The 57671-nt window shown below is 60.1% G+C and carries 36 protein-coding genes (2 of these 36 cut by a window edge); 19 read left to right on the forward strand and 17 right to left on the reverse strand.

Features of this window, described 5'->3' with window-relative positions; genetic code table 11:
• Positions 1-760: the 3' portion of a helix-turn-helix domain-containing protein gene (locus AACY49_RS05455; RefSeq protein ID WP_339522177.1), read on the forward strand. 137 nt of this gene lie to the left of the window's left edge; only the last 760 of its 897 coding nucleotides appear in the window; the start codon falls outside the window, past its left edge; the stop codon is at positions 758-760.
• Positions 761-772: 12 nt separating this feature from the next.
• On the opposite strand, the gene AACY49_RS05460 is transcribed toward AACY49_RS05455, so the two are convergent.
• The gene (locus AACY49_RS05460; protein ID WP_007938859.1) at positions 773-949 is read right to left on the reverse strand and encodes a hypothetical protein; all 177 of its coding nucleotides are present in this window, start codon (positions 947-949) and stop codon (positions 773-775) included.
• A 212-nt stretch (positions 950-1161) separates the two neighbouring features.
• Positions 1162-2067, reverse strand: coding sequence for a LysR family transcriptional regulator (locus tag AACY49_RS05465; RefSeq protein WP_258699349.1), 906 nt, complete (start codon positions 2065-2067; stop codon positions 1162-1164).
• 114 nt (positions 2068-2181) lie between these two features.
• Here AACY49_RS05465 and AACY49_RS05470 point away from each other — a divergent pair, with 114 nt between their 5' ends.
• Positions 2182-3063 (forward strand): MBL fold metallo-hydrolase, encoded by an 882-nt coding sequence (locus AACY49_RS05470; RefSeq protein WP_339522182.1) that lies wholly within the window; start codon positions 2182-2184, stop codon positions 3061-3063.
• A 59-nt stretch (positions 3064-3122) separates the two neighbouring features.
• Here AACY49_RS05470 and AACY49_RS05475 read toward each other — a convergent pair whose 3' ends face one another.
• Positions 3123-4004 (reverse strand): LysR substrate-binding domain-containing protein, encoded by an 882-nt coding sequence (locus AACY49_RS05475; RefSeq protein ID WP_258699352.1) that lies wholly within the window; start codon positions 4002-4004, stop codon positions 3123-3125.
• A 159-nt stretch (positions 4005-4163) separates the two neighbouring features.
• On the opposite strand from AACY49_RS05475, the gene AACY49_RS05480 reads away from it, so the two are divergent.
• From AACY49_RS05480 to AACY49_RS05505, 6 genes are all read left to right on the forward strand, one after another.
• The gene (locus AACY49_RS05480; protein ID WP_339522186.1) at positions 4164-5801 is read left to right on the forward strand and encodes a 5-guanidino-2-oxopentanoate decarboxylase; all 1638 of its coding nucleotides are present in this window, start codon (positions 4164-4166) and stop codon (positions 5799-5801) included.
• Complete coding sequence (locus tag AACY49_RS05485) at positions 5798-7258, forward strand: aldehyde dehydrogenase family protein (RefSeq protein WP_339522188.1); 1461 nt, start codon at positions 5798-5800, stop codon at positions 7256-7258. The genes AACY49_RS05480 and AACY49_RS05485 overlap by 4 nt, the downstream gene beginning before the upstream one ends.
• A gap of 217 nt (positions 7259-7475) precedes the next feature.
• The gene (locus AACY49_RS05490; RefSeq protein ID WP_339522190.1) at positions 7476-8579 is read left to right on the forward strand and encodes an extracellular solute-binding protein; all 1104 of its coding nucleotides are present in this window, start codon (positions 7476-7478) and stop codon (positions 8577-8579) included.
• A gap of 192 nt (positions 8580-8771) precedes the next feature.
• Entirely contained in the window at positions 8772-9680 is a 909-nt protein-coding gene (locus AACY49_RS05495) for an ABC transporter permease (RefSeq protein WP_339522192.1), read from the forward strand.
• Positions 9677-10525, forward strand: a complete 849-nt coding sequence (locus AACY49_RS05500) for an ABC transporter permease (protein WP_258699357.1) — start codon at positions 9677-9679, stop codon at positions 10523-10525. The genes AACY49_RS05495 and AACY49_RS05500 overlap by 4 nt, the downstream gene beginning before the upstream one ends.
• 18 nt (positions 10526-10543) lie before the next feature.
• The gene (locus AACY49_RS05505) at positions 10544-11599 is read left to right on the forward strand and encodes an ABC transporter ATP-binding protein (RefSeq protein WP_258699358.1); all 1056 of its coding nucleotides are present in this window, start codon (positions 10544-10546) and stop codon (positions 11597-11599) included.
• 130 nt (positions 11600-11729) lie between these two features.
• On the opposite strand, the gene AACY49_RS05510 is transcribed toward AACY49_RS05505, so the two are convergent.
• Entirely contained in the window at positions 11730-12659 is a 930-nt protein-coding gene (locus AACY49_RS05510) for an AraC family transcriptional regulator (RefSeq protein WP_258699359.1), read from the reverse strand.
• Positions 12660-12994: 335 nt separating this feature from the next.
• Between AACY49_RS05510 and AACY49_RS05515 the strand changes: the two genes are divergently transcribed.
• Both AACY49_RS05515 and AACY49_RS05520 read left to right on the forward strand, forming a co-directional pair.
• Entirely contained in the window at positions 12995-13348 is a 354-nt protein-coding gene (locus AACY49_RS05515; protein ID WP_258699360.1) for an antibiotic biosynthesis monooxygenase family protein, read from the forward strand.
• 41 nt (positions 13349-13389) lie between these two features.
• On the forward strand, positions 13390-13620 hold the full coding sequence (locus tag AACY49_RS05520; RefSeq protein ID WP_258699361.1) for a hypothetical protein: 231 nt from the start codon (positions 13390-13392) through the stop codon (positions 13618-13620).
• On the opposite strand, the gene AACY49_RS05525 is transcribed toward AACY49_RS05520, so the two are convergent.
• The 7 genes from AACY49_RS05525 to AACY49_RS05555 all read right to left on the reverse strand — a co-directional run bounded on the left by AACY49_RS05525 (position 13621) and on the right by AACY49_RS05555 (position 28281).
• On the reverse strand, positions 13621-14250 hold the full coding sequence (locus tag AACY49_RS05525) for a flavin reductase family protein (RefSeq protein WP_320393499.1): 630 nt from the start codon (positions 14248-14250) through the stop codon (positions 13621-13623).
• 253 nt (positions 14251-14503) lie between these two features.
• On the reverse strand, positions 14504-15823 hold the full coding sequence (locus tag AACY49_RS05530) for an MFS transporter (RefSeq protein WP_339522200.1): 1320 nt from the start codon (positions 15821-15823) through the stop codon (positions 14504-14506).
• Positions 15824-16101: 278 nt separating this feature from the next.
• The gene (locus AACY49_RS05535; protein ID WP_339522202.1) at positions 16102-17433 is read right to left on the reverse strand and encodes a sigma-54-dependent transcriptional regulator; all 1332 of its coding nucleotides are present in this window, start codon (positions 17431-17433) and stop codon (positions 16102-16104) included.
• Positions 17433-19193, reverse strand: a complete 1761-nt coding sequence (locus AACY49_RS05540; protein WP_339522204.1) for an ATP-binding protein — start codon at positions 19191-19193, stop codon at positions 17433-17435. The genes AACY49_RS05535 and AACY49_RS05540 overlap by 1 nt, the downstream gene beginning before the upstream one ends.
• Before the next feature lie 106 nt (positions 19194-19299).
• Positions 19300-22017, reverse strand: coding sequence for an RHS repeat-associated core domain-containing protein (locus AACY49_RS05545; protein ID WP_339522206.1), 2718 nt, complete (start codon positions 22015-22017; stop codon positions 19300-19302).
• The gene (locus tag AACY49_RS05550) at positions 22017-26540 is read right to left on the reverse strand and encodes a SpvB/TcaC N-terminal domain-containing protein (protein ID WP_339522208.1); all 4524 of its coding nucleotides are present in this window, start codon (positions 26538-26540) and stop codon (positions 22017-22019) included. Before AACY49_RS05550 ends, AACY49_RS05545 begins: the two co-directional genes overlap by 1 nt.
• Before the next feature lie 217 nt (positions 26541-26757).
• Entirely contained in the window at positions 26758-28281 is a 1524-nt protein-coding gene (locus tag AACY49_RS05555; protein WP_007938826.1) for a fumarate hydratase, read from the reverse strand.
• A gap of 484 nt (positions 28282-28765) precedes the next feature.
• Between AACY49_RS05555 and AACY49_RS05560 the strand changes: the two genes are divergently transcribed.
• The 3 genes from AACY49_RS05560 to AACY49_RS05570 all read left to right on the forward strand — a co-directional run bounded on the left by AACY49_RS05560 (position 28766) and on the right by AACY49_RS05570 (position 31683).
• Positions 28766-29872, forward strand: a complete 1107-nt coding sequence (locus tag AACY49_RS05560; protein ID WP_339522211.1) for a GGDEF domain-containing protein — start codon at positions 28766-28768, stop codon at positions 29870-29872.
• Positions 29865-30800, forward strand: a complete 936-nt coding sequence (locus AACY49_RS05565; RefSeq protein ID WP_258699370.1) for an iron-sulfur-binding ferredoxin reductase — start codon at positions 29865-29867, stop codon at positions 30798-30800. The genes AACY49_RS05560 and AACY49_RS05565 overlap by 8 nt, the downstream gene beginning before the upstream one ends.
• Positions 30801-30933: 133 nt before the next feature.
• Positions 30934-31683: an enoyl-CoA hydratase-related protein gene (locus tag AACY49_RS05570; protein ID WP_339522213.1), complete on the forward strand. Its 750-nt coding sequence runs from the start codon at positions 30934-30936 to the stop codon at positions 31681-31683.
• A 209-nt stretch (positions 31684-31892) separates the two neighbouring features.
• Here the strand turns inward: AACY49_RS05570 and pyk are convergent, their stop codons facing one another.
• Positions 31893-33344 (reverse strand): pyruvate kinase, encoded by a 1452-nt coding sequence (gene pyk / locus AACY49_RS05575; protein WP_320393507.1) that lies wholly within the window; start codon positions 33342-33344, stop codon positions 31893-31895.
• Between the two features lie 225 nt (positions 33345-33569).
• Between pyk and AACY49_RS05580 the strand changes: the two genes are divergently transcribed.
• Together AACY49_RS05580 and AACY49_RS05585 are read left to right on the forward strand one after the other, a co-directional pair.
• Entirely contained in the window at positions 33570-33944 is a 375-nt protein-coding gene (locus AACY49_RS05580; protein ID WP_258699373.1) for a tetratricopeptide repeat protein, read from the forward strand.
• A 230-nt stretch (positions 33945-34174) separates the two neighbouring features.
• A complete protein-coding gene (locus tag AACY49_RS05585; protein ID WP_258699374.1) occupies positions 34175-34534 on the forward strand; it encodes a PilZ domain-containing protein in 360 nt (119 codons plus the stop codon).
• Positions 34535-34682: 148 nt separating this feature from the next.
• Here the strand turns inward: AACY49_RS05585 and AACY49_RS05590 are convergent, their stop codons facing one another.
• Positions 34683-35054: a DUF6124 family protein gene (locus AACY49_RS05590; RefSeq protein ID WP_339522217.1), complete on the reverse strand. Its 372-nt coding sequence runs from the start codon at positions 35052-35054 to the stop codon at positions 34683-34685.
• Between the two features lie 478 nt (positions 35055-35532).
• Here AACY49_RS05590 and AACY49_RS05595 point away from each other — a divergent pair, with 478 nt between their 5' ends.
• The 4 genes from AACY49_RS05595 (at position 35533) to AACY49_RS05610 (ending at position 53002) form a co-directional block, all read left to right on the forward strand.
• Positions 35533-39621, forward strand: coding sequence for a hypothetical protein (locus tag AACY49_RS05595; RefSeq protein WP_339522219.1), 4089 nt, complete (start codon positions 35533-35535; stop codon positions 39619-39621).
• A gap of 223 nt (positions 39622-39844) precedes the next feature.
• Complete coding sequence (locus tag AACY49_RS05600) at positions 39845-44509, forward strand: Tc toxin subunit A (protein WP_339522221.1); 4665 nt, start codon at positions 39845-39847, stop codon at positions 44507-44509.
• A gap of 85 nt (positions 44510-44594) precedes the next feature.
• Positions 44595-49124, forward strand: coding sequence for a Tc toxin subunit A-related protein (locus AACY49_RS05605; RefSeq protein ID WP_339522223.1), 4530 nt, complete (start codon positions 44595-44597; stop codon positions 49122-49124).
• A complete protein-coding gene (locus tag AACY49_RS05610) occupies positions 49121-53002 on the forward strand; it encodes a hypothetical protein (protein WP_339522225.1) in 3882 nt (1293 codons plus the stop codon). The genes AACY49_RS05605 and AACY49_RS05610 overlap by 4 nt, the downstream gene beginning before the upstream one ends.
• Positions 53003-53025: 23 nt before the next feature.
• On the opposite strand, the gene AACY49_RS05615 is transcribed toward AACY49_RS05610, so the two are convergent.
• From AACY49_RS05615 to AACY49_RS05630, 4 genes are all read right to left on the reverse strand, one after another.
• The gene (locus AACY49_RS05615; RefSeq protein WP_339522227.1) at positions 53026-54357 is read right to left on the reverse strand and encodes a DUF58 domain-containing protein; all 1332 of its coding nucleotides are present in this window, start codon (positions 54355-54357) and stop codon (positions 53026-53028) included.
• 169 nt (positions 54358-54526) lie between these two features.
• Positions 54527-55528 carry an AAA family ATPase gene (locus AACY49_RS05620; protein ID WP_339522229.1) on the reverse strand — a complete coding sequence of 334 codons (1002 nt, stop codon included), beginning with the start codon at positions 55526-55528 and terminating at the stop codon, positions 54527-54529.
• The gene (locus AACY49_RS05625; protein WP_339522231.1) at positions 55525-56688 is read right to left on the reverse strand and encodes a DUF4350 domain-containing protein; all 1164 of its coding nucleotides are present in this window, start codon (positions 56686-56688) and stop codon (positions 55525-55527) included. Before AACY49_RS05625 ends, AACY49_RS05620 begins: the two co-directional genes overlap by 4 nt.
• Positions 56685-57671: the 3' portion of a DUF4129 domain-containing protein gene (locus tag AACY49_RS05630; protein WP_339522233.1), read on the reverse strand. The gene runs 558 nt beyond the window's last position; the window shows 987 of its 1545 coding nt (coding positions 559-1545); its start codon lies off the right edge, out of view; it ends in the stop codon at positions 56685-56687. Before AACY49_RS05630 ends, AACY49_RS05625 begins: the two co-directional genes overlap by 4 nt.

Genomic DNA, 57671 nt, shown 5'->3' on the forward strand with positions numbered 1-57671 from the left:
CCGCCACGCTGATTTGTGTCAGTTGCTCTTCGTTTTCAAAGGTCAGGCAGAGCTTGAAATCGAAGGCAAACGCTCACAATTGATCGAGCCGGCCATTCTGATTCTGCCGCCGTTATCGGTGCATGGTTATCGGTTTTCCGAGGACGTCGAGGGGTTCGTCGTCACGCTGGCCGCGCCCCTGGTCGCCCATCTTCAGGCGCAACTGGGCAATTCGGTGAATGCCCTGGCACAGGCCGAAAGCTATCCGGCGGGACAGGACAGCGGGTACCTCAACAGCCTGTTTTCAGCGCTGCAAAGCGAATACACCGGCCATCAACCGGCGCGGGAAATGCTCATGCATTCGCTGGTCAGCGTGATCATGGTGTGGGTCAGCCGTCAGGTGATTCAGCGCCACGCTGCCAATCAGCGTCCGCAGCGTGCCCGGGAATACCTCAACGGTTTTATTCAGCTGGTGGAAGAAACCTATCGCCAGCACGTCAAGGTCGAGGACCTGGCCCATCGGCTGGGGATTTCCGTGTCCCACCTGAACGGCACATGCCGTGAGCTGGCGGGGCAACCGGCGTTGCAGATCATGCATGAGCGTCAATTGCTGGAGGCCAAGCGCTTGCTGACCTACACCAGCATGACCATCTATGAAATGTCCGATGTGTTGGGGTTTTCCGATCCGACCAACTTCACACGCCTGTTCAGGCGTCGGGTGGGGATTTCGCCCAAGGCCTTTCGCGACCGCTTGAAGGCCGATCAGGACAACGAGGGCTGATCCCCCTTTTCGTTACCGGAGGGCGTTGAGGCTCGCATTGTGGGGAATGCAGCGCTCGAAGTTGCAACTCGCGAAGTCACGGGGCACTTTTCGCAACTGTTCGACGCGCCAGGCGGCCGTGCCATACAGCGCCAGTGTCGCCGCGCAAGTGATGAAAATGGCGAGGTATCTTCTTGTTTTGATGTTCATGGCGTTTGACCTCTGAACGAATACCTTTCGGTACTACTTTGAGCATAGGTCAGCGCGGATGAGTTGCCAGGGCCCTCGCGTTTAACGCGATATTCAGAACGATGATGACCCCTGTGGGAGCGGGCTTGCCCGCGATAGCGGACTGTCAGTCAGCATCTTTGTTGAATGTGACGACGCCATCGCAGGCAAGCCAGCTCCCACAGGGGGGGTGTTTACAGGCCGACATCCCACGCCGGTTCTTCGGGAAATCTGAGCACCAGAAAATCCAGCATGCTGCGCAGCGCCGCCGGCATGTGCTTGCGTGAGGCATACACCGCATAGATGTTCATCTGCCGGGGCTCGGCCTGGGGCAGCAGGCGGATCAGTTCGCCGCTGTGGATATGCACACCCGCTTGATAACTGGGCAGCATCGCCACGCCGGCCCCGGCCATCGTCGCGCGCAATAGCGTGCTGGCTTCGTTGGCGCTGATGTTGCCTTGCACCGGCACCGAGACGGGCTCGCCGTCCTGTTCGAAATGCCAGAGGCTCTTGCCGAAGTAGGAGTGGGTCAGGCAGTTATGCCGGCTCAGGTCCTCGACGCGGTTCGGTGTCGGATGCTCGCGCAGGTAAGCGGGGGAGGCGCAGATCACTGAGCGGCAGACCGTCAGCCGCCGGGCGATCAGGTTCGGGTCCAGGTCGTTGCTGGTGCGGATGGCCAGGTCGATGCGTTCATCCACCAGGTTCACCGTGCGGTCGAGCATTTGCATATCGATGCTGACGCCGGGGTAACGTTTGACGTAAGCCGCCATGGCGTCGGCCAGTTGCGCCTGGCCGAACGAGGTGCTGACGCTGATCCGCAGCAGGCCTCGCGGTGCGTCGTCCGGTTCGCTGACGGCGGCCTGCATGTCGGTGGACAAATCGAGCATCTGCCGACAGCGAGGCAAAATTTCCGTCCCGGCGGCGGTCAGGCTCAACTTGCGCGTGGTGCGGTGCATCAGGCGCGCGCCGACCCAATCCTCCAGCTCCGCCAGATACCGTGAAACCACCGGTCGCGACAGGTCCAGGTGATCGGCGGCGGCCGATTGACTGCCCAGGTCCACCACCGTAACGAACACCCGCATTGCTTGTAGACGATCCATGATTTGCCCGCTTTCAGAAACAAACTATGTTCAAGCATCGCATTTTTTGTATCGAACCAGGCAACTAAGCTCTGTCCCATCGCCAAACACGGCATTCGGACAACGGAGCAACAGATGATCGGCTTCACATCAATCAAACGCATTCTTCTGGCAACCGCCACCCTCGGCTTCGCGGCCCACGCCGCGGCGGCGTCCACCCTGACGCTGGACGTCTACAACCCTGGCACCAATGCGATCTTCCCGGTGACCTCGGTACTGGTCAGCGGTGAGAAAGAAGCGATTCTGGTGGATGCGCAATTCGGCAAAGCCCAGGCCGAACAGGTGGTGGAAAAAATCCGCGCCAGCGGCAAGCAACTGACCACCATCTACATCAGCCACGGTGACCCGGATTACTACTTCGGCCTCGACACCGTGACCAAAGCGTTCCCGAAAGCCAAAGTGCTGGCCTCGCAACCGACCGTCGATCACATCAAAAAAACCGTCGACGGCAAACTGGCATTCTGGGGCCCGAAAATGGGGGGCGACGTGCCGAACAAAACCATCGTGCCGCAGGTGCTCAAGGGCGACAGCCTGATGCTGGAAGGGCAGAAGTTGCAGGTGGTCGGCCTGGATGGCAAGCAGCCGGATCGCAGCTTTGTGTGGATCCCGTCGATCAAGGCAGTGGTCGGTGGTGTGATCGTCGCCGAAAACATTCACGTGTGGATGGCTGACACCCAGACCCCGCAGTCCCATGCCGATTGGCTGACGACGCTGCACACGATTGAAGCCTTGAAGCCGAACACCATCGTGCCGGGTCACTACCTGGGTGAGAGCGCTCGCTCTCTGGCGGCGGTGCAGTTCACTGCCGATTACATCAAGGCTTTCGACGAAGAAACCGCCAAGGCGAAAGACGCTGCCGAGCTGATCGGCGCGATGAAAAAACGCTACCCGACCCTGGGTGAAGAAAGCTCGCTCGAGCTGAGCGCCAAAGTCGCCAAGGGCGAGATGAAGTGGTAATCCGCCGCACTCAACTGATCATTCCCACGCGAAGCGTGGGAACGATCTATGAGCATCTCTTAGCGGCTTTGCGCCTGCTCCACCAACCACCCCATCAATTCGCGCAACTTCGGCGAAGGTTCCGGTTTCTCGGGGAACACCAGGTAATACGCCAACCCGGTTTTCACCTTCAAATCAAAGGGCATGACCAGCCGCCCGGCACTCAAGTCATCGCCAATCAACGACCAATCACCAATCGCCACGCCCGTCCCCTGGGACGCCATCGACATCGCCAGGTCCAGGGTTTCGAAATGCTGGCCCTTGCCGACATTGCTCAGATGAATATCCGCCGCTTTCAGCCAGGCTTTCCAGTCCCGCTCATCCCGGGTTGGATGCAGCAACAGGTGCTGTTGCAGATCGGCCGGGGTCTGCAAGGCTAACGGCCCTTCAAGCATCGGCCGGGAACACACGGGGGTCAGTTGCTCATCGAACAAATGATGAGAAACCAGTGAATTGTCCGGCGGCGCGCCATACATCACCGCCGCATCGAATTGCTCGCGATGAAAGTCCACGCCGTGTTTCACCGTGGTGGTCAACTCCACCGGCACATCCGGGCGTTCCTTTTGCCACTGCAACAGGCGCGGCAACAGCCAGCGCATCACGCAGGTCGGTGCCTTGAGTTGCAGGGTTTCGCGCTTCTCGCCGATCTGTTCAACCGCCTCGTCGATCAGGCCGAAAATCTGCTGCACCCGTGGCAGCCATTCCCGTCCTTCGGCGGTCAAGCTCAAGCCCCGCGCCTGACGAATGAACAGCTCATACCCCAGATGATCTTCCAGCCCGGCGATCTGCCGGCTCACCGCACCTTGGGTGATGTGCAGTTGTTCGGCGGCCCGGGTGAAGTTGCAGCACTGCGCGGTGATCAGAAAAGTGTGCAGCGCCGGCAGGGGAGGCAATCGTTTCATTGGGATCCAAGGTATGACGTGAGGACATGGCTAGTATGACTTTTTATCCATTGTTGCGGCGACGTGTCGCCCGTTCCAATGAGGCCATCCCTGGACCTGCCAACCCATCATAAACACAGCGCAGGCCCGGCGTCTCAAACGAACAAAAAGGGCAAACACATGGCGACGTGCGGCGAAGTATTGGTCAAGTTACTCGAAGATTACGGGGTCGAGCAGGTGTTCGGCATTCCCGGGGTGCATACCGTGGAGCTGTATCGCGGGCTGGCCCGTTCGAGCATCAACCATGTCACTCCACGCCACGAACAGGGCGCCGGTTTCATGGCCGACGGTTATGCGCGCACCAGCGGCAAACCGGGTGTGTGCTTCATCATCACCGGCCCCGGCATGACCAACATCACCACCGCCATGGGCCAGGCTTACGCCGACTCGATCCCGATGCTGGTGATCTCCAGCGTGCAATCGCGCAGCCAATTGGGCGGCGGGCGCGGCAAGCTGCATGAGCTGCCGAACCAAGGCGCACTGGTCGGCGGTGTGGCGGCGTTCTCCCACACGTTGATGTCGGCGGCTGAATTGCCGGGCGTGTTGGCCCGCGCCTTCGCGCTGTTCCAGGCTGGGCGTCCGCGTCCGGTGCACATCGAAATCCCGTTGGACGTGCTGGTGGAAGAAGCCGATGAGTTGCTCGCCAGCGTGCCGGTGAACATCGATCGAGCCGGTGCCTCGCCAAGCGCGATCAGCCGCATGACCGAACTGCTTGCCGGTGCAAAATGCCCGTTGATTCTCGCCGGTGGCGGCGCCATCGATGCGGCGGCCGAGCTGACTGAGCTGGCCGAACTGCTGGATGCGCCAGTGGCTCTGACCATCAATGCCAAGGGCATGCTCGAATCCAGCCATCCATTGCTGATCGGTTCGACCCAAAGTCTGGTGGCAACCCGTGCACTGGTGGCCGAGGCCGACGTGGTACTGGCCATCGGCACCGAACTGGCCGAAACCGATTACGACGTCACCTTCGCGGGTGGTTTCGAAATCCCTGGCGTGCTGCTGCGCGTGGACATCGACCCCGACCAGACCGTGCGCAATTACCCGCCGAAGGTCGCGTTGGTGGCTGACTCGCGCCACGCCGCTCAGGCCTTGCTGAGTGCGCTATCCCACAAGTCGCTGGCCGAGCGTCGCAACGATTGGGGGCAAGTGCGTGCCGCGCGTTTGCGCGATGAACTGGCCGCGACCTGGGACGCCCCGACGCTGGCTCAGACCCGCTTCCTGGAAACCGTGCTGTACGAATTGCCGAACGCGGTGTTCGTTGGCGATTCGACCCAACCGGTGTACACCGGCAACCTGACCTTCAACCCGGAACGCCCGCGTCGCTGGTTCAACTCGTCCACCGGTTACGGCACCCTCGGTTACGCCTTGCCGGCGGCGATTGGCGCCTGGCTCGGTGGTAGCGTCGAAGGCGGTGCGCGCCCTCCGGTGGTGTGCCTGATCGGCGACGGCGGTCTGCAATTCACCTTGCCGGAACTGGCCAGCGCGGTGGAAGCACGCACCCCGGTGATCGTATTGCTGTGGAATAACCAGGGCTACGAAGAGATCAAGAAATACATGGTCAACCGTGCCATCGAGCCGGTGGGCGTGGACATCTACACCCCCGATTTCATCGGTGTGGCCAAGGCGCTGGGCTGCGCGGCCGAGGCGGTCAGCGGTGTCGAAGAACTGCGCAGCGCGCTGCGTCTCGCCACCGATCGCCAGGGCCCGACCCTGATTGAAATCGATCAGACCCAGTGGATGAAGGCGGTGTCGAAATGAGTTTTTCTGCGACGTTCCCGACCACGCTTGACGGCCTGTACATCGATGGCCAATGGTCGGCCGGCAACGAACATCTGCGCGTAATCAACCCGGCAACCGAAGCGCTGCTGACCACCGTTAACGGCGGCGATGCACACGCTGTCGATCAGGCCGTCACCGCGGCGGCCAATGCTTTCAAGGAGTGGTCGAAAACCACCGGCGCCGAGCGCGGCGCGATCCTGCGCAGAATCGCCACTGGCGTGCAGGCCGGTCGCGAACAGTTGATGAAGTTGCAGTCGAGCAACAACGGCAAACCGCTGTTTGAAGCGGCCATTGATGTCGACGATGTAATCGCCACGTTCGAGTATTACGCCGATCTGGCCGAAGGCCTGGACGCGAAACAAGACAGCGCCGTGGCGTTGCCGAGCGATGATTTCAGCGCCCGTTTGCGCCGCGAGCCTTGCGGTGTGGTGGGGCTGATCGTGCCGTGGAACTTCCCGATGGTCACCACCGCCTGGAAACTCGCCCCGGCCCTGGCCGCCGGTTGCTGCGTGGTGCTCAAACCGTCTGAAGTGACGCCGCTGCCGGAGCTGGAACTGGCAACGATCATTGCCGAGGCCGGTCTGCCAAACGGTGTGTTCAACCTGGTCTGCGGCACTGGTCTTGCTGTTGGCGCACCGCTGTCGGCTGACCCGCGCATCGCCAAGATTTCCTTCACCGGCAGCAACGCAGTGGGCGTGCAGGTGATGCAGCGGGCGGCGGAAACCGTGAAAGGCGTGAGCCTGGAACTGGGCGGCAAATCCTCGCTGCTGGTGCTCAAAGACGCAGACGTAGAACTGGCCGTGGAAGTGGCCTGTGGCGGCGGTTTCTTCAACGCCGGGCAGATGTGTTCCGCCACCAGCCGCGTGCTGGTCGCCGATGAGCTGGCGGATAAATTTGTAGCGCGACTGAAGGCACGTGCCGAAACCATTCGCGTGGCCGACCCGTTCGATCCGAATGTGGAAATGGGCGCACTGGTCAATCAGGCGCAATACCAGCGAGTGCTGGGGCACATCGATCGCGGTTTGAGCGCTGGCGCGAAACTGATCTGCGGCGGTAATCGCCCGGCAGATCTGCCGCGCGGCTATTTTTTGCAGCCGACCATTTTCATCGACGTGCCCTCAGGCAGTGCGTTGTGGTGCGAAGAGATTTTCGGCCCGGTGATCTGCGTGCGCAGTTTCACCTCTGAAGCCGAGGCGATCGCCCTGGCCAACGACAGTCAGTTCGGTCTGGTGGCCAGCGTGGTCACCCGCGACAGCGAAGCGGCGGATCGGGTCGCCAATGCTTTGCAGGCGGGGCTTGTGTGGATCAACGCGCCGCAAGTGATCTTCCCGCAGACCGCCTGGGGTGGCTACAAACAGAGCAGCATCGGCCGCGAATTGGGGCCGTGGGGCTTGCAGGCTTTCCAGGAAATCAAACACGTGATTCGGGCCATCTGACAGCACGAAAAAGGTGAGCGCATGCCTCTTGATGAGGCATGCGCCAGCGTCATGGCTTCAATGAGTTTTTATCGATAGTCAGGTGTTTTGCACGACCTCAGGATGAACCCGCCGGCTCAGCTAACCCCCCGTAAATACGGGGTCTAATGCAGATCTGGCCGCGCGGATGCAACGGTTGCGACCAACCTCATACTTAAAAAAACAAAGGGAGTCCTTCATGGGCGAGCATGATCTGAACAGACGTCAATTCATCAAAACCGTGGGCGTAGCTTCGGTTGCAGCGGCGGCCATGAGCATGCCGTTCATCCGGGCCAATGCCAGCGATACACGCTTTGCGGGCAAGACCCTGCGCTTGCTGACCTGGTCCGATGACACGGGCCTTGCGGCGCTGCGCAATATCGCGGCCACCTTCGAAGACAAATACGGCTGCAAGGTCATCGCTGACCGCACCGGCAGCACTTCGGAAATGGTCGCCAAGCTGAAGGCCGGCGGTGATCGCCCGCAGTACGACATCATCACTCTGGCAGGCGTCGGCGCCGAAGGTCTGGCCGCCGCCAACCTGCTGGAAAAACCCGACCTCAACCGCATTCCCAACCTGGTCGACGTGCCGGAGAAATACCGCACCGGCGCCAACGGTCATGGCATCGGTTACCTGTTGTGGTGCAACAGCCTGGTCTACAGCACCCGCACCCAGAAAGAAGCCCCGGCCAGCTACGCCGCCCTGTGGGACGCGGACCTGGCACCGAACATCTTCCTGCCGCCACCGAACTGGACCGAGGCCATGGACCTGATCATCATCGCCGCCAAACTGGCCGGTGGTGACGAACACAACATCGAGCCGGGCTTCAAGAAACTCGCCGAGCTGAAAGATCGCGTCGTGACCTTGGGCGAAAACCCGAACCAGATTGCCGAGCTGTTCCGCACCGGTTCCCTGGACATGGGCGGCTTGTACGCGCCGGCGTTTTTCCCGAAACAGATTCGCGATCCGGCCTACGGCCTGGGCGCCACGTTCGGTATGAAGGAAGGCTTCTACACCGACCTGATGTTGTCGGTGATGCCGAAGAATCGCCCGGGCGATATCGACCTGGCCTACGCCTTCATCAACCACTCTCTGGACCCGCTGGTGCAGGGCAAGATGGCCGAAGACATCTACAACGGCCCGGTCAACGCCAAGGCGATCATCTCCGCCGAAGCGCGCAAGAGCCCGTACATCCTCACGCCGGAGCAGATTGCCGAGAAGGCGATCATGCACGACAACGCCTTCCTGGCCACCGTGCATGACCAATGGATTCGTCGTTACACGGAAATCTTTTCTTCCTGATCGAGTGGCGAACACGGGTCTTTAGAACACTGCAAAACACTGTGGGAGCGGGCTTGCCCGCGATGACGGCCCCCCTGTCGATACTGATGTGACTGACAGATTGCTATCGCGGGCAAGCCCGCTCCCACAGGGTTCACGGTGTTTTTGAAGGTTGTGTTCGCTCAGCTGCTTTCCATTGACGAGACCCTTGCTATGGAACACCAACCTCTGACCCATCCGGTAAGCGCCGCACCCGTGCGCATCACTCGGGGTGTCTCACCGACGGCGCGTGCCTGGTTTTTCCTCTCGCCGTCGATGCTGTTTCTCGGCGTGCTGATTGCCGCGAGCCTCTTGGTGCTGCGTATGAGCGTCGGCACCAAAGGCGCGGAATGGACCGGGTTCAACCTGGCCAGTTACGCGCAATTGCTGGAGCCCTATTACCTCAAATCGTTGCTGCTGACATTGCGCCTGGCGCTGATTAGCGCGGTGATTGCGGTGCTGCTGGCGATCCCGGTGGCCTACACCATGTCGCGGCTGACCTCACCGTTTGTGCGGCGGATTTTCCTTGCGGCGGTGCTGCTGCCATTGCTGGTCAACCTGTTGCTGCAAAGCTACGGCTGGCTGGTGATTCTCGGCCCTGGCGGGATGCTCAATCAGGCGCTGATGGGCCTGGGCCTGATCAAGCGGCCGATCATGCTGCTCTACAACCAGAACGGCGTATTGATGGGCCTGGTGCAAACCGCGTTCCCGTTGGCCGTGCTGCCGATTGCCAGCGCCATGCGCGGCGTTGCCCGCACTTATGAAGAAGCCGCCGCCACCCTTGGCGCCAGTCGCTTGCAGGTGTTTCGCCAGGTGGTGTTGCCGATGAGTTTGCCGGGGATCATCACCGGCGCGACGCTGGTGTTCGCCTACAACGCCAGCAGCTTCGTGGTGCCGTTGCTGCTCGGTGGTCGGCGCGTGCCGATGCTGGCGGTGATGGTCCATGACCAGATTGCCCCGCTGATGAACTGGCCCGCCGCGTCCGCCGCCGGTGTGGTGCTGATCGTCACCACGCTCGCGATCATGACCTTGTCCGAATACATCACTGGCCGTCGTCGGCGCATGCTGGAGGCTTCGCAATGAGCTCTGTGATCAAGAAGCGTCACTCGCTGTTGCCGGGCGATACCGGCAAGTTTGCCGGCATCCTCTCGGGCTTCATTTTGCTGCTGGCGGTGCTGCCGATCCTGACCATGATCGTCATGTCGTTCAGCGGCGCGTCGAACCTCGACTTCCCGCCCAGCAGCTACAGCCTGCAATGGTACAAGGCCGCCTGGCACACCTTCGTGTCGCCGGATGCCAGCGACGTGCTGAGCCTGGGCAAAGCCATGAGCACCAGTTTGCTGGTGGCCTGCCTGACCATGGTTTTCGCCACGATCATCGCAGTGCCGGCGGCCTATGCCCTGACCCGTTGTGAGTTCCGTGGCAAGGCCGTGGCGTTGCAGCTTATGTCTTTGCCTTTGGTGTTCCCGATGGTGGTGTTGGGGCTGGCCTTGCTGTTGGTGTTCGACAGTTTGCCGTTCCAGATCACCACCTCGCGGCTGGTGATTGCCCATGTGATTCTGGCGCTGCCGTTCGTGGTGAAGAACTGCACGGCAGCGATGCTTTCCATCGGCAGCGAAGTCGAAGAGGCCGCGCAAATGCTCGGTGCCTCGCCGCTGCGGGCGATTGTCGATGTGGTGGTGCCGTTGATGAAGTCGGGGATTCTGGCGGGCATGCTGCTGGCGTTCATCGTCTCGTTCAACGAATTCACCGTGACCTATTTTCTCTACACCATCGACGTCATGACCGTGCCGATCTGGATGTACAGCCGCACCGTGTCTTCGCTCGACCCAACCGTATTTTCGTTTGCCGTGCTGATCGTGCTGATCGACTTCGTGCTCATTTGGGCGCTGGAAAAGTTGGTTGGTGAAGGCGGCGTTTCGTTCTGATTTCTTGAGGTGATTCAAATGACTGGTCTGATTCTGGAAAACGTCGAGAAACATTACGGCTCGGCCTGCGCGGTAAAAGATGTGAACCTGCATTTGCCCGAGGGCAAGCTGGTGTGTTTCCTCGGGCCCTCGGGCTGCGGTAAAACCACCTTGCTGCGGATGATCGCCGGGCTCGAAACCCTGACCGGCGGCGAGATTCGCCTGGACGGTGAAGACATCGGCCATACGCCGGCGCACCAGCGCAATTTCGGCATGGTGTTTCAATCGCTGGCGCTGTTTCCGCACATGACGGTGGGGGAGAACATTGCTTATCCGCTGAAACTGCGCGGGGTCAGCAAGGTCGATCAGCAGGCGCGGGTGGTGGAGTTGCTTGAGCTGATTCAACTGCAGGAAATGATTGATCGCCCGGTGGCAAAACTCTCCGGCGGTCAGCGTCAGCGGGTGGCGATTGCCCGTGCGATTGCCTCGCACCCGAAAATCCTGTTGCTCGACGAACCGTTGTCGGCGCTGGACGCCAAGCTGCGTGAGTCGATGCAGGTGGAAATCCGTCAGCTGCAACAGCGTTTGAACATCACCACCATCATGGTCACCCACGACCAGCGCGAAGCCATGACCATGGCCGACATCGTGGTGGTGCTGGGTGAGCATCGGGTGCAGCAGGTGGGCACGCCGATCGAAATCTATCGGCATCCGGCCAATGAATTCGTCGCGGATTTTATCGGTTCGGGGAATATCTTTCCGGCCACGGCGCTGGGCAACGGTAAGGTCAGCTTGCCCGGTGGCGATGCGCTGCAAGTGCCAATCTGTAGCAGCATTGTGGTGGGGGAGAAGGTGAAAATGCTGATTCGCCCTGAGGATCTGCAACTGTCGCAGCCCCAAGCCACGGCGGGGAATCGCTTGCTGGGCAAGGTGACGTTTGTGCGGGATATCGGTGCGACGATTGAAACCACCGTCGAGTGTTCAGGGGTGTCGTTTACCGCGTTGAGCACGCCGTGTCAGGGGATTGGGTTGAGCATTGGCAATCCGGTGTCGGTGACGTTGCCGGCTGAGGCGTGCCGAGTGTTGAGCGCCTGACGTTAGTGGAGGGTTGCTCTTACTGGCCCCATCGCGGGCAAGCCCGCTCCCACAGGGTTCCGTGTACACCGGTCCTTGTGGGAGCGGGCTTGCCCGCGATAAGGCCATCAGCCACACAACAAATGTCGGATCAAACCGACAACCGCAACCGCGCCAAATCCCGCAGCGGTGGCGCGCCGAACAATCGGCTGTACTCACGGCTGAATTGCGAAGGGCTTTCATAGCCCACCCGATAACCCGCCGCCGAAGCTTCCAGCCCTTCGGCCAACATCAACCGTCGCGCTTCTTGCAGGCGCAGCTGTTTCTGATATTGCAGCGGACTCATCGCCGTCATCGCTTTGAACCGGTGGTGCAGCGTCGACACGCTCAGGTTCACTTCCCGTGCCAGATCATCGATGCGCAGCGGTTGTTCAAAGTTGCCGTTGAGCCATTTGATCGCCTGGCTGATGCGATGGCTCTGGCTGTTGGCGATAGCAATCTCATACAGCCGATGACCCTGTTGACTGCGCAATAACCGATACAGAATCTCCCGACGAATCAGCGGCGCCAGCATGGCGATGTCTTTGGGGGTGTCGAGCAAACGTGCCAGACGCAACACGGCGTCGAGCATGGCCGCGTCGATCCGCTCGACATACAGGCCGCGACCGGTGGGCCGCGTGGGTACGCCGATGGGCCCCGCGTCGGCAATCAGCGCGGTGATTTCCGCCGGGTCGATGTCCAGCCGCACCGCGAGGATCGGTTCCTCGGGCGAGACATTCACCACCCGACCGCTCAAGGGCATCGAGACCGATACCACCAGGTAATTCAGCGGGTCGTAATTGAAGTATTCGTCCGCCAGCCGAACCTCCTTGCGTCCCTGGGCCATGATGCACAGGGCCGGTTGGGCTAGCCCCGGGGCGAAATCATGGGATTTACTGTGACGCGACATGAACAGCGAGCCGACGGCGGTGGCGTAGGAGCCATCGTCCAGCGTGTTGCGGCGGATGAGGTCGGCCAGTTCCGCGCGCTGTTTTTCCATGTCGGCGGGAAGCGGAGCCTGAAAGTGATCGAGCGACGACATGCAGGGAATCCTCCGTGAAGTGTTGGTCATGGGCTGAGCTTAAATTTGTGCAAGGGACAGCGGTAGACACATCCTGCCAAAAGCTTGCCTGATTCTGCATGGGCTTCGTGTGCCGCCCGGTCATGACGTGACGCAGATGGGCAGCGCCTACACAAAACGCGTGTGACAGTGATGTGACGGGTTTTACCGGTTGTTACAGGTGTTGAGCCAAGTCTCGCAGGATTGTGCAATGCGTCGGCAGAAATCGACTAACGATGACCATGGCACGCCGCCTAATCTTGGATCCTGTCGCAGCCCGTCCCCGGCTGCCACTGAATGACCTGGGAGGGTTGAACATGTCTACGCAAATCCCCGTCAGTCATATGGCCTTCGTCCGCGCCCGCGCCGGGCGTTCGGCAGAACTCGGTGTGCGCTTGAGCGCCCTGATCGAGCCGTCGCGCAACGCACCGGGTTGCTTGAGCTTCGCCCTGCAGCACTCACAATGCGATTCCGAACTGTGGCTGGTGTCCGGTTTCTGGGCCAACCAGCAGGCCATGACCGCTTACTTCGGCAGCCCGGCGATGCAGATTTTTGCCGAATTGGTGCAGGAGCTGGTGGTCAACAGCCTGGATTTCCACACCTTCAAGGATGTCTCGGCGGCCCAGGCCCTTGGCCAGTCCCCGGTAGAGGTACACAAACTGGCCGGTTGAGGGTTTAATGGCGCAATTCTCCATCAGCCAGGATCCGCGACATGGCACGCAAAGCCTTTGAACATTTCGAAGCCGTTTCAGCCGTAGTACCGGGCGAGGGCGGTTACCACGCCGCGATTGCCGTCAAAGCCCTCGGCGGTTCCGGTGCCCCGGTTTTTCACAAAGTGCTGGAAGGCCAGACCTTCAAGACCGCTCATGAAGCCGACGAGGCCGCGGCCAAAGAATTGACCCGCCTCCAGGACGTCAAAGAAAACGCCGACCTGCTCTGGTAATCACTTGACCGCCCCCGGGCGGAACATCTTGAACAGTGCCTCTGGCCCCAGCTGAAAATAATCCGCCGGCCCGCCGCCGCGCAGAATCGGTTCTGCCGCGGCGGTGTCGTACACCCCATCTTTCAACAGCCATTTGGCGATGTGCACGGCGACCACTTCGCCGAGAATCAGCCAGCTCGGCACCACTTCCTTGTTGGCACGCTGCAACTGAATGATCTGCGTGACCTTGCACTCGAAGGACACCGGGCTTTCGGCAACCCGTGGCACCTGAATGATTTTCGACGCGGCGGTGGTCAGCCCGGACAGTTCGAACTCGTTGACCTCAGGCCCAACCATGGCGCAGCTCTGGTTCATCTGCTCGGCCAGCGGACGCGTCGCCAGGTTCCAGGCGAACTCGCCGGTCTGCTCGATGTTGTTCAGGCTGTCTTTGCGCCCGACGCTGGAAAAACCAATGATCGGCGGGATGTAGTTGAAGGCGTTGAAAAAGCTGTACGGCGCCAGGTTCAGGCGACCGTTGGCGTCCTGCGAAGAGATCCAGCCGATGGGGCGCGGGCCGACGATGGCGTTGAACGGGTCATGCGGCAGGCCGTGGCCGTTGGCGGGTTCGTAGAAATGGATGTCGTCGGTCATGGACGGGGTTCCTGAGGCTTTGTTTCGAGATCGATCATAGTGCAAGGACGAGCGGGTTATTTCCAGCGATGAGATCTAATGTGGGCTTGCCCGCGATAGCGGTTTAACAGTCAACACAGATGTTGAATGTTACGGCCTCATCGTGAGCAAGCCCGCTCCCACATTCGACCGCATTCTTCTGAAAGAACTCGGTCAACCTGTGGGAGCGGGCTTGCCCGCGATGAGGCCGGTACAGCCGCCATCAATGTTGCTGTCAGTTCGTCTCGATCCGCGAATGCTTGCGGGTGTCTTTCATGGTCACATACACCAGCAACGACACCGCGATGCACGCCGTGACATACCAGTAGTAACCGGTTTCCATGCCGATGCTCTTGAACCACAGCGCGATGTATTCAGCGGTACCGCCGAAGATCGACACGGTCAGCGCGTACGGCAGGCCAACACCCAGTGCACGGATTTCGGTGGGGAACAGTTCGGCTTTGACCACCGCGTTGATCGAGGTGTAGCCGCTGACGATGATCAGCGCCGCCATGATCAGGAAGAACGCGCCCCACCAGGTCTGGATGGTGTGCAGGGTGGTCAGGATCGGTACGGTGAACAGGGTTCCGAGAATACCGAAGGCGATCAGGATCGGTCGACGACCGACTTTATCCGACAGCCCGCCGATGATCGGTTGCAGGCACATGAACAGGAACAGCGTGGCCGCGGAAATCGTGGTGGAGTCGGAAATGCTCATGCCGACGGTGTTCACCAGGTATTTCTGCATGTACGTGGTGTAGGTGTAGAACGCCAGCGTGCCGCCCATGGTCAGGCCGACCACGGTCATCAGTTCTTTCGGATGGCGCAGCAAGGTGCGCATCGCGCTTTCCTTGGACTTTTCTTTCTTGGTGAACGACTCGGTTTCTTCCATACCGCGACGCAGGTACAGCGCGACCACGGCACACAGCGCGCCGATGGCGAACGGGATGCGCCAGCCCCAGGCGTACAGCTCCTCGGTGGTCAGAAAGTTTTGCAGCACGATCAGCACGCCCAGCGCTATGAGTTGACCGGAGATCAGAGTCACGTACTGGAAGCTGGAGAAGAAGCCACGACGTTCCTTGGTAGCCATCTCGCTCAAGTAAGTGGCCGAGGTGCCGTACTCGCCACCGACCGATAGGCCTTGCAGCAAACGGGCGAACACCAGCAGGATCGGCGCGCCAATACCGATGGTTTCATAGCTCGGGCTCAGGGCGATCAGCAGCGAGCCGAAGCACATCAGGTAGACCGAGGCCATCAGGGCCTTTTTGCGCCCGACTTTGTCGGCATACAGGCCCATCAGCCAGCCACCGATCGGGCGCATCAGGAAGCCCACGGCGAAGATCGCGGCGGTGTTCAGCAGTTGTGCGGTGGTGTCGCCTTTGGGGAAAAAGGTCTTGGCGAAATACAAAGAGAAGGCGGCATAGACATACCAGTCGTACCACTCGACCATGTTGCCGACAGAGCCGCTGAAGATCGATTTGATCCGGCTGGCGGTGGTTTTTTCTTTGACCGGCACGGCAGCCGACCCAAGGGGCAGGGTGTTGGAGTTATCCATTGAAGGATCCTCGTTTAATTGTTTTTGTGGAGCGCGTTAAAACGCAGCCTGCTGGTGCTATAGCAGGAGCTGTGCCAAGGGGAGGAGGGCCGGTTTAGAGGGGGTGGCGGGATTTATTGAGCGGAAATCCGCTTATGGAATTGGGGTTGGCAAGCGGAAATACGCCGGAGCTGATCGTTCCCACGCTCCGCGTGGGAATGCCTCAACGGACGCTCCGCGTTCGGCTTTTGGGACGCGGAGCGTCCCGGGCTGCATTCCCACGCGGAGCGTGGGAACGATCATTCGCCGAGGAACATCTCACGGCTCAACCCATGCCGCTGCATCTTTTCATTAAAGGTACGACGCGGCAGTTGCAGTTCTTCAAGCACCGCTTTCACATCACCTTTATGTCGGGTCAATGCCGCGCGCAGGCAATGCGCTTCGAAGGCTTCTTGCTGCGCCGCCAGCGACTGGCCGGGATCGATCCCCACCGGCTCCGGTTCGTCCAGGCCCAGCACTTGGCGCTCGGCGACGTTCGCCAGTTCGCGCACATTGCCCGGCCAGTCGTGGCTCAGCAGATGGCTCAATTGCGGCCCGCTCAAGGGTGCAAAGGTGCGACCCAAACGCTCGGCGGCACTCTGCGCGAAGAACTCGAACAACAGGGGAATGTCTTCACGCCGATCGCGCAACGGTGGCAGCCGCAACTCGGCGACGTTCAATCGATAGGCCAGATCTTCGCGAAAACGTCCGGCCCGGGCTTCCTCCAGCAAGTCGGGTTTGGTCGCGGCGATGATCCGCAAATCCACGTGGATGCTCTGGTTGGAGCCCAATCGCTCCAGTTTCTGCTCCTGCAACACCCGCAGCAGTTTCACCTGTTGGGCCAGGGGCATGCTTTCGATTTCATCGAGAAACAGCGTGCCGCCATCGGCGTATTCGAGCTTGCCGATACGTTTGCCCTGGGCACCCGTGAACGCGCCGCTCTCATGACCGAACAGCTCGGCCTCGAACAACTGCTCGGGAATCGCCGCGCAATTCAGTGCCACGAAGGGTTTGTCTGCACGGGGACCGAAGTCGTGCAGGCAACGGGCAACCAATTCCTTGCCACTGCCGGTTTCGCCCCGGATCAGCACGTTGACCGGCAGCGTCGCCAGCTCCAGCACCTGCCGGCGCAGCGTTTGCAAACCACGGGATACACCCAGCAGGGTGGCATCGAGTTTGGCGCGATTGTCTGCCTGTTCGTGCAGGGCACGGTTTTCCAGCACCAGTCGGCGCTTGTCCAGAGCGCGGCGCAGGCTGCTCAGCAGGGTTTCCGGGCTGAAAGGTTTTTCGAGGAAATCATAGGCGCCGTCGCGCATCGCTTCGACGGCCATCGGCACATCGCCGTGACCGGTCAGCAGGATCACCGGCAAGTCGGCATCGCGGCGCTGGACTTCGGCCAATAGCTCCAGCCCGGTCATGCCGGGCATGCGCACATCGCTGAGGATCACACCGGGGAAATGTCTGGGCAGTTGCGCCAGGCACTCATCGGCGCGGCTGAACAGCTGCACCTCGAAGCCGGACAAGCTCAGCCACTGTTCGACGGCGCTGCGGATGCTGCTCTCGTCATCGACCACCATCACCGAATTGAGCATCAGATGTGCGCCTCCAGATCGATCGGCAAGGTCAGGGTGAACACCGCGCCGCTTTCGCCATTATCGACACTCAGGCGTCCGCCCGCTTCGTGAACGATAGCGAAGGAGACGGCAAGCCCCAGGCCCAGGCCATCACCCACCGGTTTGGTGGTGAAGAACGGATCGAACACTTGCCCCAGGTTCTCTTCGGCAATGCCACCGCCGTTATCGGCGACGGTCAGATGCCACAATTGTTCATCGGCTTCGAGGCGGATTTCCAGACGTTTGCAGGGTTTGTCGTGCATCGCATCCAGGGCGTTGCGCAGCAGGTTGATCAGCACCTGCTCCAGACGAATCGCATCGCCACGTACCCAGGCCGGGCGGGTCAGGTGCAGCACAGTGCTGATGTGCTCATCACGCAGGCGCGCATCCAGTAACTGCAAGGATTGATCGACCACCGCCGCCAGGTCCAGCCGTTCGCGCAGACCGCTGGGGCTTTTGCGGGCGAAGGTTTTCAGGTGGCCGGTGAGGGCGGCCATGCGCGTGAGCATGTCGTCCACCGGTTTGAGCGCCTTGTAGGCGTCCTCGACCCGACCGTGATCGAGCAGCAGCCTCAGCGTCGCAAGCTGCATGCGTTGGGCGGTCAGCGGCTGGTTGATTTCATGGGCCAGCGCCGCCGACATCTGCCCGAGGGCCGCGAGTTTGGCCGATTGCACCAGCCCGTCCTGGGCGGTGCGCAGGTCGCGGGTGCGTTCTTCCACCAGTTGTTCGAGTTCTTCACGACTGCGCTGGCGCATTTTGGCCAGGCGCCAGCGCTGGTTGAGGAACAGCAGCAAAAACACGATGGCCAGCCACACCCCGGCGGCGGCGAGCCCGGCGTTGCGGCGGTCTTCGAAAGCGATCTGCGGGCGGCGCAGCAGGTGCAGCGTCCAGCCTTCGGCGGCCAGCGGCAGCGATTCCCACAGGTAATCCGCCGCTCCGTCGGGGCCATCGACCCGGGTTAGCGCACTGTTGTCGTCGAAGCGCCGCACCGATTGATAGTCAAGCGGGGTCAGCGGTTGTTTGTCGTATTGGCGCGTGGCCTTGAGCTCGGCGCGGTCGCTGTCGCCGAGCGGTTTCAATTGGCGATAGCGCCAACCGGGCTGATTGGCGATGAAGATGATCCCGCGCGCATCGCTGACCAGCAAGGTGTCGCTGCCCTGGCGCCATTCGCGCTCAAGCTCCGGGAATTCGAGTTTGACCACCATGGCACCGAGGAACTCATCACCGTCGCCGGTCACTGCACTGGACAGAAAGTAACCCGGAATGCCGCTGGTGACGCCCACCGCGTAAAAGCGCCCGGTGCCTTGGGTTCGCGTCTGGCTGAAGTAGGGGCGGAAGCCATAGTTGTGGCCGACGTAACTGCTGGGCAAACGCCAATTGCTGGCGGCCACGGCCCGGCCGGTGCGGTCGAGCAGTTCCAGGGTCGAGGACTGCGCGGCGCCGTTGATTTTTTCCAGTTTGCGATTCAACGCAAGCTGCTGTTCGGGGCTCACCTCACCGCTTAGCGCGGCGCGCAGTTCCGGGTCCAGCGCCAATACGGCGGGCAGGGCGCGGTAGCGGTCGATCAGGGTGTGCAGGGAATTGGCGTACAGCGACAATTGCTGATTGGCGCGGGCAGCGTCCTCCACCAACGCCTGGCGTTCGGCGTGGCGGATGGCCAAAGTGGCCGCAAGAATGGCCCCGGCGATTATCGACAGGGCATAAAGCAATCGGTGCAAGGATTGTGAAGTCGCGAGCATAGGGAATATCGACGCAGGTGCGGGTAGGCACGATAGCATGCAGCGCAGGTTTTCCCTGACATTGATACGTGTCGATCACCCCGCGCTACCTCTTATCCTCGCCTGTTCAAACAGCCTTTTTTCGTTGGAGATGCTCGGTTACCCGAGGACGCAGATCCAGGACACGCTGCATCTTCCCTTTTACTACAGTTTCGGTTTCCTCCAGCCGACGGCGAGTTCCAGCTGCTAGCGTTATATGCTTGCCACCGAGATTTTCAAGCTCCTCCAAAGCCGAATCATATTTCTTTTTTTCAGTATTCAGAAAGTCACTCAGCAAATAGACGCCTTGTTCTACCAACTCAAGATCTCTTGGTCCAAGTGTGTCATTAAGCGCCTCAGTCATTTCTACACTCAGGCGAAAGAATGCAAGAAACTTTTCCAGATGAGTACTTTTGCCGGTCAGCGTATCAGCGGCCCCAATCGTCCCGGCCATCAATGTTTCCTTGTTTCCGTCCGTTTGCCGCGGGTCGTATTTCTCTAGTATTTTTCTAATCTCAGTTCTTATGCGAACTGGCTCTGCATCTTTTGTGATATCGCCCCAATCGTAGTCGTCGCTTTTCGGTAAGAGCGGGTATCCGAAAGCGTTTTTCTGGCCGGCGCTGTCAATTGCATTACCAGCTACATCCGCTGCCAAGGCAGCCGTCCCAATACCAATCGTTGAGCCTGCCGCCACGTTGCCGCCGGTCACGAGCGTGCCGGCAGTTATCGCCAAACTACCAACGACACCTGCGATCATTGCAGACGCCAAGACATTGACCAATGTGAGCGCAGCCCTTTTACCACTGGATTTGTAGATATCCCTGGTCCGGTTAAGGTTGTTGAATTGATAAATCGACCTGTTCAGCCTGGATTCGACCGTTGTAAGCAGATTTGAGTAGCGATCAATGACGGCCTTCAGTTCATCCGGCGTTCGCTGTTGCCCGTCATCATCGAAATAGTTCGTCGGATTGTTCCCCACAAACCCATACAGATTCAGCCCGTCCACATCTCCTGCCGGATCGGCGCTGACCCAGCGTTGCAACCATGGCGCGTAATATCGCGCGCCGTAGTAGTACAAGCCGCTGACATCCATTTCCTTGCCCGAATAGCGGATGATTTTGTAGACGACTTCGATCAACGAGCGCGCCGCCATCCACGCGGTGGCGCCGAATGGGTAGTAGCCTTCGTGGCTGATCAATTGCGCCTGTTGGTCCAGTTCCATCAGGCAGGAGCCCAAGTGATCGTCCAGGCTGTAGCGCAGTTGATCGCTGCCGATGTTCGCCGGGTCGTTCTCCCAGTGCAGGCAACGGACGCTGCCGAAGCCGGCGGTAAGGGTGATGACGTGCAGTTCTTCGCCGTTGTCTTTGGTGCGGATTTCCAGCCCCGGCAAATAGCGCACTTCGTGAATGTGACTGGTTTTCGCGGTATGGGTTTCGTGGCGTTTATAGACCCGCACGCCCTGGCTGTAGCGGTAGTGTTCTTCGTCGTCGGGGCCGTTGTCGCGATGGACCAGAGTCACCGAGGTCAGTTGATCGCGAGCGTTCCATTGCATGGGCTGGCCGGGTTGCAGGGCCAGCAGGTTGCCGTGGCGATCGAACAGTTTGTCGAATTGCGGGTCGGGATCCCCTGAGGTCCAGCGCACGCCACGATTGCTGGCTGGGTCGATGAACATCTCGCGGGTATGACAGGCGCCCTCGCGCACATGGCAGAGCTTGATCAGATTGCCGCCGCGATCGTAGTCGTAAGTTTGCGTGTAGTTGAGCCGGTTGTTGGGATCGGTTGGTTGGGGCAGGCCCGGAATGTCCGAAGGCGGGCCGTCGTCGTAGCCGCTGGCGCTGTGCAATCGGTACAGCGAGTCGTACCTGAATTCGCGATGGCCATCGACCCGCTGATTGGCGAAATGGCTGGGCGTGAACACATGGTCGAGGATGCGGGTAACGTTGCCCACCGGGTCGTATTCGTATTCGAAGTCTTGAAGGGACGGCTGCTGATTTTCTTGTGCAGATTGCCGCTGCAGACGTGCATCGGTCGGGTCGTAGCGCCAACGGCTGATTACGCCGTTACCCGCCTGTTGCTCAATGATTTGCCCGGCGGCGTTGTACTGCGCGTCCTGCAACACGGGTTGCCAATCGGTTTGCCCCTTGAGCCGCAACTGCACCTGTTTGATTTGCCCGGCGAGGTCGTAGCGCGATTGTTGCTGGTGTTCGCCGGCATCGATCTGCTCCAGAACGGCGCCCAGCGGGTTGTAGGTGCGGTGGCTGACAAAGGCCTTGGCATCGTGAAAGGTGCGGGTTTCGCCCAGCGGCTGCCCGAGCAGGCCGTAGCTGCCGAGGCGCAAGGTGCCCGACGGATCCACCAGCGCAAGCAACTGGCCACGCAGGTTATGACCGGCGTCGGCCGAGGCATCGGCGTAGGTGAAGGTGTCGACATCCGGCCGGGCGTTTTCCTCGACGGCCACCACGCGTAGTTGATTATCGTAGGTCATGCGCCAATGGCTGCCGCGCTCGTCCCAGCGCTGCGACGTCTCCCCGGCCAGCCCCGGCAGGCTCAGGCGCCAGCCGGCATCGACGCTGTCGATTTTCAAGGGCGTGCCGCCCAACCCGTAAACGGTGGTGATGTTGGGCGTGGGCAGGCGCGGATCCTGTTGCGTCACCCGCCGCCCGGCAACGTCATGCTGCTGGCGGGTTACCAGGGCAGCAGCCGTTTCACCGGCAACCGTGCGCAGATAAGCGACCTGGCGAACCGGCAAGCCTCGGCCGTCGCTCGCCATGAGCGAAGGCGTGCGCCGATGAACCCTGACAGACATCAGTGCAAAGTGCTCTGTTGCGGCGGTGAAGGCTCAGCGGTGTCATTGAAGTCTTCGCTGATGTGGTACCAGGGATGATACGTCTCGCGGGAGAAATACCCTTTGGCGTTGATCAGCTTGATCGCGCGGCCCGGCACGTCATAGAACAGCTGATCGAAATAGCCAAGCTGGTGCAGGGACTGGTCGTCGACATAGCCATGGGTGTTGGCGAAAAACGGTCGGAACTGTCGAACCGGCAGGCCTTTGTTGTTGTATTCGACCCGTTCGCTGATGCGCCAGCGCGGGTCGGTGAATACCTCAAGATACTGACCATTCTCGATGATCAGCTTGCCGTCGGTATCCACCGCATAAGCCATGCCCGGTTCGACCAATTGCTGGGTTTGCAGCGCCCGGCCGAAGCCGTCCACGCAGGCTTTGACGATCTGGATCTGTGCCGGAACCGGATCGTCGGGGTAACGGTCGGCGCTGAGGACGACGCTGTGTACCGGCTCGCGGCGAACCGTGGCGATGAGTTCGCTCAACGCTTGTTTCGACACAGTCAGGTCGGTGCCTTGCTGCAAACGTTGGCGGGCGCTGGCGCAAATGTGTCCGCTGGGAAGGACATCACCGTTGGCGATCCATTCGGCGAGCAGTTCGGGGCTGACGGTCGGCGGCAGTTGCCCCATCCAGCTGAACAGATCCTTGCGCAACGTGCTGGCGGCTTTTTGAATGGCATCCACCGGGTTCTCGATGGCCGGGTCCGGGCGATGATCCACCGGGCGCACGAACTCGCTCAGCGATCTGAAGCCTGCGTCGCTACCGTTTTCGGTGCCGAAAAAACTGATGGCCAAGGGCTGCCCGGACGGTTCGTAAATGGCTTCCTGAGTATTGTCGTTGGCATCGATGATGCGCACCGGTTGCAGTGCGTGATAGTCGTATTCGATCCGGGTGGTACAGCCATCGGGCAGTTCGACGCTTTTGATCGCCAGACGGTAGGTGTCGTATTCGGCTTTCGTCACGCCGTGGCTGGGCGTCTCGTGGTACTCGAGCACTTTGTAAAAACCGTCGAGATTGTCGTACTTCGCGAAACCGTAGCGGGCGGACCACAGGTTGTCTTCGTCGTCGGCCGGCGGCGGTGTTTCGAACAGCAACTTCATAGGGGTGTAACCGATTTTCGCCAGCTCGTCCCGGATGTCGAAGGGTGGCGGCAGTTCGCTGTAGGCGTCCAGCGCGGTCTTGTCCAGTTGCGCGACCTCCAGCGGGCCGGTCAGGGCTTCGTATTCGGCCTTGCCATCGGGCATCAGCGACTGATCTTCGGTCTTGAGGTAACGCTGCACCGACTGTTGGGTCAGCACTCGCAGGGCATTCCACTCGCCGGAATCCTGATGATCGGTAATTTCCTTAAACGTAATTTTGTCCGGCTCAAGGCCGCCGGGCAGCGAGCCTTTGGGCAAGATCAGCGCATTGGCGCGCTGCTCATAGGGCAAGCCCAATCGCCGATGCTGCGGATCGGCATCCAGATCGATGAACCGGGCACGGGTCTCGCTCAGGTAGTACGACTGCTGAGCGTCGTCATGGGCGTCGCACCACCACTGTTGTTCATCGGAGTCGGTAAAGGGCGGGGTGTCCCCTGCGGTTCGGCGGCGTGCGTAGCTGATGGCCACCGAGTGGGTGGGCAGACCATATTTGCTCCAGCGCAGATTGATTTCATGCTGGCACAAGGGGTCGTCGATAAATTGTTCGTACCGGTAGCTGATCTTCTCTACCGGTAGAGGCAGGATGATTGCATCGGGATAGTGATCACCTTTAGGTCGCACCTGGCGCACCAGATAGCGATGTTCTGTGACCGTGTAAGGCTGTGCCGTGAGCGGGTCGTCTTCGCCGTTGTAGGTTTCGACTCGCATGAGCGTCCCGGACATCCCACGGGCGATTTCATACTTGATGGTTTCGTCGGGTGGCGGGAAGGGCACATCGCACTCGTTGATGGCGTCATATTCGCTGAGCAATGTCTCTCCCAGCGGGAATGCTTCGGGATCCCTGTCGAAATAGCCGTCACGTGGCCTGTCCATGAACTGGCCGATAATGAACCAGCTACGGACCCGGGTTTGCGCCGTGAAGCCGACATCATCATCGCCCGTGGCACTTTCGCTGTCGGTCTGTTCCAGATAGCCAAAGCCCCGGTACTCACGAGCAAGCGGGTCGTAATAACCCTCGCGGTACTTGACCCCCTGGCTCAGGCAGTTGCCGGTGATTTCGTCCAGCTGCAGTTGCCGACTGACAACCTGCACATTGAGCGGCAAAAAGCACGCCGGGACTTCCTGCGGTTTTGCAAGAAGCCGTTCCTGCTTTTCATCCAGCCATTCCTGCGCCGAACTGCGGTAGACGACGCGGGCGCTGCATCCCATGTTGTTGTTGCTGGATGTGATCAGATAGGGCTTGGCCGACACAAAGTCGTAGCGCCAATGGCGCGGTTTCATGTGCGGCACCGTCAGGATCAGGCTGGCACAGCCCAGGCCTTGCAGGTCGGCGAACGTGACCTCGCACAGTCGGTCGTATCGCACGCCCACAGGCCATGGCACGCTGATCGGGTCTTTTTCCAGGCCTTTGCCGCCACGATTCAGGTAAATCTCGAACGCATCGGATTTCAGATAGATCAATGCCGGTGCGCCGGATCCGTCGAGGTCGGCGATCCGCACCCGTGCGCAATCGAACTCGTCGTACTTGAACTCAGGACCGCTGAGCACCCGCCCCATACCGAACTTGCCGTGCCCCAGATTAGGCCAGCATTTGATTTCGTCGTGGCGAATGCGGCACAGCTCGGTCGTGTCGCTGCCCAGCAGGTTACCCAGAAACACCAGTTCGCTGGCGGCATTGCCGAACAAGGGCAGCCGGTCATCGCCGGGCTCATGGGGAACCTCTTCGGCCTGCTGGAAACCGTCCTCTAGGTTGTTGCGGTAAAAGCGCACGGAGCGTGGCCCGATCACTGCCAGCGAAAGAAGCCCCTCGCCAGCCAGGTCGCCCAGCTGTGAGTACGCACTGAAAAACTCTACCGGGAACTGGGCGAAGGTCTTGAATTCGGCCCATGTGCGATCTGCATTCAACGTGCGCAATCCACTCAAGCCCGGTTGGGCCGTGATCCAGTCGAGACGGCCGTCGCCGGTCAAGTCGGTCAGTATCTGCAGCACAGGCTTACTGCGGTTCGCCACCGGAATGTTCTCCAGCGCTTTCCACGGGCTGTAGCCGATGTCATCAGGCCCTGACGCGGCGCGCATCGGTTCCCGGTAATACCAGCACTGGTCATGGCGGCAGAGAAAACCCGGCAAGCCTTCGCCGTAAAGGTCGACGCATTGGTAGAAACCGCCATCCTCGATGCCCGGCATATTGTCGGGTTCGAGCAACCGTACTGGCGTTTTGTTGAGGCTGAAAGGTGAATGCTCGAACTGCACCGGCGGAGTGTTTTCCACAGCGCCGCTGGCATCCCAGGCCTGATAGTGGGCCGAGGTGATCTGGCTGTAGCTCCATTGCGGTGTGTTCTGGTTGTACTTAAGCAGTAGCCGCCGAACCAATGCCGGTTCGGCGCCCAATTCGGCGGGAAAGTGGTGAAACATCAGCACCTGCTGACAGAGCCGGCGTGTGCCCACTTCAAAACCGTGCCCAAAGGCCGAAAAGGCATCCGGACGGGTCAGCCAGGGTTGCAGAGTGTAGCCGTCATAGGCGGGTTTTTCGGTCAGTGAAAGGGTGCGTTCACCGTAGTCGAACAGCAAATGAAAATGCCAACCCAGATCGGCCGGGGTTTCGACCGTCCAGGTGTACAGGTCCTGGCTGGCGGTGAAGTTGCCGTATAACGCCCGACGCAGGTAACGCTGGGCGCGGTAGTCATGGACGGGGTCGGGGTCTTGATCGTCCGCCTTGTAATCGAAACAAATATGCTCGCCGTGGGCGGTCATGCTTTCGCAAAGCAACCAGACACCCACGCGTAGCGGATCGTCAGGGGCCGCTACGCGCGAATCCGCTGTTTTGCCGTACATATGCAATGAGCCATCGGCGCCGTATACAAGCCAGAACATGGGCTTGTGCTCGTCAGGCGTCAGGCTTACCGGCTGCCAGCGTTCCCTGATGGTGAAAACGCTTTCGACCTCTGGCGAATAACGGACCACCGAGTGAAGACCGATGTCCTTGCCGTTGAAGCTGCTTTCGAACCGGGACTTGATCGTGCCGTCCGCATTGCGTTCGGGCATGCAGATCTGGGCATCGTGACCGATGATCTCGTCATCATCGCCATAACGCGGCACGCCCTTGTTGGTCCGGCGCCGGATTTGACCGCTGCCCAGATTCCAGCCAATGCCGAACGGGCCGTTTCCAGACTGACTGCTGTAAGTCAGCGACAACTGCGGGGTGGCGGCGCGGCCGCTGGAAATGGGCAGTGGCAGCTGGAACGACGCTTCGCCGGTCGGGCCCACGGCGCTGAAACCCTGGCCGATCATGGCGATCGAGGAGCTTTTAGTGATGGAAGGCGTGGTGATGCTGAGGTCTTGATCGGCCATGGTTTCATCCAATGCGCACGCGTTGGGCGTGGGTGGATTAACGCTATCAAGGTTGAGGCGGGACGTAACCTGTCATATCTGACAGGAGAGGGCTGCTTTTTTTAGATTGAGTTGGCCAAGCGCAAAGTTTTTCTATCGCGAACGGTTGGAACGCTGGATAAAAAAACGGCCGGGTCATCCATAACGATGAACCGGCCGTGCGGGCAGACTGAAGCGCTTACTGCACTTCTACCGCCAGGCTTTCACTGATCTTTTGCTGCCAGATGGCAGGACCGGTGATGTGTACCGACTCACCCTTGCTATCGACTGCAACAGTGACCGGCATGTCTTTGACGTCGAACTCGTAGATCGCTTCCATGCCCAGTTCGGCGAAAGCCACCACGCGGGATTTCTTGATCGCTTGCGCCACCAGGTAAGCCGCGCCGCCGACCGCCATCAGGTAAACGGCTTTGTGGTCCTTGATCGCTTCGATCGCGGTCGGGCCGCGCTCGGATTTGCCGATCATGCCCAGCAGGCCGGTTTGCTCGAGGATCTGACGGGTGAACTTGTCCATTCGCGTTGCCGTGGTCGGGCCGGCAGGGCCAACCACTTCTTCGCGTACCGGATCAACCGGGCCGACGTAGTAGATGAAGCGACCCTTGAGGTCCACCGGCAAGGTTTCACCCTTGTTCAGCATCTCGACCATGCGCTTGTGCGCGGCGTCGCGACCGGTGAGCATCTTGCCGTTGAGCAGGACGGTTTCGCCCGGCTTCCAGCTCTGCACTTCTTCCGGAGTCAGGGTGTCGAGGTTGACGCGACGGGCCGACGGGCCGGCTTCCCAGACGATTTCCGGGTAGGCGTCCAGCGGTGGCGCCTCCAGCGAGGCCGGGCCGGAACCGTCGAGCACGAAGTGCGCGTGACGGGTGGCGGCGCAGTTGGGGATCATGCACACCGGCAACGAAGCGGCGTGGGTCGGGTAATCCATGATCTTCACGTCGAGCACGGTGGTCAGGCCACCCAGGCCCTGGGCGCCGATGCCCAGTTGGTTGACCTTCTCGAACAGCTCCAGGCGCATCTCTTCGATACGGTTCTGCGGGCCGCGTGCCTTGAGCTCGTGAATGTCGATGGACTCCATCAACACTTCCTTGGCCATGACGGCGGCTTTCTCGGCGGTGCCGCCGATGCCGATGCCGAGCATGCCCGGTGGGCACCAGCCGGCGCCCATGGTCGGAACGGTTTTCAGCACCCAGTCGACGATCGAGTCGGACGGGTTGAGCATGGCCATTTTCGACTTGTTCTCGGAACCGCCGCCCTTGGCTGCCACGTCCACTTCCACGGTGTTACCCGGAACGATGGAGTAGTGGATAACGGCCGGGGTGTTGTCCTTGGTGTTTTTACGAGCGCCCGCCGGGTCGGCGAGGATCGAGGCACGCAGGACGTTTTCCGGCAGGTTGTAAGCCCGGCGCACGCCTTCGTTGATCATGTCGTCCAGGCCCATGGTGGCGCCATCCCAACGCACGTCCATGCCCACACGCACGAACACGGTAACGATGCCGGTGTCCTGGCAGATCGGGCGGTGGCCGGTGGCGCACATGCGCGAGTTGATCAGGATTTGCGCGATGGAGTCGCGGGCTGCCGGCGATTCTTCACGCAGGTAGGCCTCGTGCATCGCCTGGATGAAGTCCACGGGGTGGTAGTAGGAAATGAATTGCAGGGCGTCGGCAACGCTCTGAATCAGGTCGTCTTGCTTGATCACGGTCATGAGTCGCGCTCCTCTAAAAGACGGGAACATTCAATAAGGTGCTTGCAGCTTGGGTGCATCGGTCGGTTGCAAGCACCTTTCTAAGGCACGCCGGGCATGCTGGCGCGACGCTAAAAAGGCGCGGCAGTATACCGCGCCTCGATGGCGGGCACATCCGTTGACAGTCAAACGTTGGTCGCATACCGCCCACCTATGAATATTGGCGAATGGCCTTTGTGGCGAGGGGGCTTGCTCCCGTTCAGCTGCGAAGCAGTCGTAATGGATTTATCGCAGTTCAATTGAAAGAAGGCAGAGGGCTGCTTCGCAGCCCAGCGGGAGCAAGCTCCCTCGCCACAGGATTATCTCGAGATGGGGTCATGGTTTTGACGCCAGTTTTTTTGCCCCTAAAATTGAATGGTCATTTATCAGACACGCCACTAAAGTGGCATTCGGTCTGTAGAGTAGAGACGCTCCGACAGCCTCCTTCCTCACGGTGAATCAACGATTGACCCATAACGCCATCCAGCGGCTTTTGCTTAAACGCTTTGCCCTCGCGGCCGGCACCTACGCCCTGGCTTTGCTGCTGCTGTGGCTGGCGTTTTACACCGGCCATTACGATGACTCGGTCACCGGCATGGTGATCGGCAGCGTGTTGGTGGGGCTCAGCCAGGGGGTGTTGTTCGCGGTGTTTTACAGCGGCGCTAACCTGCGTTTCTCTGATCCCAGCCTGACTGAAGTGCAGATACTGCTGGGGCTGGGTTGGCAAACCTGGCTGATCGCCCATCTGGACGAGGCTCGCGGCGCGTTTCTGGTGTTTTACCTGCTGATTCTGTTATTCGGGCTGTTTCATCTTTCGCGCATGGCCATTGTGCGTTGCGCGTTGCTGGTGTTCTTCAGTTTCAGCGCCATCACCTTGTGGAAGGGCTACCACTTTCAGCTGACCGACCCGACGCTGGCCCTGTTACAGGTGTGCGTGCTGTTTGTGGTGCTTGGTTGGCTGGTGCTTTACGCCCGCTACGTCCAGATGTCACGCCAGCGTATGCGTCAGCGGCGGTTCGCCTTGCAGGCGCATCAGGACACCCTGCGCGGGATGATGCGCCAGCTCGAAGACCTGGTGGCGACCGACGAACTCACCGGGCTGTTCAACCGCCGACATTTCCTGCGTCTGGCCTCCCGCGAGTTGAACGCCATGGACGCCGATGTGGTGCATGGCCTGGCGTTGATCGACCTCGACCACTTCAAACGCATCAACGATGTTCACGGCCATGCTGCCGGCGATCAGGTGCTGCAAGCGTTTGCCGGGGTGGCCACTGCCTGCCTGCGCGATGGCGATATCCTGGCCCGCTATGGCGGTGAAGAGTTTGTGGTGCTGTTGCCCGATTGCGATGCCGAGCGCCTGACGGCTTGCTGCGAGCGGTTGCGCATAGCCTTCATGGATGTCGAATTGGTCGGCCTGGATGTGCGCAACCTCAGCCTGTCGGCGGGCATGACCTTGTTGGAATTGGGCGACGATCTGGATCACGCCTTGCACCGCGCCGATCAGGCGTTGTACCGCGCCAAGCGCGATGGCCGCAACCGTTGTGCGGCGGCCTGGGAGAATGTCGATGCCTGAGTTACGGGTCGGCGCACGCCAATGGACGGTGGCGGCGGGCAGCAACCTGCTCGATGCCTTGAATCAAAACGGTGTGTCGGTGCCTTATAGCTGCCGCGCCGGTAGTTGCCATGCGTGCCTGGTCAAATGTGTCGAGGGCTTGCCCGGCGACAGCCGTCCCGATGCCTTGAGCCATGAACAGCGCCAGCAGGGTTGGCGCCTGGCTTGTCAGTGCCAGGTGGTCGACGATTTGCAAATCGAAACCTTCGACCCGCTGCGCGATGGCCTTGCCGCTCAGGTGGCCGCCAGTGATTGGCTGAGCCCCAGCGTGTTGCGTTTGCGCCTGACGAGTGAGCGACCGTTGCGCTATCAGGCAGGGCAGCATCTGGTGTTGTGGGCGGGGCAGGTGGCGCGACCGTATTCCCTGGCCAGCCTGCCGGAGGAGGACCGCTTTCTGGAGTTCCACCTCGATTGCCGCCAACCGGGGGAATTCAGTGATGCGGCGCGTCGCTTGAAAATCGGCGATCCGATCCGCCTCGGCGAGTTGCGCGGCGGGGCACTGCATTACGACCCGGACTGGCACAGCCGACCACTCTGGTTGCTGGCGGCCGGCACCGGTCTGGGGCCGTTGTTCGGTATCTTGCGCGAAGCGTTGCGTCAGCATCACCAGGGCGCCATCCGCGTTATTCATCTGGCCCATGATGCCGGTGAGCATTATCTGGCCAAACCCCTGCAAGCCATGGCCGACGGCCGTGAAAATCTGAACGTCGAGCTCTGGACGGCGGCCGAGTTGCCCGCGGCTTTGGCGCAACTGCGCCTTGTTTCCCGGCAAACCCTGGCCTTAGTCTGCGGAGCCCCCGACAGCGTCGACGCCTTTGCCCGGCGCCTGTACCTGGCCGGTTTGCCGCGCAATCAACTGCTGGCGGATGTCTTTCTACCCCATGGTTGAGCGCAGATTTTTTGTGGCGAGCGAGCTTGCTCGCGCTGGGCTGCGCAGTGGCCTCAAAAGTTTGTGAGCGCTGCGCACTCAAGCGCGAGCAAGCTCCCTCGGCACCGTTGATCCTCTCAGATCAGGACACGCCATGCCCGATGCCATCCAGTTTGAACGCGAGCGCGGTTTACTGACCCTGCGCTTCAACCGCCCCGAGAAGAAAAACGCCCTGACTCGCGCCATGTACAGCCACTTGGTCGAGGCCCTGAAGCAAGCCGACACCGACCCCGACATCAATGCGGTGCTGATTACCGGTGGTGCTGAGTGTTTCACCGCCGGCAATGATATTGGCGATTTCCTCCAGCAACCACCCAGCGACCTCGACAGCCCGGCATTCCACTTCATGCTCAGTTTGCTTGAGTGCCGCAAGCCGGTGATTGCCGCCGTGGCCGGTGCGGCGGTGGGGATAGGTACGACGATGCTACTGCATTGCGATCTGGTTTATGTCAGCACGGATGCGCGGTTGCGCATGCCCTTCGTCAATCTCGGGTTATGCCCGGAGTTCGGATCCAGCCTGATCTTGCCGCGGTTGCTCGGGCATGCCAAAGCGGCGCAGTTGTTGTTGCTGGGCGAAGGTTTCAGCGGTGAACAGGCTGCCGCGTGGGGGATCGCGACTGAAGCCTTGGGCAGTGGCGAAGCGGCGTTGGCCAAGGCGCGGGAGATGGCGTTGCGTTTTGACGAGCTGCCACCAGAGGCGGTGCGCATCAGCAAGCAATTGATGAAAGCGCCGGATCGGGAACAGTTGCGCAAGGTTATGGAAGAAGAGGGCGCCTTATTCACCCAAAGGCTGCGTTCGCCGGAAGCGATTGCGGCGTTGTCGGGGTTTATCGGCAGACATTGAATGTGTGGTGATCGGGCTGGCCTCTTCGCGAGCAGGCTCGCTCCCACAGGGTTTTATGGTGGTCACATGATTTGTGAACAACTCTGGCCAATGTGGGAGCGAGCCTGCTCGCGATGAGGCCCGCCCAGGCAACACAACTTTCGGATCAAAAAACCAAAAAGCCCCGCCATTCACATGGCGGGGCTTTTGTTTTTCGTACAACCGATCACTCAGACCATCTTGTCGCCAACGTGCAGGATTTTCATCCCGTTGGTGCCGCCGATGGTGTGGTAGCTGTCGCCCTTGGTCAGGATGACCCAGTCGCCTTTCTCGACGACACCGCGCTTGAGCAATTCGTCGATCGCGGCCTGGCTGACTTGCTCAGGTGGCAACGATGCCGGGTCGAACGGTACGGTGTAGACGCCACGGAACATCGCCGCGCGGGCCTGGGTTTCGCGGTGCGGGGAGAACGCGTAGATCGGCACCGAGGAACGGATGCGCGACATGATCAACGGCGTGTAGCCACTTTCGGTCAGTGCGATGATCGCCTTCACGCCCGGGAAGTGGTTGGCGGTGTACATGGCCGCCAGGGCGATGCTCTGGTCGCAGCTTTCGAAGACCTTGCCGATGCGGTGGCTGGAGGTCTTGCTGGTCGGGTGCTTTTCAGCGCCGATGCAGATGCGCGCCATGGCTTGCACGGCTTCCAGCGGATACAGGCCGGCAGCACTTTCGGCCGAGAGCATCACGGCGTCGGTGTAGTCGAGCACGGCGTTGGCTACGTCGGACACTTCGGCGCGGGTCGGCATCGGGTTCTGGATCATCGACTCCATCATCTGGGTCGCGACGATCACAGCCTTGTTGTGGCGGCGTGCGTGCAGAATGATTTTCTTCTGAATGCCCACCAGCTCGGCGTCGCCGATTTCCACACCCAGGTCACCACGGGCAACCATCACCGCGTCGGACGCCTTGATCAGGCCGTCGAGGGTTTCGTCGTCGGCCACGGCTTCGGCGCGTTCGATCTTCGCCACCAGCCAGGCGGTACCGCCGGCTTCGTCGCGCAGTTGACGGGCGTATTCCATGTCGGCGGCGTCACGCGGGAAGGACACCGCGAGGTAGTCGACTTCCATCTCGGCAGCGAGCTTGATGTCGGCCTTGTCTTTCTCGGTCAGGGCTGGTGCCGTCAGGCCGCCGCCGCGACGGTTGATGCCTTTGTGGTCCGACAGCGGGCCGCCGATGGTCACGGTGCAATGCAACTCGGTGGCGGTGGCGGTATCGACGCGCATTACTACACGGCCGTCGTCGAGCAGCAGCTCGTCGCCCACGCCGCAGTCCTTGACCAGGTCCGGGTAGTCGATGCCGACCACTTGCTGGTTGCCTTCGGTCAACGGATGGCTGGTAGAGAAGGTGAATTGATCACCGATCTTCAGCTCGATCTTCTTGTTGGCGAATTTGGCGATACGGATTTTCGGGCCTTGCAGGTCACCCAGCAGGGCGACGAAGCGGCCGTGCTTGGCAGCGAGGTCACGCACCAGCTTCGCGCGAGCCTTGTGCTCGTCGGGGGTGCCGTGGGAGAAGTTCAGACGGGCGACGTCCAGGCCAGCCAGAATCAGCTGTTCGAGAACTTCCGGCGAGTTACTGGCCGGGCCAAGGGTAGCGACGATTTTGGTACGACGAACGGACATGCAAAGACTCCTGAGTTCAAGCGCTCGCAGAGGCTACTATGCTCTTGGGGTGTAGTCATTGTTCGTTTGCACTACTTTTTTTGGAGAACTTGGTTTTTTTGAAGAACTTGGTTTTTATGAAGAACTTGGTCATTGGTTTCTTTATTGAACGCGACAGCTTGGTGCAAATGCTCCTGAAGATTTCCACCCACGGGTCGATACAGAGCGCAAGACAGGAGATCCCCCATGCGATTCGTGCTCATTGCCGCCCTTGCCCTCAGTGTTGTGGGCTGCACCCGTTGGTCGATGGACCATCATTTGAATAATGCCTACAGCGCCTACGAGCGCGGCAACTGCGAGCAAGTGATGCTCGAACTGTCCAAGGTCGATCGCGACAGCCGTTCCCGTCGCTACGTGCAGCCGGAAGTGTCGATGATGCGCGGTCAGTGCCTGGAGCGCCAGAAGCTGTTCATTGATGCGGCCCAGACTTATCAGTTCATCATCGCGTCTTACCCGCAAAGCGAATACGCCTACCGCGCCCGTGCCCGTCTGGAAACGTTGGAGAGCCTGGGGCATTACCCGACCCGCAGTGCGACGGTGGTGCGCCCGACCCGGTTCTGATTGAAGGCAGCGTTCAACGGCTGGCCGGCCGGCGTGGGTGAGCTATAGTCGAATAGATCGGTTTAGAGCCTTGTTTCTAATCGAGGTAACACCTGTGATCGGCAGCGGACGGATGGACTGTCGCACCGGGATCGGGGAGAGCGCGGCTCATGCCTATAAAGCAATAGAGCAGGCCCCGTTCCGAAGCATTAGTGCGGCCCTGCTTAAGGGCCTTGCATGGCGACTAACGCATGTTCACTGACCGCCGGATCGAGCGGCATCAACTGCCGTATTTTCTCAAAGTGTTCAACAGCGTCACCGACAAGCCCATCGGCTTTCTGGGCAATCTGTCCGAAGACGGGCTGATGCTGATCAGCCAGTTGCCGATCATGGTGGGTGCCGACTTTGACCTGCGCCTGAAAATCCCCATGGACGGCAACTGCCAGCAGGTGATCGACCTCAATGCCTGCTGCCTGTGGTGCCACGAAGACGCAACCCCCCACCACTATGACGCCGGGTTCAGCCTGCAACGGGCACCGCCGGAGTATGGGCAATTGGTCTCGGCGTTACAGCAGTACTTCAGCTTTCAGCCGCTGCCTGCCTCGGCCTGAAGGCTGCGGCGGTTTCACTATTGCTATCGCGAGCAGGCTCGCTCCCACAGTGGTAGGCGTTGATCACAACGCTTGTGTTCAACTCAAATCCCCTGTGGGAGCGAGCCTGCTCGCGATGGCGTCAATACAGTCGCCGGATATTTAAAGGTCAGGCCGTAGCAATCGCCCGCTCGTTATCCAGCGACCGCTCCACCAGCATCAACCCCAACTCACTCATCCGATAAATCGCCATCGCCAGATGCCGCGGCTTGTCGTCCAGGCTTTCAGCCAGGTCGAGCAGCAGAATGCTGACCGTCGAAAAGGTTTCGTAGGTCTCGATGGTCAAGGCTTCGGGGTTGGCATCGGGGACAACGGTGAACATTTTCATGGCACGGTCCTGGGATGAGCGCGACGGGGCGGTGTCGGGTTTTAGGTAGTGGTCGAGGGCCTTTTCGGCGGCGTCGTGGAGTTTTTTTGAATTGAGGGTGGCGTAGGGGGAAACCGGGTCGGTTTCGGGGGGATTGGGTGTGGCTTTGAACATAGTCATTTCTCCGAGGTGGTGCTGCCACCGACTCGCGACTAAACGAATTAGGGTGGCGGCTGAACGCAGGTTAGTCGACCGGTGGAGAAATGAATCCCGGCGCGCCCGGAGGCGCCCTGCGAACAGCCACCATCGAGTGCGGGGATAGGGAATACCCGACTGGATGACGCTTATACACATCATTTCTACCACCGGGCGACTAAACCCGACCACTGATTGGCAGCGGCACGGATCAAGTTACGGGACAGGCACAAGGCGCACAAGCCGGCGGATTCTGGCGGATCTGTAGGCAATGGCGCAACCCGTTGTAGCCGAGGGATGACGGCGTGAAAGCTTCTGAAATACACCTTTACCGTGGATTACCGTTTATTGGAACTGTCAGATCTGTCAGGTGCGGGGGCCAGATGGATTGGCATTCAATAGTTCAAGAACGCTTCCGGGCAGAGTTTCCAAAATCGTGAAAATAACGGTGTCAGTCATGGATATAAACGATGATGTCAAAAAAAATCTGCTTGGTAATGCACTGGAAGAAATACGCCTTACTGACGATATTGAAAAAGAACCTGAAGTCGTTGAACAGCCAGCTGATGTGACTCTTGTTGTTGATTCGGAACAAAAAGAAAATGATTTGTTTGTGTTGACAACGTTGCGTGTGACAAAAGAGAGTTATTGGGCAGAACTTGAGGTGGAATACTCATGGGATGCAGCCGGGAAATTGTTTACTTGTCAGGCAAAGCGATACAGGGCTTTGAGCAATGGCAGGCATTCCGGCAACGTATACCTGTCTATGAGTTCGGCAGGCAGTTGGGGGTATTCAGAACTGAGTAACGACGATGCCACCCAGGATGGTCAATGGCACACCATCAGTGGAGGCAGCTCCGTAGCAGGTAATTCCGATTATGCGTGGATAAACTTTCAATACATATATGACAGAGCGGGTACGTCGGATGTTCCGATGAACATAGGTGTGAGAGTGTCATATACAGTTCCTGCCCCAACCTTCAAACCGATCAAGAATGTTCCTGCTTCCCCTTTTACGATGACAGGGGGCGGAGGCATATACGGAGCCGGTACCGTACGCATTCGTAATGCCTATAGTTACGAGACCCCCACCGCTGTTATCCAACCTGATGGGAGTTGGAGCGCGAGTGTCAAATTCCCGGCCGGTCTTGTGAGTTTGGATACACAAGCCTGGCAACAAATAGGTAGTAAGTTATCTACATACACAAACAGTCCGACTATCTATCTGGCGACGCTCACTTCGCCAGCCCAGGGCGATGTATTGCCCATTAGCGAAGTTATCTTCCGTGGTACCGCCGCTCCAGATTCTACAATGGCAGTGGTGAGGGCGGATTATGGGGATGTCCTGGCCCAACCCGTTCTCGTTCCCTCATCCATGGCTTGGCAGTCACCCATGACTGCGCAGTGGCCCAGCGGGCGCTTGACGGCGACCGCAAGTTTTACCTATCCCGGCTTCACGCCGGGTTACACATTACCCGTCACCTTTACCGTTTTAGGAAATCCGGCCATTAGTTCACCTGCCGGTGGTTTGACTCAGGAACGGACCTTTTCCGTCAGTGGTAACAATCGGTTGCCCGGCGCCGCAGTTGCAGTCCTCATCGATATGACAGACACCGTGGTCGGTAATGGTGCCGCGGCGCAGGCGGGTACCTGGAGCGCCAACGTGACGTTAGAGCCAGGGCCAAGAAGGCTGGTGGCACGGCAGACCCACAGCGGCAAGACTTCCGGGCGTGGCGTCTCCCAACTGTTCCTGATTCGACCGCCCGAACCGACTCTGTTATCCAGGCCAAAAGGGGAAGGTGTTGAGCTGTACGGCACCGGCTATGACGGTACCGGTGTTCAAATGCACATTCATCAATCTTTTACCGCCAACTTTTACTTTGATGCACCGGTCAACTCGGGTAACTGGACGAAGGATATCCCGGAAACTTTTGTACCGGGCAGCTACCAATTCACCGGTAAACAAAGCGTTTCCGACGGGGGGAGCGGGCGTATTTACAACTCCAGTTGGGTTGATAATCTGTCTGTCAACGTCCCTACCCCCGTACCGACGAACGTGACCGCCACCGTCAACGGGCAGAGGGCTACCTTTGCCGGCAGAGGACGTCAGTGGGGCACATATGAGGTCAAGATCGGCATTTACAACAATGGTGTCGCCCTGGCCGGCGTGCCACAGGCCACCGTGCGGACCAACCTCATCTGGGACACCACTGCAACTGCCGATCTTGCGCCTGGCGTTTACACCAACCTTGCCGCACGGCAATGGGTGAACAATCGGTGGTCCGGCGACAGTGCCAAAATTGCAACCATGACCATCCCTTCGCCTCCCCCCGTATTCAGCAATCCACCGTCGAATGTCCCCTCCGGACAGCGTCCGCAGATTTCCGGCAGCGCCTGGCCAGGGTCGGCCATCGTTTTGAAAATTCCGGGAAAACCGGATGTACCGCTGACGGCCACGGGCGGCACGTTTACCCTGAACGCCACCGAAGAGTGGGCGCCGGGCACCTATACCCTCACGGCCACAGCGGCTTTCGGCGGTGGGCAGCCATCCTCACCGGGCACGCGAACGTTTACGGTTAAATCCCCGGTGCCGATTATCACCACGGCCGACAATGCCGAGGTCGATCTTGTTCCGGTCATTGAGGGGACAGGTTTCCCGGGCTGTTGGGTGGTTATTTATTCGCAAGCCACCCATCAGCCATTGGGGAGCAACCAGGTGCGCCCTGACCGTGGATGGACGGTGACGCTGGCGGAGCAAGCCCCGGCCAGTTTGACTGTTTATGCCATCCAGCAGGACGCTCAATTCAGCGAAAACAAATCCGACCGGACCGCAGCGCAGACGGTGAAGGTTCGCGTGCCGAAGCCCGGGATAACGGTGCCGGCGCCAAACGGCAGGCCGGCGCGGACGTCGACGTTCACAGGCACAACGACTGCGTCGCAGGGCACCGTCGAGTTGTCGATCAAGGGTGAAAGCCAACCCTTCATTAAAGACATTCCATTGAAGCCGGACGGCAGTTGGGAGGAAACGCTGACACTGTCGGTGGGGCCGAAAACCGTGGAGGCCAGGCTTCGTCAGAAGACATACCTCAGTGAACCGTTCGAGCGTGTCGTCACGGTGGTGCCAGCCGTGCCGGTGATCGACACACCCCGTAATGGCGAAGCGCTGGGCCGTCTGCTAAGGATCTCTGGATTCGGTTATCCGGGGGATACCGTGCATGTCCAACGGACAGGCAGTGCTCACAACTTCGCCCCCGTCACGGTGAAGGAGGATGGCACCTGGTCGGCCAGCTTCGAGCACAACATGATCGCCACCAACGGCATCAAGGCGTTTGCGCGAGCCGGTGCGGGGCTGGACTCTCTCGCGTCATCCACGAGTACTTTTCTTTTGCTTGGTCCGGCACCGCAAATCACCGAACCCCTGACCGGCGACTGGGCCGGGGTCCGGCCGCTGTACAGTGGCCTGGCCACGCCTGGGGCCAGCATCACCGTCGCTTCATGGTTCAACGCCGAAGACGTGCTGGCGCCGGCGACGGAGGCCGATGCCTATGGGCGGTGGGCCGTGGTGGGCAACAAGGACCTGCCCGTCGGCGCGGCGCGGGTGATCGTGCGTCAGACCGTGGACGGCAAGGCTTCGGAGTGGGCCGAGAGCGGGCGCTTCATGGTGGAGCGCAAGACTGCCCAGTTTGAAGCGCCCACCGTGCAGTTTCCGCTCGTGGAGCAAGAGGTAGGGCGGCGGCCGATGTTCTCCGGCGGGGGGGAGCCGGGGGCTGAAATCTTCATCTGCAAGGTGAATGACATGAACACGGTATTGGCGACGACCCGGGTGGATCGCAACGGGAAGTGGGCGGTACGCTCGCAGATCGAATTGCCGGTGGCGGAAAGCGTTTATACCTATTCGGTGCGTCAGTCACGCGATGGCGTCGTGTCGAAGTGGTTGTTGCCCAACCGCAACGTAAAGGTGATCCAGATGCCTGTCGAAAGGGTGATTGTCGATCAGCCGGTGAACGATGCGGCGCAGGAGCTCGAACGGCGGCCGGTATTCGCCGGAAGGGGCATCGCCGGAGCCGAAGTTCAAGTGATTGAAGATCAGACAGAAACTGTTTACGCCACCACAACGGTGAACGCGCAAGGCTATTGGTCAGTGCGCTGTGAAGTTGAGCTGACAGTGCAAGAGACTGCCCATCAGATCAATGTCCGGCAGTCCATGGATGGTCAAGATTCGCCTTGGCTGAGCACTGCCATCGGCTTCAAGGTTGCCGATGAAATTGACCACCCCGAGATCGCCAGCCCGGTCGCGGACGCCCAGATATCCCCTCACGAAGTGATCCGCGGCACGGCAATGCCGGGGGTGGAAGTGCGGCTCTACAGATCGGGCAACGGCAATGTCATATGGGGCAAAGGTGTTGCCGATGCGCTGGGACAATGGGTGATCGTGACCGGTGGGCTACCACTGGGGGGCTTCAGGATGGGAGGGAAAGGGTACAAAGACACCTTGCAATCCCCCTGGATGCTCGAGCGTGATTTCACGGTGATCGATGCCGGCTGACGCTTTGCTGTTTCCTTCAGATCTGGCCCTCTTGTGAGGGCCATTTTTTTGTCCGCTTCAAATGGCATTCATGGCTGCGCGTTCTGATCAGCGGTCATCTCACCTGTCAGATCTGACAGTAGACCAGCCCTTGTCTGCAAGCGCTAAATCAGCCTGACGCAAGCAACCGCCAACCCGCTGACGGGATCCGGCCCTGGTTTTTGCCTGAAGGGAAAATAGCGCAATGAATGCATCCGACAATCGTCCGATCCACCAATTGGTCAAGGCTGTGCTGGGGGAGGAGCGCAATGATGCCGGCCTGCCTTTCGATGATTACATCGCGCAGAACCCCAGCGTGTTCGACTTGATAAAACTGGGCGCCGGCGGGTTGCAGAAGCTTGGCCTGGGCCGCGAACAGGCCCACTCGTTGATCGCCCGTGGCAATGCCCTGGCGTTGTACATGGCCAGGGTGTATCGCGAGCAGAGTCTGCGCGCTGCACCGACGCCAGACGATGAAAAGGCGTTGGTGCCGTTGCCCACGTACACGGAACAGTTCAACCCGGATATCAACGGCGCCGCCCCGCCAGGCAGCCCTGAGCACGGCGCTTCGACCACCGCTTACATGGTGGCTCTGCGTGAATGGGTACGAGACTACATCGTGCCGCAGGGCGATCCGGCCCAGGCCATCGCGCTGGAGGCGCGCCGGCCGGATGTGGATCAATTGCTGATCGACGAGATGGCGATCAACCACGTGCAGTCACGACTGGAAATCGCCAGCGCGGTGCTTGAGGCCCAGATATCGTCCTGGTCCCATATCCACTACCCGACCGTCAAGGCGTACCTGCGCACGATCCGTTTTCACAACAGCCTGCCCTATGACCACGACTGGGAAAGCCTCACTCATGTTGTCGGCGAAGCGGTGAAGAAGGGGGCGCTGGGGGACATCATTCGCCGGGTCGACCTGGATTACCCGTATTTCAAGAACCCGGGCGCCCGGGGCGATCGCGCCGATGTGGCCTTGCAACTGAGCAGCGGCATCGGGCCGCTGCATTTGTCGTTGCTGCTGGAAGACCCGTACTTTCCCTTGAATGGCGCGATGGCCAACGTGCCGTTGTGGAGGGTGGATCCACGTACACGGCTGGTCGATGCGGATCCGCAAAAGTCCGCCGACGATTTCTATCTCGACAACTTTGGCAGCCTGGCGAATTTCCTCGAAAGCCTGCGCAGGCTGTGGATTTTCAAGGATGCAACACGCCTCGATCAACGCAAGGTCGATTGCTTGCTGGGGCATGGTGCCTTTACGCCCAAACTGTCGGCCAACGCCCCGGCGCTGGGTAACCCGGATGTGCCGCTGACGGGGGTCACGGCAGGTGCCCGTTATATCCATGGGGGGGAAGCCCCAGCTATCGATATCGTGCCAAGCGTCGTGGGGGCTCGGTTCGAGCTGATTCATGTGGGCGAGACGAATTTCGAGGCTCTGGAACACCGCATGGACCGGATCAATCGCAAGTGCCGGCTGGATCGCATGCTGCAGTTGCCCAGCCATCAGGTCGATCAACTGCTCATCGCAGCGATGAACGCCGAACGTCGTGGCACCGGGGAACCGTCGATCTGGATTCGCCCCAATACCCTGCGTTGTCTGGGGCTGTTCAAGGAGTTGAACACGGCTTACGACTGTAAGGCCGAAGAGTTCGCGGCGTTCATCGACGTGCTGTCGGTGTACGGCCAGGACGGGCAAGAGTCGCACTTTGATCGGGTGTACAACCGAGAGGCGATGTATGAAACAAACCTGCGCATCGACAATGTCGAGTTTGCCATCGTGCCGCGCACCGAAGCCGAACAGCTGACGGTGCATCAGATTTGCAGCGCGCTGGACATCAACTTCGAGACCTACCGCTACCTGGCCACGGTGATCGCCGAGGCCTATGGCCTCAAGACACACTTGCAGCGCAGCCTGGCGATTCTTTCCAGTTTCTGGCGTCTGGTGCGGCTGGGCCGATTGTTCGGGCTGACGCCTATCGAGTCGACCGCGCTGCTGCAAACCCTGAGCGAAGGCGAAGGCCTGGTGGCGCAATTGGCGGGTGAGCCAGCGGTGTCCAGCTACGGCTCGGGAGACGGCGCGGATGCGTTGAGCGCCATCCGCGGGCTAATGAGCGCTGCGGCATGGGCCCGCGACTACGATTTACCGGTGCTGTGGTTGGTGCAAAACGTCAACCCTGTGTATGTGCCGACCGTTTGGTCGCAGGCCCAGGAGCAGTTTCTGCGGCAATTGCGCAGCCAGGCGCAAGCGGTGCTGGTGCAGGAGGCCACGCTGCTGGAGGAAGGTGCCCCGTTACGGGACAGTCATGAGCAGCTCGTCCAGTGGCTGGCGCTGCTGAGCCCTTTGGTGGACGACAACGGCTTGGTGATCGGGCGCCATGGTGAGACCGAGACCCAGTATCTGGCACGTGCCGACGCAGAGATCGAAACGATCGCCAAGTCTGTCTATTCGGAAGATGAGGACGCCCCTGAACGTGAGCCTCTGCAGAACCTCATCCGCACCATCGTGCTGCGTTGCCGGGACGAGCAGCGGGTGGTGGTGGAGGAAGGCATTTCGGTTTATCTGAAACTGGATTCGTTGCTGGCCGCGCAGGTGTTGTCCTGGGCCCAGGGGCACGTGTATGACTTTTTGCAAGAAGCCATGACGCTGCAGCCTGCACGCCTGCAACAGGTGCTGGAGAAACCGGACTCATTCCTGCAAATGCTTGCGGAGCTGGAGCGGCGCGGCAGGATTGCCGACAAGCTTGGGCTGAGTCCGCAAATGCTCGCCACACTGCTGACGGGCGAACAGTATCAATGGTTCAGTCTGCAGAGCCCGTACGAGATCTCGATCCGGGCAGTGTACTACCTGGCGTTCTACCGCCGGCTGATTACCCGGGCCCGCCAGCCCGAGGAAAAAATGCTCGACTACCTGCTTCAGGTCAACCAGTTGCCCGACGACCTGAGTGAGGACGGATTGCGCCTGGTTCGTGATGCCGCCGCCGACAAACTGGCCACCTATTTCGGCTGCGGGATCCGGCATGTGCTCGAATGCGCCGAGCACATCAATCACGAGATCGAAGGCAGCGATAGCCCGGCCCGGCCCATTCTGCGCAATCTGGCGCACCTTGATGTGCTGGATCGCACATTGGAGCTGGCCAGGCACGGGATGGATGCCACGGCAGCGCTGCGCCTGGGCACGTTGTACCCGCTGGATCTGGAACCGGCCTATGCCTTGGCCGCGCAAAGCGCGCTGGAAAGCCTGGCCCGATTCAATGCCATGACCACCGCCCAGGATTCGGCGGAAGTCGGGCAGAGTTTTACCACCCGCTGCGTGGTGGACAACCCGACCCTGATCGCGAACCTGCCACAGGAAGTGGCGGAGTTCGAATGCTTGCTGCTCGACTTTTACGGTGAGCCGCTCAAGGGCGTGGACATTCACTGGTCGACAGACCTTGGGGCGATGCTCACGCCGGTGACCCGCACCGATCATCAGGGGCGGGCCTGGGCCCGGCTCCAGGCGGGGGCGCGGATGGGCACCGCCCATGTGTCGTTCAATTTGCCGCTGTATGAGCCGGTGTATGCCCCATCGGTGGTGATCGACTGCGATGAGGCGACCCTGAAGTTCAATTCCGAGTTGAGCGGGCTGCCGCCCCGAGATCCGGTGTTGGCGGGGCGTCTGTGGGAGCAAGAGATGTACGCTGTGCTGATCGACGATTATGGCAACCGGGGGGCTCATCGTCAGGTGGCCTGGTCCACCACGCTGGGGCAAATCCGCCCCAGCCAGACGTACACCGACAAGGATGGCCTGAGCCGGGTGTGGATCTCCAGCGTCAGTCCGGGTAATGCCACCCTTGCGGTCGGCAACGTGGAGGGCAGCCACAAGCTCACCTTCAGTCGTCCCATTGTGTTTGCCGACAAGCCACGGATTCTCGACAAGCCCGCTGTTACCGCGGTGGTGATGGTCGGGCATGCCTTGCCGGTACGCTGCCAGGTTGTCGGGCTCGACGGTGCACCCGTTGCGGGCGAGAAGGTGATGTGGTGGACGAGTGTCGAACCGACCAAAGTCGAGGCGGCCAGCGATACGGACGGGTTCTCCGATTTTTCGGTGGCCGATCCGCAGTCCGGCGATCTGACGATCTATGCACAACTGGGCTCTGATCCCGTGGTCGAGGTCAAGGTGTGGGTGGTGAGTGACGCCGTGATTCAGAACTATTCGCAAGTCATTCGCTTCCCGGTGGCCGGCGCGACGCGGCCGACGTTGCTGTGGGTGGATGTGAAGGAGTCGAGCGACGCGGATGCGAAGCCGGTTGGCAATTATCCGGTGTTGTGGAAGGTCAATTCGACACCACCCGTGGAGGTGTCCATTGCGACCGATGCGCAAGGTCGAGCGGTGTATCCGTTCACGTCGGCGTTGCCTGGCCTATTTGTCGTGACCGCCGATCTGGTGCTTCATCCACCGCTCACGCAACGGTTCGATTTGACTGTCGTTCGCGCCTTCGAATGGAAAGTCGAGCTGATCGAGATTGGGCTCAGCGGCGAAATCCGTGTGCCGATCACCCCCGGCACCGACGAGCTCACCCTGTTCCGAAACGGGCATTACCGCCTCGAAATCGCTCCGGCCGACGCCTCGCAACTCCGGGGCAGCCAGGGTGCGCTGGGGTGGAGTTCCGACTATTCCACCCAGGCGCTGGGCATGGTGTTCACCCCACCTTTGGCCACGCGTTTCGAGTTCACCGATGACCCCTGTCAGGTGGAGATCCGCACCGCCGACATCCGAAACGGTCGGTTCCAGCTGAGCCTGTTCTGCGACCGCTTGAATGAGGCACTGGTGATCGAAGGCACCTTGGGCAAACGCCCCGTCACCCGACGTTCATCGTCGACATCATGAACTGATTGGTTGTCCGCAGGCCCGGCCTGAACACTGCGTTTGCAGGCCGGTCGGGTCATTACCCAGCGACAGGGAGAAAAACACAATGGAAACGCTGCAAATCAATGAGCTGACGCAACGTTACACGGCGGCGATGGTGGAAGCGGTGCTGGGTCAGAAGCTATGGTCAGGCGCCGTCACCCTGCGTACCTCCGAGGAATTGAGCGAATATCTGATGCTCGATGTCCAGGACAGTGCGCAATTGGAGGCCACCCGGATTTCCTCGACCGTGCGGACGTTGCAGCAACATATCCAGTCGGTCTACAGCGGCATGGAAAAGGGGTACGAAAACGGCCATTTCGAAGAGGAGGATTTGCAGTACTGGTACGGGATTCTGAGTCACTACAGCACGTGGTCGGCCAATGTGTTGCTCAAGGATCAGGCGGAAAACTACATTGTCCCGTCACTGCGCCTGAACAAAACCACGCTGTTTCTGGCGCTGGAAAACAGCCTTAATCAGATGCGCCTGAGTACCGGGTCGGTGCAAAGGGGCTTGATGGAGTACACCCAGGCCTTCCAGCGCATCTGTGATCTTGACGTGCTCAGCGGCTACATCGACGGGGCGAACGTTCAGGACGCACGCTATTACCTGATCGGGCAGGAACGGACAGCGCCGTTTGCTTACTACTTGCGCAGTGTCAACGTCGAGCTGGACAACGCCAGCAAAAAAATCAACCCGGCTGCCTGGGGTGAATGGCAGAAGATCGATATCGCCACCACCGGCACCGTAGTGGACATCCGCTGCGTGAATTGGCTGGGGCTCCCGGTTTTGGTCTGGTGTGAATGGCGAGAGCGCCAGGTCGATAGCAACGGCGTGGTGCAGACACCCTGGTCGCTGGAAATCAAACTGTCCTTCAGCTCCCTGAACGGTCAGTGGTCGGCGCCGTTGTCGCTGCATCAGCGTGACTGCGAGTACGACGTGTCCAATGGCCGATTGACCGTTGTGTCACTGGGCGACGGTGATCCGAAGGACGATCGATTGGCCGTTTGTTACACCAACCGCCACGGCCTGGACGGGCGGGCATCGTTCCATGAAATCGAAATTCATGAAACCCGCGATGCGTTGTTCCGCAAGGTGGTCGATGACACCGCGACCCTGCTGACGATGACCTTTGGCCGTTTCAGGAACGCGGCCAGCCTGCAACAAAAGGTGGTGCCACAGGATTATTCGACGGTCACCATTACCAGCGCTGTGGAAACGTCAGGCTCAATCAATGCGAATTTTTTTCTGGATGCCGTCTATACCCGCGAGCAAGGGGCGGACAGCAACTTTTATGAGGTGCTCAGGGTTCGGGGACGCTGCGATGCCGTGCAGGAAAACGGTCGTGTACTGCAGCGCATGTCGATCAGTTGGAGGGCGGTGACGGAGGATACGTCTGTCGACATCAGCATTGTCGATGCCGGCGAGAAGCAGTTGCGAATCACGCTGACCACGCGGGAAAAGCCGTCGAAGGCTTATGACGTGCAACTGCCCAAAGATGCCAGCAAGGAAACGGTCCATTCATTCGCTGCCGCCGACTTCAAGGAAACATCGGTCGGTGACGGGATCTGGGTGGCAGAAGCCGTGGCCACGCTTTCTGCGACTGCATTGACGTATCTGCTTGGAAGAACGCAAGACGAGATTCGGGCCGGCGCCGGCTTTTTCATCACCGGCCTGGGTGATGCCGTGTTGAATGAGCAAAATCAGGTGGTACCGAGGGTTCTCTATGCCCCTGTGGTCTTCAAACTCAACATGGATCAATCGACTGAAGCTGATCCACTGCCCTGGATCTCGACCGGCGTACTGGACGGTCAATACGCGACCCCTTGGCGGACCTATAGCCGGGAAACCGCATCGTTGGGGGTTAACAATTTTCCCATTGGTTCGAATATTGACTTTTTTTTCGGTGAGGCGGATGAGGGCCAAAAAGGATACGGGCGCAACAAGTTCTCCGTCTTGTTGAACGAGAGACCGCGCCTTTACACCACCCCGTCCCTCGACAAGAGCAGCGCCGAGGGGGCGCAGTTTCTGAGTTTCAACAACAGCCAACAGGTGCTCAAGTACTCACGGGTGAACTCCACGTTCGGCCCCGTGCTGACCAGCCGGGCGGCAGTGTCGGTCGATGCGTTGCTTTCCTGGGACACCCAGCATGTGGACGAGCCGCTCATGCCCGATGGAACGATTGAGGAAAACGGGCCATTCGACGGCTGCAACGGTTTGTACTTCTGGGAGCTGTTTTTCCATACACCGGATCTGGTGGGTTCACGCTTGTCGGCGGAAGGCCGTTACCACGAAGCGCAGAGTTGGTACGAGTACGTCTTCAACCCCTTGGCGCGCGAGGTCAAGCCGTCGGAGAGCCCGCAGCCCGATGATCCGGTGGTGATTCCGGCACCGGCGTACTGGCGCTGCCGTGCGCTGCAAAACGAGAACATTGATAGTTCGTATGAACGTGCGGCGCCGTCGGATCCGGACGCGATCGGTTATACCGCACCGATTCACTTCAAGATCGCCATTTTTCTGCGTTATGTGGAAAACCTGATCGAGTGGGGGGACGGCCTCTATCGCCACCTGGATTACGACAGCATGGTTCACGCCGCGCTGAACTACAGCAGGGCACGGACGTTGATCGGCGAAGAACCGGTCACTGAAACGGCCAGCACATGGCAACCGAAGCCACTCAAAGACGTGCTGACGAGCGTCAGCGGGCGCGACCCCCTGAAAGCCTTCGAAGCCGACTTTGAACTCAGCCTGGCCGATCTGCCCACCGGCATGCTGACCACGCCGCGTTTCGACCTGTTGGGCTCAGGTGTGTTTCGCCCCGGGCTCAATGAGCGTCCCAAAGCCTTGTGGGACCTGCTCGACGCGCGGCTGAACAACTTGCGCAACAACCGCTCGATCGACGGTCAGCCGCTGTCGATTCCGCTGTTCAGCCCGACCATGGATCCGTTGGAGCTGTTGCGGGCGCAAGCCAATGGCACTCTGGGGACGTTCCGCAACCCGGGGGGGCAGGTGCAGGTCGTGCCTTACAAATGGCAAACCGTGCATAACCTGGCACTGCAGGGCGTGGAGTTTCTGATCCAGCAAGAGGATCAGCTCAGGTCATGGCTGGAGCAGCGTGACCGGGGCGAATTGGAGGAGTTGCAACAAGGCCACATGATCGAATTGGCTGACTATGCCCGTTCGATCCACGAGGCGACGATCGCCCAGCTTGAGGCCACCGCTGCGTCGTTGCGGCAAAGCGAAAGCATGATCAAGGCCCGCGCGCAGCACTATCAGAACTTGATCGATGAAGGGGTTTCCGAGGCTGAGTACGGCGTTCTGGAAAAAAACAGGATTGCCCGGTATGTCGCCGGGGGTGCTGGGGCATTTCGGGCCGCAGGGGCGGCACTGGATCTGGCTCCCAATATCTTTGGGACATCCAACGGCGGTATGCGTCTGGCGGCTGTCCCGTACGCTTTCGCGGAGGTGGCTCAGTTGACGGCGGATCTGATGATGCGCGAAGCCGAAGAGGCCAGCATCATTGAGCAGCAGAGGCGGCGCCAGCAAGAATGGGAGCTGGTGCGCGACCAGTCCAATGCCGAGGCACGGGTGTTGCGCGAGCAACTGCTGGCCCAGGATCACGCGATCAGCGCCGCTCGGGCCAGTCTGCAACAGACTGAAATAGCCAATCATCAGGCCAAGGCGGTGTACGCGTTCTACAAGAACCGCAGTACTGGCCTGGAGTTGAGCAACTGGGTCGTTGGGCAAGTGAAGACTTTGATCTACCAGGTTTACGACGTGGTCGCCGGCCTGTGCCTGTGTGCCGAAACCTGTTGGCAGTATGAAATGGCTGACTACAAGACCCGTTTTATCCGCCCGGATGTCTGGATGGACACCTGCCACGGGTTCACGACCGGTGCTTCGCTGAAGCTGGATCTGCTGAGGATGGCGGCTGCGCGCATCAAGCGCGACGAGCGCCGGCTGCAGTTGGTGAAAACGATTTCCCTCAAGACGCTGATGGGCGAGGTCAAGTGGAAGGAGGGCTTAGATATAGGGAAGCTGGAATTCGAGCTGAACGAAAAACTCTTCGATCAAGACTACCCGGGCCACTACTGCCGTCAGGTCCAAGGGTTGTCACTGACCTTCCCCGGTCTGTTGGGGCCTTACCAGAACATTTGCGCCACGCTGGTGCAAATCAGCAGCGCCACGACTCTTGAGCCGGAAATCAAGACTGTCGAACACTTGCACGGTGTAGATGGGGCCACGCCGATTCTGGGTTCTCTGGTGCAGAACCTGCGTCCTTACCAGCAGATAGGGTTGTCTTTGGGGCTGGACGACAACGGCATTGTCGATGCTGTGGATGATGACCGTTACGCACCTTTTGAAAAAACGGGCGCCCATGCCAGTTATGTCTTGACGTTCCCCAGGCATGGCCAGCCTTCCCAAGCGAGTCTTCTGCAGTCATTGACGGACGTCATTCTGACGCTGAGATATCAAGCCCGGGATGGCGGGGCGAACTTCGCCACCGCTGTTGAGGGCTTGCTCAAATCTACCTCCGAAACCAGTTCGCCCGATCAGGCCACGGGTACCACACGCGCAAGGAAGACGCAGCCATGAGCGAAGAAAATGTATACGCCAACCACAACTTCATTCTCAACGGCGACTTTCAGGATGTTCTGAACGACTGGATCATCAATGACGAAATAAAGGTCACCCGGCAGGAAGGGCTATGGCAGGGCAAAACGATCGGCTTCATGAATGCCGTCAATATGGGGGAGGGCTATCAGGAGATTACCTTGGCATCATCGCCGCGCCCTGAATCCGGCAAGGCGGATTACAAGCTGATTTTCTGGTACGAGGCGGTACAAGGCGCCGTAGGTACGCTGCGGATCAATCCCGGTCTGGGCGAGGAAGTGGATCTGACGCTTGTGCCTTCGCGCGAGGCTGAAGCCGAACAGGCGTTGAATCTCGACCAACCTCTGCTGGATCTCAATCTCACCGAGTACGCTTACCCGCTCACCCTCGATGCTGCGGAAACTACGGTCAGGTTTACCGTTATCAGTCCGGATAATGGCGGGCCGGGCAGGCCGGGCGCCGTGCGGGTCACCTTCATGCGTTTGGAGTTGCAGCTGGAGCCGTTGCAGCTGGACAGTGTGATGATCGATGACGAACCACAATCCCCCGCTGAACCGCTGCACCTGTGCTTTGGCGCCCATCATGACGTTGCGCTGCAAGTGACCGGCGGCAATGCGTGGAATGGAACGTACGCAGGGTTGCTGGTGAACGGCGGCGTGTCTGATCCTGAGAACATTCTCAGTGCCAGCCCACGGTGGGGGCTAGAGCATCCAGTCAGCGACCCGTGGACGATAACCTGCGCCGGGATTGTTGAAGACAAGGAAGTTGAGCACACCCTGCACGTACGCAGTTATTACACCGCCGACCTGTATCCGCTGCGCACGGTTTCCGGTCATTTTCAGCTGGATGTGATCTCGCTGCAGGAGGCCGCTTACTATCCGGTGATCGACCTCGATCAGAGCGTGGAACTGCGGGTGCGGGTGGAGTCCCATTACACCAAAACGCCATTGGCCAATCGCTTGGTCACCTGGACGTTGAAAGGCCCGACTCCTGCGGACGATATCGTGTTGGACATGCAACCCTCAGGCGGGAACGGCGAGGCCGGTTTTACCTGGACACCGGACGTAGAAGGCGACTGGGAGATCGTGGCCTCGGTCGACAGCCACTATGAAAAGGACGATGCCCGGCATGTGTTCAAGGTGCGTGTCCTGAAGGAGGACCCGTGGCTGAGTGCGACTTTTGCGCTGGATGGATCGCCCCGTGAATGGATGTGGGGTGCGAAAACCGGCTACCCCTGCCGCGGAGCCACCCATGAAGTCAGGCTGGCGTTCCTGTCAGGTCACGCATTGGCCGACTCCGAGCTGTCGCTGCATTGGACGGGGGAGGACACACCTGAAGGACTGGGTGTGACATTCAACCCCAAGCTTGAAACCGGGGAACCCGTTGTGGGGAGCGGGTTGGCATGGCGCATGGCGTGTGAAAACCGAAGAGACAGTGTTTTCGAATTCCATGTCAGCTGCTCGAAATTGCTCAACCGGTCGCCCTCGCAAACGCTGAACCTGGCCCACAACTGGTTGGCTATCGGGGATGTGAAGCCGCCGTCGAGATTTCCTGCGGTGGGCGGTCCGAAGCTGCCGATGTCCGTTCAGATTCGCTCGCAGGTGCCCGGTGTGGAGGCGGTCCGGGAGGTTGATGTTCAGTGGAGCATTGATGGAACACCAGAGCCCACGCTGCCGACGGGAGCAGACGGCTGGTGTGAATACGGGTACGACCCTGTCGCAGAAGGCCCTTTCAAGATCAAGGCAAAAGCCGTCAGCCCTTACGATGACGCGGAGCCGGGGCATGAGTTCACGGTCACGGTATTGGCTGAGGATCCATGGAGCAAGCTGGTCACGGTGACATTGGATGGCCAGAAAGAGGGATCGGTCGGACTCCTCTGTTTTCGCGATGCACAGCCGGTAGACCTGCTGATCTTGCCCGGTGACGATACCCTGTTGGACGAAGAGATCTATCTGGATCTGAAAAGTGATGCCGACTTGGGCTTTGATTTCGAACCTTCGATGAAAGACAAGCGTCGATTGACCAGAGACGGACTGATCTGGACGGTTCGTTCAACTGCCGATATCAGTGCGCCTTTCCAATTGCATGTGTGTCATGACGAGTTGGCACCCTATGCGTTGCAGGGACGATTGCTGTCACAAACGCTTGAGGACGACGGAACGTTCACGTTTGACGGCAAGGAATTGGCCCTCGAAAACATGGCCTATCCCTGCCTGGGAGGCCAGCACACCTTAGCCTTTACGCCAAAAGCGGGCAGCCTGTTGACCGGGCTTGAGGTCGCCGCGAAGTGGGCCTCAAGCAATGCCCTCGATGTGACGTTGGCGCCTGACCATGCGCGGGATCTCCCAAGTAATGGCCTGGAGTGGACGCTGGACGCTCGCGCCAGTACCGAAAGCGGCGCGTTGGGGCTCTCGCTGGAACTCAATCAAGCCGGGTTCACTTACCCTCCGGTGCCTATGTCGCTGGGGCACAACCGAATCAAGATAGCCGACGTACGCGGGCCCACTTTCGATATGTTTGTGGGCGAGACCGCCTTTCTGGAGATCAAGGCCCAGTCGTATTACACCGAGCGGTCAGTACCCGGTGTCGTGGTCAGCTATGAGGATGGCGACACTGTTACGCCGGTTCCGACACAGGAGACTGGCTGGGCACGCTTTGCCTACACAGCCACACAAGCGGGCCCTGTAGAGGTGATTGCGACCGTGCCAAGCCCTTACGATGGCCCCGACGACGCCCCCTCTTTCACATTTGAATTCACAGTGTTGGCCGCAGCACCCATGGGATCGGATTCGCCTCCTGTGTCGACTTCTACAACAATGACGGACGAAGGATCGCTCATGTCTGAAGAGCAGGAACCAGGACACAACGCTATCGAGATCGGCGAGGTGCGCGAGGCCGCTTTTGATCCGGTGGTGGGCGAAAGCGTCTGGCTGGGGATCAACGTTCGCTCGTCCGGCACCCGACGGGCCGCTTCCGGTGTGGAGGTGGTTTTTACGGCCGAGCTAGAGCATGCACGGGTGGAAACGGATGGCGAGGGGTGGGCGTATTTTGCCTACAAGGCCGAACAGGCAAAGGATGTTCAGGTGGTCGTCGCCACGCTGGAAGGTGTCAGCGATGGCGCTGAGGCGGATCCGTTCCATACCTTCCGTTTCAAGGTATTGGCGGCGGGTGTCTGGGACGATGCCCGGATTCAGCTGAACGCTGACGTTCCTTCCACAGTCTGGGGCGAAGAGACCAGGTTTCCTCGGACTACCCAAGCTCATACCATCAAGTTGGTGGTCGACAATGCGAGCAGCCATTTGCTCGGCCGTGATGTCTGCCTGGGGTTGAAGGGGGACTCCTTGCCCTCAGAGCTGGGGATTACGAATGTGCAGCCGGCGCTGGGCGTTGCCCGAACCTTGACTGCAGAAGGGTTGAGTTGGCAGTGCACCGGCACGATCGGCGGGGCTTACAACCTGCAACTTGAGGCATCGCGCCTGCTCAAGCAATCGCCGGTCAATGCGATGTCGTTGGGGCCGGTTCCTTCTGCCGGGCTGCCGGCCGCTATTGTCTATCGCGTGGGAAATCAACCGTGCGAAATCAAGGATTCCGAGATTGTCGTGAAGATTGCGCTGGGGAGCCCGGTCGAGTTCAGCATCTCGGTTCCGCCAGAATGTCTGAACGAGTCGGTGTCGTTCCGACAGCTTGGAGAGTTTGATATGGGATTCGAACCGGGACTGGATTCCCCACGCAAGTTCAACGAACTGACTTTGGAGTGGACAGTGATCGCTTCGAGATGGGGCATTGAAGATTACATCTATCAGCTGACGTTCTCTCAATACCCGGACTCTCCACAAATACTGAAATTCCTGATTGAGTAACCGAATGCAGGTTTGATCGAAGGTTAGAAGGCTCCCGCTTTCTTCCAGCTCAAATACCGCGTCACCAGCTCGGCCCCCAACTCCCCAGGCCGGGCTTGCAGCACCGCAACGCCATGAGCACTCAAGCGCTCATGGCATTGCGCGCTTGCGTTCAGGTAATCCACCGTCCCGCAATAGGCCAGTGCTTCGTCCAGAGTCTGCACCGGGCGATGGCGTATTTCATCGAGCACGTTTTCCCGAAGGCTCGCCACGAGCACACGATGCTGCAGATTCAGGCGTTTGACGGCGGTCAGCAATTGCTCATCGTCTTCGTCGCGCAGGTTGGTGATCAGTATCACCAGTGCCCGGCGCTTCTGTCTGGCCAGTAATTGATTCGCCGCAGCCTGGTAGTCGGCGGTTCGTCGACTGCTGTCGACGTCGTAGACGGTATTGAGCAACACCGTGAGGTGTTCGGTGCCTTTGACCGGGGCGAGGTAGCGCGGCTGTTCGCTGGCAAAGGTGCTCAGGCCGACGGCGTCACCCTGGCGCAGGGCCACGTAGCTCAGCAACAGACAGGCATTGAGCGCGTGATCAAAATGCGACAGCTCATCGTCCTGGCTACGCATTTGCCGACCGCAATCGAGCATGAAGATAATCTGCTGGTCACGCTCGTCCTGGTACTCCCGGGCAATCGGCGTGCGTTGTCGGGCGGTGGCCTTCCAGTCGATTTGCCGTAGGCTGTCGCCTTCTCTGAATTCGCGCAGTTGATGAAACTCCAGCCCCAGGCCGCGTCGTTGGCGTTGGCGCACGCCGAGCTGGCTTAACCAGTTATCCACCGCCAACAGCTGGCCGCCATAGAGACGGGCGAAGTCGGGGTAGACGCGGGTGTTGTCGGTCACGTTCAGCAGGCGTTTGTCGGACCACAGGCCCATTGGACTTGGCAGGCTGATTTCGCAGCGTTCGAAGGTGAAGTGACCGCGTTTCAGGGGGCGCAAACGATAGCCGATCTGGCTGTGCTGACCGGGTTGAAGCTCGACCGACAGGGGAAGGTGTTCGAAGTCCAGGCCGTTCGGTACATGGTCGAAGATTTGAATGTTCAATGGCTGGGCAAAATCATGTGCGATCTCCAGGCGCACCTCACCCCATCGACCGAGCGCCAGGCTGCCGGGCATCTGCCGTTGCACGCGGGGCGAGGGCAGGCGCTTGAGGCGGATGGCGTCGAGTGTCGCCAAGGCCAGCAGCGCCAGCAGCAATCCCCAGTTGATCGATAAAAGGCTCGATGGAACCTCGATGTCCAGTGCCCGCAGTGTGCCCGGCACGATGCCGATGGCCAGCAGCACGGCGAGCCAGATCAGCAGCAGGCGCGAGGGTTTCATTGGCGCACATCGCTTGTGGCGAGGGAGCTTGCTCCCGCTGGGGTGCGAAGCAGCCCCAAAACCAGCCGACACAGAGTGTCAGGTAAAACGCGCCTACCGGTATTGCGACTGCTGCGCAGCCGAACGGGAGCAAGCTCCCTCGCCACAGGGGTGGTCTGCATGGCTGTGTTCACAGGCGCGGCGCCGGCACTTGGTCGAGCAGTTGCCTGAGCACCTGATCGACTTCCAGCCCTTCGATGTCCAGCTCCGGGGCAATTCGCACACGGTGACGCAGCACCGCCAGGGCGCAGCCCTTGATGTCGTCGGGAATCACGAATTCGCCACCGCGCAGCAAGGCCCGAGCACGGGCGCAACGTACCAGCGCGATTGAGGCGCGTGGCCCGGCACCGAGGGTCAGTCCCGGCCAGGTCCGGGTGGTGCGGGCCAGGCGCACGGCGTAATCGAGTACCTGATCGTCCAGCGGCAGGTCGCTGGCAATGCGCTGCAAGGCCAGCACGTCCTTGGCTTGCAACACGGTGCGCAGCGGTTGCACGTCGAGCATATCGGCTCGGGTCGAACGGCTGACCTGACGCACCATGTTCAATTCCTGATCGACGTCCGGGTAGTCCATGCGCACCTTGAGCATGAAGCGGTCGAGCTCGGCTTCCGGCAACGGGTAAGTGCCTTCCTGTTCGATCGGGTTTTGTGTGGCGAGCACCATGAACGGTTGCGTGATGGGCAGGGCACGGCCCTCGAGGGTGACCTGGCGTTCCTGCATGGCTTCGAGCAGCGCTGCCTGGGTTTTCGCCGGGGCGCGGTTGATCTCGTCGGCCAATAACAGGTTGGTGAACAATGGGCCTTTGCGCAGTTTGAATTGCTCGGTCTGCAAGTCGTACACCGCGTGGCCGGTGACGTCGCTGGGCATCAGGTCCGGGGTGAACTGGATGCGTGCGAACTCGCCGCCGAAGCAGCGGGCGAGGGCGCGCACCAGCAACGTCTTGCCCAACCCCGGCACGCCTTCGAGCAGCACATGGCCGCCGGCGATCAGGGCAGTGAGCACGTCGTCGATCACGGTGTTCTGGCCGATCACGGCTTTTTGCAGTTCCGTCCTTACCGCTTGGGCCAACTGGCTGGCGCGCTGGCGCTGCTGGGCGGCGTGGGTCTGTGTGCCGGGCTCGATCTGTTCACTCATAAGGCGTTCCTCAAGGTTTGCAGGTGGGCGACCTGACGGCTGAATTCAGCGCTGGACAGCCGCTGTTTCGGTCGCGGGCTCATGGCCTGGCTGATGGCGCGTGTGGGCTGGCCAGTCAGGCGTGAGAGCACCAGCCATTGTTCGGCGACGCCGAGTTGTTCAAAACCGGGATGACGGTGACGGACACGGCGCAGAATGTCTTGCTGCAAGGCGTGCAACAGGCTGTGCTGTCCGCTGCGGCGCAGCATGAAGTCGGCGCTGGCACGCAGGTGTTCCTGAAGTTGCCGACGCGCCCTTGGGGCCGGTTCCAGCAAAGGGCCGCTGCGCACGCCGACATGCCAGCACCCCAAAGCGATCAAGGCGATCAGGGCCACCAAGGCTTGCGCGAAGTAGCGCCACAGCAAGGTCAGCAAGCTGTCGCGATCGGTATTGAACAGCAGGGTCACGTCGGTGTCGGCCGTCAGGTACCACAGCAGCCAGGCATTGTCGTACCGGTCGATGGCCGGGGTTTTCCAGAGGTCGGCGTCGGTGACCACGGTGATCGAACCCAGCCCGTGACCCAGCTGCATCATGTGCGTGGCCTTGCCACTGTTGGCCCAGGCCTGGGCGAGGTTTTTCGGATCGTCGAGGTGGAACGCCGTGTCGAAGCTGAAGTAGGCCGGTGCCTCTTCGTTTTCCAGATAGAGCTTGGTCAGTTTGGGGTAGGGGTCGTCGTCGAGATCGGGTGGCGAGTCCTTGAGGTCTTTGCTCAGGAACTGGTGCAGCTGCACCCGGTTGAGCAGCAGGTCATTGCTCTGACCGGTCTTTTCATCCCACAGGGCTTCGGCGACAAATAAAAGGCGCCCGCCGGCCCGGGTCCAGTTCAACACCTGATCCACCTGTCGCGGGGACATGTTCGACCGATCGCCGAGCAATAACAAACTGCGCCGATGAGGCTCAAGGGTCGGCAGGATGTCGAGGCTGTTGGCGTGGCTGACGGTCAGGCCCTGTTTACGCAGAAAATGCTCGGCCGCCAGGTAGGGGTTGGCCTGGGCTTCAGGGGACGGGCCGTGTTCGATTTGTACCTGATAGGGCATGGCCTTGAAATACAGGTAAACACTCAACGCGCCCAGGAGCACGGCGATGAACACGCCGACCGCCAGCCACCCCCTGCGGTTCAACGGGCCGCTCCCGGGCCGAATAGAGCGCGCCAGCCGTCACAGAGTTCCTGTTGCAAATGCGCGGGGGGCAGGCGATGCCCGTAGGCCATGTTCTGCCAGTGCCCGGTGAGGCTTTTACTGAAGGCCAGCAAGGCAGGTTGTTGCAGTTGTTCGACGCGCTGAAGCACCTCGCCTTCGGTGTCGGCGGGTTTGAGCGCCATGTTGAAGTCGTTCAGCAAGTGGCTGAGCAAGGCGCGATAGAGCAACCCGAGGGCTTCACGGGGGTGGGTCTGCCAGAGGCTTTCGGCGCTGGCCGCGACATCGGCGGGCAGGGTTTCGCGGTTGAGGTCCAGGCCGAACGCCTGCTGCGGTAACGGCCGCGCGACTTTACGGTTTAACGCTGGGCGACGGCTGACGAACGCCTGCAACCCGTCGCGGTAACGCCAGATCAACAGGCCTATGGCGCCGATCACCGCGCCCCACAGCAACACTTCGATCAGGCTGGCCAATGCGCCGAAGCGTTGGCTGTCCAGCAAGCTGAACAGCGCCTTCAACCAGGCGGGCGTTTGACCATTGTCCGCAGTGTCGGCGGCGGGTTTGTCATCGCCAAACCGATAGCGGGTCACCGTTTCCTTGTTCTTGAACGGTGGCTGATCGAGGATGGCCTTGATGCTGTCCCGGGACGCCTGACTGGTCAGCGGTTGTTCCAGCAGACGCGGGCTGTCCGGTGAAATGACCGGTTCGGCGGCCCAGACGCTTTGCGCCGTCGGCATCAGCAGGATCGCGGCCAGCAGCAGCGTGACGACTGCGCTGCTCAAGCGTTGGCGCAACCGGCGGAACACCAGCTCGATATCCCAGGCTTCAAGCACCGTGCGCCGGTTCAGGTAAAGGCTGAAACCACAGGCCACATAGACCGGTTCCCAGGCCACCAGCACCAGGGCGTAAAAAGCATTGGTCAGGTGTTCCAGCCAGAGCCAGTCCTGCACGGCGGCGGCGATCAAGGT

This window comes from Pseudomonas sp. EL_65y_Pfl2_R96 (genome assembly GCF_963970905.1).
Lineage (GTDB): Bacteria > Pseudomonadota > Gammaproteobacteria > Pseudomonadales > Pseudomonadaceae > Aquipseudomonas.

What these genes read in the sequence shown, in the direction of transcription:
- AACY49_RS05460 (WP_007938859.1), bottom strand. Translation starts at nt 949, where the DNA reads ATGAACATCAAAACAAGAAGATACCTCGCCATTTTCATCACTTGCGCG.
- AACY49_RS05465 (WP_258699349.1), bottom strand. Translation starts at nt 2,067, where the DNA reads ATGGATCGTCTACAAGCAATGCGGGTGTTCGTTACGGTGGTGGACCTG.
- AACY49_RS05470 (WP_339522182.1), top strand. Translation starts at nt 2,182, where the DNA reads ATGATCGGCTTCACATCAATCAAACGCATTCTTCTGGCAACCGCCACC.
- AACY49_RS05475 (WP_258699352.1), bottom strand. Translation starts at nt 4,004, where the DNA reads ATGAAACGATTGCCTCCCCTGCCGGCGCTGCACACTTTTCTGATCACC.
- AACY49_RS05480 (WP_339522186.1), top strand. Translation starts at nt 4,164, where the DNA reads ATGGCGACGTGCGGCGAAGTATTGGTCAAGTTACTCGAAGATTACGGG.
- AACY49_RS05485 (WP_339522188.1), top strand. Translation starts at nt 5,798, where the DNA reads ATGAGTTTTTCTGCGACGTTCCCGACCACGCTTGACGGCCTGTACATC.
- AACY49_RS05490 (WP_339522190.1), top strand. Translation starts at nt 7,476, where the DNA reads ATGGGCGAGCATGATCTGAACAGACGTCAATTCATCAAAACCGTGGGC.
- AACY49_RS05495 (WP_339522192.1), top strand. Translation starts at nt 8,772, where the DNA reads ATGGAACACCAACCTCTGACCCATCCGGTAAGCGCCGCACCCGTGCGC.
- AACY49_RS05500 (WP_258699357.1), top strand. Translation starts at nt 9,677, where the DNA reads ATGAGCTCTGTGATCAAGAAGCGTCACTCGCTGTTGCCGGGCGATACC.
- AACY49_RS05505 (WP_258699358.1), top strand. Translation starts at nt 10,544, where the DNA reads ATGACTGGTCTGATTCTGGAAAACGTCGAGAAACATTACGGCTCGGCC.
- AACY49_RS05510 (WP_258699359.1), bottom strand. Translation starts at nt 12,659, where the DNA reads ATGTCGTCGCTCGATCACTTTCAGGCTCCGCTTCCCGCCGACATGGAA.
- AACY49_RS05515 (WP_258699360.1), top strand. Translation starts at nt 12,995, where the DNA reads ATGTCTACGCAAATCCCCGTCAGTCATATGGCCTTCGTCCGCGCCCGC.
- AACY49_RS05520 (WP_258699361.1), top strand. Translation starts at nt 13,390, where the DNA reads ATGGCACGCAAAGCCTTTGAACATTTCGAAGCCGTTTCAGCCGTAGTA.
- AACY49_RS05525 (WP_320393499.1), bottom strand. Translation starts at nt 14,250, where the DNA reads ATGACCGACGACATCCATTTCTACGAACCCGCCAACGGCCACGGCCTG.
- AACY49_RS05530 (WP_339522200.1), bottom strand. Translation starts at nt 15,823, where the DNA reads ATGGATAACTCCAACACCCTGCCCCTTGGGTCGGCTGCCGTGCCGGTC.
- AACY49_RS05535 (WP_339522202.1), bottom strand. Translation starts at nt 17,433, where the DNA reads ATGCTCAATTCGGTGATGGTGGTCGATGACGAGAGCAGCATCCGCAGC.
- AACY49_RS05540 (WP_339522204.1), bottom strand. Translation starts at nt 19,193, where the DNA reads ATGCTCGCGACTTCACAATCCTTGCACCGATTGCTTTATGCCCTGTCG.
- AACY49_RS05545 (WP_339522206.1), bottom strand. Translation starts at nt 22,017, where the DNA reads ATGTCTGTCAGGGTTCATCGGCGCACGCCTTCGCTCATGGCGAGCGAC.
- AACY49_RS05550 (WP_339522208.1), bottom strand. Translation starts at nt 26,540, where the DNA reads ATGGCCGATCAAGACCTCAGCATCACCACGCCTTCCATCACTAAAAGC.
- AACY49_RS05555 (WP_007938826.1), bottom strand. Translation starts at nt 28,281, where the DNA reads ATGACCGTGATCAAGCAAGACGACCTGATTCAGAGCGTTGCCGACGCC.
- AACY49_RS05565 (WP_258699370.1), top strand. Translation starts at nt 29,865, where the DNA reads ATGCCTGAGTTACGGGTCGGCGCACGCCAATGGACGGTGGCGGCGGGC.
- AACY49_RS05570 (WP_339522213.1), top strand. Translation starts at nt 30,934, where the DNA reads ATGCCCGATGCCATCCAGTTTGAACGCGAGCGCGGTTTACTGACCCTG.
- pyk (WP_320393507.1), bottom strand. Translation starts at nt 33,344, where the DNA reads ATGTCCGTTCGTCGTACCAAAATCGTCGCTACCCTTGGCCCGGCCAGT.
- AACY49_RS05580 (WP_258699373.1), top strand. Translation starts at nt 33,570, where the DNA reads ATGCGATTCGTGCTCATTGCCGCCCTTGCCCTCAGTGTTGTGGGCTGC.
- AACY49_RS05585 (WP_258699374.1), top strand. Translation starts at nt 34,175, where the DNA reads ATGTTCACTGACCGCCGGATCGAGCGGCATCAACTGCCGTATTTTCTC.
- AACY49_RS05590 (WP_339522217.1), bottom strand. Translation starts at nt 35,054, where the DNA reads ATGTTCAAAGCCACACCCAATCCCCCCGAAACCGACCCGGTTTCCCCC.
- AACY49_RS05595 (WP_339522219.1), top strand. Translation starts at nt 35,533, where the DNA reads ATGGATATAAACGATGATGTCAAAAAAAATCTGCTTGGTAATGCACTG.
- AACY49_RS05600 (WP_339522221.1), top strand. Translation starts at nt 39,845, where the DNA reads ATGAATGCATCCGACAATCGTCCGATCCACCAATTGGTCAAGGCTGTG.
- AACY49_RS05605 (WP_339522223.1), top strand. Translation starts at nt 44,595, where the DNA reads ATGGAAACGCTGCAAATCAATGAGCTGACGCAACGTTACACGGCGGCG.
- AACY49_RS05610 (WP_339522225.1), top strand. Translation starts at nt 49,121, where the DNA reads ATGAGCGAAGAAAATGTATACGCCAACCACAACTTCATTCTCAACGGC.
- AACY49_RS05615 (WP_339522227.1), bottom strand. Translation starts at nt 54,357, where the DNA reads ATGAAACCCTCGCGCCTGCTGCTGATCTGGCTCGCCGTGCTGCTGGCC.
- AACY49_RS05620 (WP_339522229.1), bottom strand. Translation starts at nt 55,528, where the DNA reads ATGAGTGAACAGATCGAGCCCGGCACACAGACCCACGCCGCCCAGCAG.